This is a genomic window from Pseudonocardia sp. ICBG1142 (assembly GCF_020496255.1).
Classification (GTDB): Bacteria; Actinomycetota; Actinomycetes; order Mycobacteriales; family Pseudonocardiaceae; genus Pseudonocardia.
This window is the reverse complement of record NZ_JAHLJC010000011.1, coordinates 56,649-113,568: the sequence shown is the minus strand read 5'-3', so window position 1 is coordinate 113,568 and position 56,920 is coordinate 56,649. Positions and strand designations below refer to the sequence as shown.

The window sequence follows — 56,920 nt, the reverse complement described above, 5'->3', positions numbered from 1 at the left end:
CAGCACCCGATACGGCACCCGCACCGCCCGATCCAGATCGGCCCCCGCCCGACCACCGACCTGCCGAGCCACCACCTGACCAGCGGTGACCGTCTCGACCGCAGCCAGCATGTCCCCCACCGCATGCACGACCCCATCACCACCACGACCAGCACCCTCAGGAACAACGACGACGGGAACCCCACCGTCCCCAGACACCGCCTCCCTCAGCGCTGCGCTCGCCTGGCCCATCGCCGACACCGCGCTCTCCACCGCCGCCGCCCGCTCCACACGCGAGGCCCGCGACCGATACGCCGCACACCCGGCCGACTCCACCGACACGACCAGCTCCGCTGACGCCCACCGCGCCCGCAGGTTCGGCAACGACAGATCCGCCGCCAACCGCCGCCCGGAGAACCACACCGACTCCCCCACCCCGTTCACATCATGCGGAACCGCGACCGCATACCCCACCATGCCGCTCGCCCGATCCCCGCCACCGCGTAACGAGGCCGCACCATCACCCCCGATCCGCCAACACCGACACGAACGCCTCCGCGTCCCGCGCCTGCACTGCTGCGGCCCGCACCTGCCGCCGCAACCACTCCCGCGACGTCTCCTCCGCGCCACGCCGCAGCGCCTTCTCCTGCTCGGCCTGCGACGGCCCGGTCACCGAAACTGCGATCCGCCCCCGCCGTGGGCGTCAACCCCAGTTTCTGCTCCCACGCCTGACACGTCTCCGCGCACGCCGCTTGTCAAACGACGGCGACACCCGCCGCCCCGACACCTGCCCCACCAACACCGCCGCCACATGCACATGATCATCAGCGTGGCGGATCGCGACCACCGACACCCATCCAGATCACCACGCCGGGCGATCCCGTCCGATCCATCAAATCCTCAACCACCTGCGACCACTGCTCATCACTGAGCACCGGATCCTCCGGCGCACACCGCAACGAGCAATGCCACACCGGGCCCTGCTTCGGACGCCTCTCCCCCTTCGCCGGCGGCGTCAACGACACCCCCGCCGCCATCGCAGGATCACTCAACTCCGCCACCAACCCCGCAACATCGAACGACCCATCCGCACTCAGCGGCGGCTGATGCACCTCCGCACAGCCGTCCCACGCCGCGACCACCCGCTGCCCCACATGCTCATTCGCCCGCCCCGGGCCCATCAAGTAGCGGACGAGCCCGGACGGGCGCCACCCCCGACTGATCTTCGCGATCACCCCACACCCCCGCACCCATCCGAACCCGGCGCCCCCGCCGCCCACCGGGCTCGGGAACGCGCCCGCGACCGCACCACCGCGCGCTCCGCCCCCACCTGCTCATCCACCACCGCGACCGTCGCATCGATCCGCTCCACCGCCCTGCTGACAAGGTCCAGCACCCGCCCCGCCGACGCCTCCACCACCCCACCGGTGTTCGCGACCCGAGCGACGTCGTTGAGGTTCCCCCCGACATTGCGCAACACCCGACGGTCCTCCATCAACTCCGCCCGCAAACCCCATCAACCCCTGCATCCGCGCACCCGACACCCCCGCCGAACGCACCGACACACCCGACCCGACCGCGTCATCACCGGCCGCGTCATCACCGGCCGCAGCCACCTCCGCCGACCGCACCGCCACCACCCCCAACCACGCCCCCACAGCCATCCCCGACCGCACCGCCGCCGCCTCCACCACAACCCGCTCCGCCGTCGACAACCACACCAACACCCCATGCGGACGACCACCCACCGCCCGACCACGACGCGACCCGCCATCCGCCACGACCCCCCACCCACTCACACCCAACACAACTGCTCGACCCGGACTCCGGGGCGAGCATCTCACAACCGACGACCCACCAAGTGTTTTCTTAAAGAAAACACTTGGTGGGTCGTCGGTTGTGAGATGCTCGCCCCGGAGTCCGGGTCGAGCAGTTGTGTTGGGTGTGAGTGGGTGGGGGGTCGTGGGCGGATGGCGGGGTCGCGTCGTGGTCGGGCGGTGGGTGGTCGTCCGCATGGGGTGTTGGTGTGGTTGTCGACGGCGGAGCGGGTTGTGGTGGAGGCGGCGGCGGTGCGGTCGGGGATGGCTGTGGGGGCGTGGTTGGGGGTGGTGGCGGTGCGGTCGGCGGAGGTGGCTGCGGCCGGTGATGACGCGGCCGGTGATGACGCGGTCGGGTCGGGTGTGTCGGTGCGTTCGGCGGGGGTGTCGGGTGCGCGGATGCAGGGGTTGATGGGGTTGCGGGCGGAGTTGATGGAGGACCGTCGGGTGTTGCGCAATGTCGGGGGGAACCTCAACGACGTCGCTCGGGTCGCGAACACCGGTGGGGTGGTGGAGGCGTCGGCGGGGCGGGTGCTGGACCTTGTCAGCAGGGCGGTGGAGCGGATCGATGCGACGGTCGCGGTGGTGGATGAGCAGGTGGGGGCGGAGCGCGCGGTGGTGCGGTCGCGGGCGCGTTCCCGAGCCCGGTGGGCGGCGGGGGCGCCGGGTTCGGATGGGTGCGGGGGTGTGGGGTGATCGCGAAGATCAGTCGGGGGTGGCGCCCGTCCGGGCTCGTCCGCTACTTGATGGGCCCGGGGCGGGCGAATGAGCATGTGGGGCAGCGGGTGGTCGCGGCGTGGGACGGCTGTGCGGAGGTGCATCAGCCGCCGCTGAGTGCGGATGGGTCGTTCGATGTTGCGGGGTTGGTGGCGGAGTTGAGTGATCCTGCGATGGCGGCGGGGGTGTCGTTGACGCCGCCGGCGAAGGGGGAGAGGCGTCCGAAGCAGGGCCCGGTGTGGCATTGCTCGTTGCGGTGTGCGCCGGAGGATCCGGTGCTCAGTGATGAGCAGTGGTCGCAGGTGGTTGAGGATTTGATGGATCGGACGGGGATCGCCCGGCGTGGTGATCTGGATGGGTGTCGGTGGGTCGCGATCCGCCACGCTGATGATCATGTGCATGTGGCGGCGGTGTTGGTGGGGCAGGTGTCGGGGCGGCGGGTGTCGCCGTCGTTTGACAAGCGGCGTGCGCGGGAGACGTGTCAGGCGTGGGAGCAGAAACTGGGGTTGACGCCCACGGCGGGGGCGGATCGCAGTTCGGTGACCGGGCCGTCGCAGGCCGAGCAGGAGAAGGCGCTGCGGCGTGGCGCGGAGGAGACGTCGCGGGAGTGGTTGCGGCGGCAGGTGCGGGCCGCAGCAGTGCAGGCGCGGGACGCGGAGGCGTTCGTGTCGGTGTTGGCGGATCGGGGGGTGATGGTGCGGCCTCGTTACGCGGTGGCGGGGGATCGGGCGAGCGGCATGGTGGGGTATGCGGTCGCGGTTCCGCATGATGTGAACGGGGTGGGGGAGTCGGTGTGGTTCTCCGGGCGGCGGTTGGCGGCGGATCTGTCGTTGCCGAACCTGCGGGCGCGGTGGGCGTCAGCGGAGCTGGTCGTGTCGGTGGAGTCGGCCGGGGTGCGGCGGTATCGGTCGCGGGCCTCGCGTGTGGAGCGGGCGGCGGCGGTGGAGAGCGCGGTGTCGGCGATGGGCCAGGCGAGCGCAGCGCTGAGGGAGGCGGTGTCTGGGGACGGTGGGGTTCCCGTCGTCGTTGTTCCTGAGGGTGCTGGTCGTGGTGGTGATGGGGTCGTGCATGCGGTGGGGGACATGCTGGCTGCGGTCGAGACGGTCACCGCTGGTCAGGTGGTGGCTCGGCAGGTCGGTGGTCGGGCGGGGGCCGATCTGGATCGGGCGGTGCGGGTGCCGTATCGGGTGCTGCCGGGGCGGTGGTCGCCGGCGGCGGAGGCGCTGCGGTCGGCGGCGTGGCGGTTGGCCGCTGCGGGCCCGTTGGGGCGTGATGGGGAGGAGGACGCGGCCCGGTTGATCGCTGCGGTGGCGGCGGTGGTCGCGGAGGTGGTGGCGTTGCGGGAGGCGCAGCAGCGTCCGGCGCAGGCCGCGGCGGCGCGGCGGAGCTACGCGGCGTTGACCGCTGTCCCGGCTGCTGGCGGGGTTGTGTCGCCGCCGGTGGGGGCGTTGCGGGGGGCCCGGTCCCCGGCGCCGGTGCAGGATCAGGATCGTCACGATTCGCCCCGCCCGGTGCCGTCGGTGCTGGCGCGGCGGTCCCCGGCCCGCGGGCACCGTCCGAGTCCGGGCCGGGGCCCCGGACTCGGACGGTAGCGCCGCTGGTGCGGTTGTGCCGTTGGCCTGCGGGTTTACGGTTCGAGGCGGGCGTCGTGGATGAGGTCGGTGGCGTAGTCCTCCCGTCGGATGCGCTGGTCTTGATAGAGCAGGGCGGTGGCGCCGATGCCGTAGCTGCAGCTGATCGCGAACACCGCGGCCAGGACAGCACCGACGCCGAGGATCGCGATCCAGAGTGGTCCGGCGAATCCGATCGCGATGGCGGCGGCGAGGGCGGGCAGGGTGATCAGGGTGGCCACGATCAGGAGGATCACGCTGATCGCGACCAGGACGGCGAAGCAGCGCCACCAGGATCGGTGGACCAGGTCGAGGGAACGGCGCAGCGCGGCCCCGGCGGTGAGTCCTTCGACGATCACGGCGGCGGGGGCGAAGGCGAGCAGGACCGAGACGTAGATCAGTAGCAGGACTGCGGCCACGGTCAGGATGCTGGCGAGGACGCCGATGGTGTCCGAGGCCTCGGCGGGGGTGTCGGGGGTGTTCCAGAACGGGGCTGCGGCGGCGGTCTGGATCGCGGTCGGGATGAGGCCGATCAGGGTGAGGACTGCCCACACTCCGTAGAGGGACCGCAGGTGAGGGCGTGTTGCCGCCCAGGCCTGCGACAGCGATACCCGACTGTGTCCGAGGACGGCGGGGCGCAGGGTGGACAGCACCATGGCGGCTGCGGGTGGGGCCAGGATGAAGTAGAGCGCGAGCAGCACGAGGCTGAACAGCAGGTCCTGCGGTGAGGATGCTGCTGCGGCGGCCTGCGCGGCGGCTTCTGCCGCGGCCGGGTCCGTCGCCTGCGCGGCTGCGGCGGCGGCGTTGTCGATGGCGGTGGCCGGGTCGAACAGCCACCACCAGGTCAGCCCGCCGCCGCCGATCAGGACCAGTGCTGCGAGCAGTGTCGGGGCCAGCACCGCTGCGGGGTTCGCCCGGACGAACCGGGCTGCGACACCGGCGATCTGATACCACCGCAACGCCTGCAACGCCATGATCCCCGGCCGCGGCCCCGGCCCGCTGGGTCCTGCCGGAACGTCTTCTTTCATGTTTCCCTCTTTGTTTCGATGAGAAGTGAAATGGGTTGTGCTTTCGCTGACCGGTGGAACTCGAGGGTCCTGCGATGGTGACGTGGGGTCTTTTTCCTTGCGGTGGAGTGTGAAGTTGAACCACAGGGTGACTGCGCCTTGCAGGATGAGACTCGCGAAGAAAATCAAGTCCGCCCACGGCTCATCCGGGAAAATACGTGCGGACAGATACATCGCCACGCCGCACCCGCACACAATAATAAAAGCAGCAAGGAAGGACGGTTTCTTGGCGGGTTCAGCAGGCATGGTTCCCGGCTCGATCGGGAAGTGCCCCGACTCTGGGGAGGGGTAGGGTTACTGGAAGCATCCGCTCACCACGGCATTGAGTGAGAAGAATTCGAGGAGTATGCCCTGGGCGACGCCGCCGCCGTTCTGGACGATAGCGGCCTGCGCGGCAGCGGCTGCCGCGCCGACGGACTCTCCCCGCGCTCGCGCCGCCTTGAAAGCGTCGATGCCCAGTTGGGCGACCTTCTTGACACCTCCGGCGGCTTTGATCGCGCTCTTCAGCTTGAGGATCTTCGCCGGGGCGAAGCCGTTGGAGATGATCGCGATGGCGATCGCCGAGCTGCACGCCCAGACATTTGCTCGATCGGGCGGGGAGAGATGATTCCTCTTCCACTGATCCCATGCGGCATCACTGACAAGCACGGACTCGGGGATGGACTCAATGAACCGCAGCCCCTCTTCAAGATTCTTACTGTCCTGCCCGGCGAAAGTTTCCTGGACGTGCCGTTCCGCTGGTCGCGGCGTGTGGGAAGGTGCTGCGGCGGCGAATCCGGTGGTCATGCTCATCGGGATCGCCGCTGCCAGGATCACAGTGATGGTGCGTTGTGCGTACGTCGTCGTGCTCACGCTGCGTAGTACAGCACGATGCGAATCGTCCGATCAAGATCAGATGCGTATCGCACATGCGTGGCTACGAAGCGTGCAATTTCGGGCAAGTATCGCCCGAAATTTCATGTATGCGCGTTTCCGCCTGCTTAGAGGCTTATTCAGGGCCCGTGAAATAACGATCTAGCCCGGCGTGTCGGGTTGGGCGACAGCCCGTCCATCGCGAAGATTAATTTGCCGAATCAATCCAAGATGAACGGGTTGTCGCAGTATGTACTATGCCACTGGCTTTCGGCGTGATGAGATTCAGGATCTTGCCGCTCTGGTGCATGAGCAGGATCAGCGGAACGCGACTGGCCTGCGACGGCCTTGGCCGCCGATTCTGGGATTGTTCTGGTCGGTGGTGATCACGTTGGCGTATCTGCGCGGGAATCGTGTGCAGTGGGAGTTGGCGGAAACCTATGGGGTGTCGCAGTCGACGGTTAGTCGAGCGATCGCGGGGGTGACACCGTTGCTGGCGCAGGCGCTGCGGAGTGTCGTTCCGACGGCGGAGGAGGCTTCGTGCCGATCGGCAGTACATCGAGGCTTATTCAGGCCCCGTGAAATAACGATCTAGCCCGGCGTGTCGGGTTGGGCGACAGCCCGTCCATCGCGAATATTGGTTTGCCGAATCAATCCGAGATGAACGGGCTGCCGCAGTATGTACTATACCACTGGTTTCCGGCGTGATGAAATTCAGGATCTTGTCGCTATAGTGTATGAGCAGGATCAGCGGGACGCGACGGAGGCACGTTTGTCTTGGCCGCCGGTTCTGGGGTTGTTCTGGTCGGTGGTGATCACGTTGGCGTATCTGCGCGGGAATCGTGTGCAGTGGGAGTTGGCGGAAACCTATGGGGTGTCGCAGTCGACGGTTAGTCGAGCGATCACGGGGGTGACACCGTTGCTGGCACAGGCGCTGCGGAGTGTCGTTCCGACGGCAGAGGAGCTTCGTGCCGATCGGCAGTACATCATCGATGGAACCTTGCTGCCCTGCTGGTCATGGGCCGCGGTGCCGGGTCTGTGGTCGGGCAATCATCGCACCACCGGCGTCGTCGTCCAGGTCGCAGCCACCCTGGAAGGGCAGCTGTCGTGGATCTCCGACCCGACCCCAGGCTCCCGACACGACCTATATTGCCTCGACCAATCCGGCGCCCTCGACCACCTCGCCACATACCCCCCGATCGGCGATAAAGGATACATCGGGCGCGGCATGCTCACCCCGTTCAAAAAACCACCCGGCCGGGAACTTCTCGACTGGCAAAAAACATTCAACAAGAGCCTCAACCACACACGCGCCACCATCGAACGAGTCATCGCCCATATCAAGTCGTGGAAAGTTCTCCACACAGACTACCGCCGACCCTACGCCACATTTAAAACGACGATCTCGGCAGTCATCGGACTCATCTTCTACGCACTTACCTGACGGAGCCTGAATGAGCCTCGTGGCACCACAGGGACACCGCGAACAGGCTCACCATCAACGGGATCGCGACGATGATCCCGACGATCGTGAAGACCAGCAGCCAGCCGATGAGGAAAAATATCCAGATCAGCAGGTTGAAGTTGAACGCCGCCGCGGACGCCCTCCGCACAAACGGGTCGTCCTTTTTGACCAGCCAGATCAGCAACGGACCCAACAAGCTCAGCGACCCGGCGCTGACCAGCGTAGCGAACGGCGCCGAGAGATGAGCGATGATCGCCACGGTGCGACTGTCCTCAGACACGCCGTCCGACACATCATTCATTTCTCCAGCCCTCCTCGTTCATCTTCGTTGTCATCCCGGCGGGCCCACGAAACAGCGGACGTGAGATCAAGGATGTCCAGCAGCAGCCGAGCATCGGCTGCATCCTGAGCGAGCGAGGCGACCACCCGCGCCGCGCGCACGGCAGTAACCGGATTATGATCCGCACTACTCCCGGACCAACCATTCGAATACATGTAACTCGGATCGCTCCCGCCCGCCATCGAAACCACCTATAGTCATTCCTACTGGGCCAGCAACACCATCCCGAAAGTATTCCTCAGAATAATCCAGATCTAGCCGCACCGGAGCTCGATGCAGAGTTCAGCGACTTACGCGACTTAGATGACTTACGGCGGCGACGCACAATACCTCGCGCGGCAAGAATTTTCTTCGTTGAAATCCATCGACCCGACTGGTCATTATATGGCTTCGCTGAATCTGGAAGCTCCCGAGTCAACACCCGCTCCGCCCACCCCACATACGCCACCGGATCCACCTGTCGCAACGACGCCGCCGCCTCCGCTAGACCCACCCGCAGGCGCCCTGCCGCAATCACCGTCAAATCAGCCAACAAATCCCGGCCACCACCATCCCCGACAACCCCGAGACCGCTGTGAACGCCGACCGCATCGACAGAGCGGCCAGCGCTGCCGCCCGACGTCAACTCAGGAGCCGACATCACCTCAGGAACAGCAGCGGGTGCAGCAGCGGCGGGGATCGCGGGGGCCGTCGGAACCGACGCTTCGACCCGGCCGGCGTCGATGAAGGGCCGTAACACGTCCAGGAGTCGTTCGTACTCGGAGGCTTATTCAGGCCCCGTGAAATAACGATCTAGCCCGGCGTGTCGGGTTGGGCGACAGCCCGTCCATCGCGAATATTGGTTTGCCGAATCAATCCGAGATGAACGGGCTGCCGCAGTATGTACTATACCACTGGTTTCCGGCGTGATGAAATTCAGGATCTTGTCGCTATAGTGAGGCTTATTCAGGCTCCGTCAGGTAAGTGTGTAGAAGATGAGTCCGGTGACTGCCGAGATTGTCGTTTTAAATGTGGCGTAGGGCCGCCGGTAGTCTGCGTGGAGAACTTTCCACGTTTTGATATGGGCGATGACTCGTTCGATGGTGGCGCGTGTGTGGTTGAGGCTCTTGTTGAATGTTTTTTGCCAGTCGAGAAGTTCCCGGCCGGGTGGTTTTTTGAACGGGGTGAGCATGCCGCGCCCGATGTATCCTTTATCGCCGATCGGGGGGTATGTGGCGAGGTGGTCGAGGGCGCCGGATTGGTCGAGGCAATATAGGTCGTGTCGGGAGCCTGGGGTCGGGTCGGAGATCCACGACAGCTGCCCTTCCAGGGTGGCTGCGACCTGGACGACGACGCCGGTGGTGCGATGCTTGCCCGACCACAGACCCGGCACCGCGGCCCATGACCAGCAGGGCAGCAAGGTTCCATCGATGATGTACTGCCGATCGGCACGAAGCTCCTCTGCCGTCGGAACGACACTCCGCAGCGCCTGTGCCAGCAACGGTGTCACCCCCGTGATCGCTCGACTAACCGTCGACTGCGACACCCCATAGGTTTCCGCCAACTCCCACTGCACACGATTCCCGCGCAGATACGCCAACGTGATCACCACCGACCAGAACAACCCCAGAACCGGCGGCCAAGACAAACGTGCCTCCGTCGCGTCCCGCTGATCCTGCTCATACACTATAGCGACAAGATCCTGAATTTCATCACGCCGGAAACCAGTGGTATAGTACATACTGCGGCAGCCCGTTCATCTCGGATTGATTCGGCAAACCAATATTCGCGATGGACGGGCTGTCGCCCAACCCGACACGCCGGGCTAGATCGTTATTTCACGGGGCCTGAATAAGCCTCAGTGTTCTAGTACGAAGTTCAATGCCTTTAAAAAAGCAAGGTCAAGGTCAAAGTCAACAGACTGTGGGGGAGGTGGTGGTTGGGTTGGGTTGGGTGTATCTGCTCGTAGGTGGGTTGTTCGCCTCGCTGACGCCTCGGTGGTGTGCGATGTTGTTGGTGGAATATTTTGGATGGGTAGCAGGAAAGGGTGGTTGTGGTGTTGGGTGAAGTCGGTGAGCGGGTGCGTGCGCGGCGTCGGGATGCGGGTTCGGTGGTGTTGACGGCGCGGGATACGGGTTTGTTGGAGATTGCTGCGCATCAGTATGGGTTGCCTCTGGATTTGTTGTCGAGTGTGTTGGGGGTGTCGGCGCAGGCGGCGCATGCGGTGGTGGGTCGTTGGAAGCGTGCGGGGTGGGTGTGTACGGGGAAGGTGGATGCGGGGGCGATGTGGGTGTGGCCGTCGCGGACGTTGGTGCGGGAGTTGTTGGGGTGGGATGTGCCGGGGTGGCGGCCGCGGCAGACGGTGTCGGGGCATGTTCGTGCGGTGGCGGCGGTGCGGTTTCATCGGGTGGGTTTGGATGTGGGGCGTTGGGTGTCGGAGCGGACGTTGCAGCATTTAACGGGGTGGCGTCCGCGTGGTGTGCCGGTGCCGCATATGCCGGATGGGGTTGAGGTTTTCCCGGATGGGCGGCGTGCTTTGGTGGAGGTGGAGTTGTCGCGGAAGACGCGGTCGCGTTATTTGGAGTCGCCGCCGAAGAATGGGGAGGCGGATATGGTGGCGGGTTTGTTGTCGGCGGTGGTGGACCGTGCTCGGGAGTTGGAGTGTGTCGGTGTGATGTATTGGTGTGCGCCGAATGTGTTGGGGCAGGTTCAGGATGTTGCGGGGGAGTTTGTGGAGCGGGACCGGGCGCGGCGGGCGCGGGCTCGGAACCCGGAGGCGTTGGCGCCGCAGCTGAAGTGGGCGATCCGGGACATCACCGAGGTTCCGTGTTGGGAGCCGGGGCCGCGGCGGTCGGCGCGGTGAGGACGATGAGGCCGGTGGGCGTGGGCGTGAACGCGGTGTTGGTCGTCTGCCGTCAGGATTTCGATCTGCCCGGGAAGGACCTTCCCGGGGCGGCGGAGGTCCTGGGTGAGCACTTCACGGGGCTGTTGTGGCGCGGTGTGTTGTCCCGCGCGGTCGCCGCGGTCATCCTGAACCCGGCTCGTCACGGACACGACCGTGACCTGCTCAGCGTGGAGATCGACGTCGTCGCCCGGAACCACGTCGCCGGGCTCGCGACCGCGCTCAACACCATCCGCGACGGTTTCCGGCTGCTCCCGATCGCGCTACCCGACCGGTTCACCACCGCCGAGATCGAACACCTCGCCAGCAGGATCGTCGGCGCCGACGGTCTCCAGACCAGTACCCGCAAGATCGACTAACGCGGCATGAATCGGACTATCCTGGACCTGGACCTGTGGGGGCGCGCTGGTGGCGAAGAATTTTCATTGCGTGATGCAACTTCTTGAGGTGTCGCCGCAGGTCGGGACAGCGATCGCGGCGCCGTTACGGACCGCGATGCGCCGCCAGCAGGGCGAGCACGGCGGGAAGCTGGTCGGGACGAAAGCCGACCTCGTCCCCGGTCTCGGTGTCGGCCTGGCGACGATCGTGATCGCCCGGTCCCCGCAGACCGCGATCGGGTTCGCCGCCCGGATCGCGAAGACCGCGTTCGTCCGGCTCGCCGCCGACCCGACGGTCTGCTACGACCTGGACATGAGCATCGCCCAGGTTGAGAACCTCTATGCCGCCACCGCGGCCCCGGCGTGGCTGGCCCCGGGGGGAGTTCCTCGGCTGGCAGGCTTGTAACGACCAGACCTGCCCCGACCGCGAACAGACCGGATGAACCAGCAGCGTCTACCAGGCCAGGTACGTCAGATCGGCGCCGGTTTCGGGCGGCCCACGACCGTCCGGCTCAGCATCCCCGCCGACCTTCATCAAGCGTTCGCGGCGTGGCGGTCGCAGACCGCGCTCGACCTCGGCCTCGGCGTGGACAGGTAGCGCCGGGCTGGGAGCGGATCACGACCGGCGCCGGGCGCGCGCTTCCGGTGCGCGGAGTGCTCTCGGTGCCGGTCATCGAGGCGAAGCTGCGGTGTGCCCTCCCTCGAAGCGGCCCCAGTGTCGAACGGTGCCCAGAACCCGCCAAGGGCGCCGCGAGCGGCGTCGCTACGCGATCGGCTACGCCGCCCCTTGACTGAACCTGAGCACCGCTCGGGCGGCCTTGTATCGAGGAAGAGCAGCCGTCGAGACGGGCGTGGTGTCGGTCCGTCGTCGGGCATCCGGTGACCTCGTCGGACACACACGACGACCGGTTGAGGCTATCGTCGCTGGTGGCGGGCGCCGGAGTTCCTGTTTCGCGGTCGGAGCAAAGCGCGGTCTGGACGGCGCCCGCCCCACAGTCAGGGACCGCTTACCGGCGAGCGGGATTCAGCGCGGTCGGCGGCCAGGTAGACATGGTGGGCAGCCGCTACCGCGCCCAGCAACGCGACCATCGCGGCCACGACCGGCGCGGCGACCAGGGCGACACCAGCGGTGAGGACACCGACGGCAGCGAGCAGCCCGAAAGCCCGTAGGAACAGAAGCCCACCGATGGCCGGCGCCGACGCGCGCGGCCCCGCCGGCCCCGCCGGTGTCGTCGTGTGTGGAGTTGCTCGCGGTGGCGCTGGTGGTGTGGTGAGTAGTTCGTAGGCGCTGGTCAGGGCGATGAACCGTTCCGGGTCGCCGCCCCGGTCTGGGTGGTGATGGCGGGCGGCGGCCCGCCACGCGGTCCGCAGCAGCTCAGGTGAGGCGCCGGCGGGGACACCGAGCAGCGCCGCGGCGGCGGCCCGCGCCTGTTCAGGATGGACACTCGGGCTCGGGCTCATCGTGGGTCCTCGTTGCTGGTGTCGTGTGTCCAGTCGTCGCCGGTCCAGTCCGGCGCCTGGCCATCTCCGCCGCCGGTGGCCCGGGCGCCGTTACCGGTCGTGGTGCCGGGTCGGCGGAGCTGAACCGTCCTGGGTGGTGGAGAGGCTCCTGATCTAGCAAGGAGACTGGAGCTGTGGGAGCACCTCGGAAGTTCGATGAGGAGACCCGTGCCCGCGCGGTCCGCCTCTACCTTGACCGTCTGTGTGATCACGGCGAGTCGAAGCTGGCCGCGCGCCGGCACGTCGGTGAGCTGTTGGATGTGAACCCGGCGACGATCCGCAATTGGGTCGAGGCCGAAGAGCGCGATTCCGGTTCCGGGGTTGGCTCGGCGGCGGGTGGCGATGACGCAGCGGCCGAGTTGCGACGGCTTCGTGCAGAAAATGCCGAGCTGCGGCGGGCGAATGAGATTCTGAAGACTGCTTCGGCGTTTTTCGCGCGGGCGGAGCTGGGCCGTCGACTCAGGGAGGCTTATTCAGGCCCCGTGAAATAACGATCTAGCCCGGCGTGTCGGGTTGGGCGACAGCCCGTCCATCGCGAATATTGGTTTGCCGAATCAATCCGAGATGAACGGGCTGCCGCAGTATGTACTATACCACTGGTTTCCGGCGTGATGAAATTCAGGATCTTGTCGCTATAGTGTATGAGCAGGATCAGCGGGACGCGACGGAGGCACGTTTGTCTTGGCCGCCGGTTCTGGGGTTGTTCTGGTCGGTGGTGATCACGTTGGCGTATCTGCGCGGGAATCGTGTGCAGTGGGAGTTGGCGGAAACCTATGGGGTGTCGCAGTCGACGGTTAGTCGAGCGATCACGGGGGTGACACCGTTGCTGGCACAGGCGCTGCGGAGTGTCGTTCCGACGGCAGAGGAGCTTCGTGCCGATCGGCAGTACATCATCGATGGAACCTTGCTGCCCTGCTGGTCATGGGCCGCGGTGCCGGGTCTGTGGTCGGGCAAGCATCGCACCACCGGCGTCGTCGTCCAGGTCGCAGCCACCCTGGAAGGGCAGCTGTCGTGGATCTCCGACCCGACCCCAGGCTCCCGACACGACCTATATTGCCTCGACCAATCCGGCGCCCTCGACCACCTCGCCACATACCCCCCGATCGGCGATAAAGGATACATCGGGCGCGGCATGCTCACCCCGTTCAAAAAACCACCCGGCCGGGAACTTCTCGACTGGCAAAAAACATTCAACAAGAGCCTCAACCACACACGCGCCACCATCGAACGAGTCATCGCCCATATCAAAACGTGGAAAGTTCTCCACACAGACTACCGGCGGCCCTACGCCACATTTAAAACGACAATCTCGGCAGTCATCGGACTCATCTTCTACACACTTACCTGACGGAGCCTGAATAAGCCTCAGGTAAGACTTCTGTTCGTTCACGAACATCGAAGCCGTTTCGGGGTCGAGCCGATCTGTGCCGTGTTGTCCGAACACGGTGTGCAGGTCGCCCCGCAGACGTATTATCGCTGGCGGTCCCGGCCGGTGACCGATCGCCAGTTGGATGAGGCGTATCTGGTGAATCGGATTGTGGATATCTATCGGAAGAACAGGTGTGTGTACGGGGCGCGGAAGATGTGGCGTGCGGCGCGGCGGGAAGGGCTGCGGGTCGGGCGGGACCAGATGGGCCGATTGATGCGTGTCGCCGGGATCCAGGGCGTGCGCCGCGGGGTCCACCACACGACCACGACGACCCGTGATCAGCGCGCAGCCCGCCATCCTGACCTGGTCAGGCGGGCGTGGGCGGCGCCGACTCGACCGGATGCGCTGTGGGTCGCGGATTTCACGTATGTGTGGACCGCCTCTGGGTTCTGCTACGTGTCGTTCGTGACCGACGTCTACTCCCGCAGAATCCTCGGATGGAAGGCGTCGATGAGCAAGACCACCGATCTCGTCTCCGGGGCCCTGGCGCAGGCGTTGTCCACTCGCCAACGGGCGATCAGCGAGTTCACCTCCGAGGGTCTTATTCATCATTCGGATGCCGGGTCTCAATATACGTCTCTGGCGTTCACCGAGCAACTCGCCGAGGCTGGTATCGTCGGCTCGATCGGCACCGTCGGTGACGCGCTGGACAACGCGCTGATGGAGTCCACGATCGGCCTGTACAAGTCAGAGCTCATCGTTCCGTATGCTCATTCTCGGAACTGGAGCGGTCTTCGTGAGGTGGAGCGAGAGACCGCGGAGTGGGTTCACTGGTACAACAGTGTGAGGCTCCACTCCTCCATTGACTATATGTCGCCGATCGAACGAGAAATGGTGTACGCTACATCCATCGCCCAACAGGGTGCGGTGGCCTGAACCTCAGCCTCTCGCAGACCCAGGACGGTTCAGAGCCGCCGGTTGATCGCGGCGGCCTGGCCTGCGGTGAGCCGCCGCCGGGACAGCGCGGGCCCGTTGGTGGGCGCGGTGCGCCGGGGCGAGCCGGCGATCGCGGGCGAGGCGGTGAGTGGGGCGACGACGCCGTAGATGACCTGGTCGGGTGTGGCGTAGGCGAGGTGGTGGCGGGGGAGTTGTCGGAGCCGGTTCGGGTCGAGTAGGTAGGTGTGCTGGCGGCGCACGGTGCCGACACCGGTCATACGGCCACCGTCGAGTTGGTAGCCGACTTCGTCGACCAGCCTGGTCCCGAACCGCTCGGCCAACGCTTCGGCGTTGCTGGTGCGGCCGAGTAGGGCGCCGCCGCCCATCGCGCCCAGCAGCCGCCGTCGTTGGTCTTCGGTGTCGGCGAGGCCTTCATAGGATTGGGCGGAGACGATGACCGAGCCGCCCAGGGAGCGGAGGCGTTCGACGAGGTTGATGACATCGCCGGCGGTGTCACCGGAGACCGCGGAGAACTCGTCGATGACGAACAGCACCTGACGGCGTTGCCCGTCGTGGGCGACACCGAGTTCGTAGGTCAGAAGTTCGATGAGGACGGCGGTCTTGGTGGCGGCGACGACCTGGTCGGTGGCGCCGGGGACGGAGACGTAGAGGGCGTCGAAGTCCGACAAGGGCTGCCCGGCGTCGAAGTCGCCGCCGATGCTGCGGAACAAATCGGCGAACAGCAACAGGTCGGTGTCGAGCGATGAGGCGCCCGCTCCGCCGCCGGTGGTCTTGGTCAGGGCGGCGATGGCGCGTTCCTCGACCGGATGTCCCGCCCACGCCGCCGTGAGCCAGGCCGGGTCGAGCCGTTGCAGGAACTCCGCCGAGGATGCGGGTGGTTTCTCGGTGGGTGTGTCGATGATCAGGTGGAGCAGGCCGCGTTGCAGGACGTCGTAGAAGCGGTGATCGGTTTTCGCGAGTTTGTGTAGGGCGGCGCGGAGCTGGGTGGCGGGCATGCGCCACATGTTCAGCCGGGTCTCGAACGGGAACACCCCGATCCGGTCCGGGTGCAGGCCGAGGTCTTCCATCGCGTCGGCCCATTCGTGGGCGTCGGTGTCGGCGTCGGGGCCGCCTTTCGCCGCGAGGAAGATCACCAACGGCCGTGATCCCGCAGCGCCGTGCTGTTGCTGGTTGTAGGCGGTCCAGGTGATCTCGGCCCAGCTGGCTGAGCAGCGCACCAGCATCGTGGTCTTCCCGGCGCCGGTCTCGGCCAGGCAGACGGTGTGGAGGGCGATCGCGGGCATCGGGACCTGTAGCCACGGTGCGGCGCGCCGGCGCAGAGTGTCGGTGAGTAGGTCCGGTTGGGCGCGGACGGTGTCATAACGTGGGCCGAGGATGACCGAGGGTGTGCCGGTGCGGTCGGTGTGGGCCAGCGGGATGCGCTCGCGGCGGGCGCGGCGGGCCGCCGCACCGGCGCGGATGTGTAGCTGGCGGCGGACGTGGCGTTCGCCGGCGGCCTGGGCGACACCGGACCGCATCCGCTTGGTGTAGAGGTGCCACCACACCCACGCCGCCGCCGCCACCAGAGGGGCGGTCGCCGCGGCGGAGTCGATCCCAGCGGGCAGGTAGTGCCCGTCCCATGCCTGACGCACCGCCGAGGCCGTCAGCTCCACGCCCCACCAGGGCAGCCTGCCGACGATCGGCCCGGCCAGCAGCGCAGCGGCCACGATGACCAGGGCGAGGTTGCGCAGCCGGTGCGGTTCCCAGCCGCGGGCCCACGCCCACAACACCAGCACATGCCCGACCACGGTCGCGGGCACCACGACCGCCGCGACCGCCACGAACACCTGCCCGACCGTCACCGAACCGAACAACGGGATATCCGGAAGGTCCGGGGCCCGCGCCGCGAGCACCTTCGCGAGGTCACTCATCGCTACTCGTCGTTCGGGTGCGCTTGAGTTCGGTGAATTCCGGGTGCGCGATCAGCGTCGCGACGGCGTCGAAGATCGCCGCGCCACGTGCAGTGTCGGGGACGGTGGTGAGGACCGGTCCGAAAATCCCTGTCCCGTTGATCCGCACGATCGGAGTGCCGACGTCCTCACCGACACCGTCCAGGGCAGCGTGGTGGCTGGCGGTCACCGCCTCGTCCCAGAGCGGGTCGTCCGCGGCGCCGTACAGGCCCATGAGGTCGAGTGCGGCGAGTGTGTCGCGTAGGACCGTGTCACGGGGGCGTTGTCGCAGATCGTGATAACGACGGCCGAACTCGTCGAGATAGCGGTGAAGATACTCGGAGGCTTATTCAGGCCCCGTGAAATAACGATCTAGCCCGGCGTGTCGGGTTGGGCGACAGCCCGTCCATCGCGAATATTGGTTTGCCGAATCAATCCGAGATGAACGGGTTGTCGCAGTATGTACTATGCCACTGGTTTCCGGCGTGATGAGATTCAGGATCTTGTCGCTATAGTGTATGAGCAGGATCAGCGGGACGCGACGGAGGCGCGTTTGTCTTGGCCGCCGGTTCTGGGGTTGTTCTGGTCGGTGGTGATCACGTTGGCGTATCTGCGCGGGAATCGTGTGCAGTGGGAGTTGGCGGAAACCTATGGGGTGTCGCAGTCGACGGTTAGTCGAGCGATCGCGGGGGTGACACCGTTGCTGGCACAGGCGCTGCGGAGTGTCGTTCCGACGGCGGAGGAGCTTCGTGCCGATCGGCAGTACATCATCGATGGAACCTTGCTGCCCTGCTGGTCATGGGCCGCGGTGCCGGGTCTGTGGTCGGGCAAGCATCGCACCACCGGCGTCGTCGTCCAGGTCGCAGCCACCCTGGAAGGGCAGCTGTCGTGGATCTCCGACCCGACCCCAGGCTCCCGACACGACCTATATTGCCTCGACCAATCCGGCGCCCTCGACCACCTCGCCACATACCCCCCGATCGGCGATAAAGGATACATCGGGCGCGGCATGCTCACCCCGTTCAAAAAACCACCCGGCCGGGAACTTCTCGACTGGCAAAAAACATTCAACAAGAGCCTCAACCGCACACGCGCCACCATCGAACGAGTCATCGCCCATATCAAAACGTGGAAAGTTCTCCACACAGACTACCGGCGGCCCTACGCCACATTTAAAACGACAATCTCGGCAGTCATCGGACTCATCTTCTACACACTTACCTGACGGAGCCTGAATAAGCCTCGTGATATCGATATCTTTGAGGACCAGTCGATCCGTGTAAGAGAACGTAACTCTTGACATCTGCAAGACATTCCCGCTGGAGGATGCGCTCTCACCCGTGGGTCGCTCTCCTACGACTTGTAGCGCTGTCGCGATATCCGCTGGTTCCACCGGCAGATCGAGGAGCTCGTGTACGCGATTCAGAGAGGCCTGGGCTGTTTTAAGCATCGCGGCGCCCTCGAACATATTTGATAGCGGCACTACTAGATACATTGCGAACAGAAGGAGCGCGACAAGGTCACCGAGAGCGAGCTGATTCGTGGCCACACGGACGCCACCAGCTAGCAAAACCACAAGAAAAGAACCACTGGCTGCGAGCTGCACGGCGGGCGTCGCCGCCGCCGCTAACCGTGCTGACCGGATTGCTGCCGTATGTGAGCGGACCGCAGCGGTTACCAGTCGCCTGGCTTCAGCGTCCTCAGCACAACTGACGCGAATTGTGCGTAGAGCAGACAGTGCGCGCTCTAGATCGGCGCTCAGGATCCCGACATTGCCTTGGACCTGCTCGGCGGAGTCACGTATGCGTCCCAGGACAATGCTGACCCCTGCAGCGGCAATGCTAAAGATCAGCATGACGATTACGAATACGATCCAATCGATCCACAGCATGAGCATTGCGGCAGTAATTGCGGTGCATAGCGCCACAGCGACTTCGGCGAATCCGCGGCTGACTACATCGCGCAGCATCCCTGCATCAATACCAACTCGGGATACAAGATCGCCGGTTCTCTGTTTGTCTAATTCGCTGATTCGAAGTCGCATGAGGTGGCGAACTAAGCGGTCTCGGGTGTGGAGCACCACGCCTTCGCCGGTCCGTTGCAGAATGTACCTACCGGCGGTATCGACGACGGTCTGTGCCGCGAAGATAGCGACCAGGGTCCAAACAATCTGCGTGATTGGCTTAGCTGCGCCGACCGCCTCGATGGCCCTTCCTGCGAGTATAGGCTGAACTAGGCCGAGTAGTGAACCGAGTAGCATCAGCAGGGTGGAAGTGAGTACTGCTCTTCGGTGCTGTAGCACCAGGTGAAAAAGTTTGTTCATTCCAACCAGTTTAAAAGGTTCCGGCGGAGCACCTTCGAGCCTCACGCGACTGTTGGTGTTGGTCGTCTGTCGTCAGGATTTCGATCTGCCGGGGAAGGACTTGCCCGGGGCACCCAACGGCGCACCGATTCCACCGAGATGTCGAAATCCGCGGCGACCTCGGCATGGGTCAGATCCAGACGACGCGCGACCCGCACGACATCACTTTTGAACTCGGGTGGGTACTTCCTCGGCACAGCGACATCCTCTCAGCGGGACCCACGCCCCGCAGACAGAGTGTCAAACAACCCGACAGCAAACCCAGGGACCTTAAAATCCGGCATATGAATGAAGTCCAGTTACCACCAGATTGATAAAGAATAGGTTGAATACAGTAACTGCGAAGCCGGCAATATTAATGAATGCCGCACGTGATGGCCCCCACCCCGCAGAGACGCGCGCATGAAGGTAAGCAGCATATAAGACCCATGCAACAAAAGCCACAGTCTCTTTTGGGTCCCACCCCCAGTATCTACCCCATGCGGCTTCAGCCCAGATAGCCCCGAGGATCAGCCCCACCGTATATATCGGGAAAGCCGCGATTGTCGCTCGATACGAGATTCTATCCAGCATGGATTCATCAGGAAGGAGACCAGCTAGTCGCTGCGGCCGCCCGCCCCGGCGGATCAAGTAGAGGCAGCTCGTCACGCCAGGTATTAGAAATAACCCGGAGGCGAGAACTGCCGTACTTACGTGAAATGCAATCCAGTAAGATTTTAGAGAGGGCGTCACGGGACCAATGGGAAGGTACAGCAGTGTGCCACCGAGGAACATGAGGGTCAGGACGATAGGGATGATGAATACGCCGCCTATCCGAACCCGCGACCTGCGATAGCTCACAGTAAGCCATGCGATGATGGATACTAGGCAGATAGCGGATATGTATTCGTGCATGTTAGCCATTGGCCAACGGTGGGCTGCAACTCCTCGCGACAGGATCGAAGCAAGGTGAGAAGCTGCTCCGAGCACTAGGAGGTACAAAGACACCAATCCGAGCCGGCGACCTGCGTATGCCTCCCCCGCTAGGAGGCCACCATCCCCCCTGACCTCTCCCTCGCGTTCTTTGCTGCCGAGCGCTGTATTCGCTTTTGCCTGGCTGCCGCGAACGGTATACTCTGCAATAGAAACGAGTAGACTTAAAGCGTAGATGAACATAGTCGATGCGTAAAGTAAGTCGCTGTAGGCTGCTAGCTGTAGCTCGAAAGACATCTTGACTCCTTGGTTGACCCTCGTTCTCGGGGTGGCCTGGTGGCAGATAGAGGACGCGCGGGGGCGCTCCCCGAGCGTTCGTGGAACTGATATCACCTATGTAGATTATCGATGGTTCAGTAGCCGCCCGGGATTTTGGTTATTTCCCCCTCACGCATGGAGAAAGTCTGATCAGCAATCGCTCGTGGCGCTGGGCGGTGAGTGACGATCACGAGCGTGCAACTTGTCGAGAGTGTCCTCAGTGAGCTCAGCAGTTGAGCTTCAGTATGTGGATCAAGTTGTGAAGTCGGTTCGTCTAAGAGCAGTAACTTCGGGCGCGCAACTAGTGATCGTGCGATGGATATGCGTTGCCGCTCCCCGCCAGAAAAGTTTTCACCTGATTCGTCGACACTAGTCTCTAGCCCGTTGGGAAGATTGCGAACCAGGGGCTCGAGCCCAACAGAAGATACGGCGCCCCATAGTTCTAGATCTGATACAGATGGATTCGCGTAGGCCAGATTATCGCGAAGGCTCCCCTGCATGAGAGGCGCATTCTGCTCTACCAGGCCTATGATCCCTCTATAATCCTGTAAAGGAATTTCAGACACGTCAACGCCATTTATATATATTGTCTCAGAATTCGGTTCGTAGAATTGGCAAATAAGATTAAGAAGCGTGGATTTACCGGCGCCGGTGGGGCCTTCGAGTACGGCGATGGAGCCGGCAGGAACTGACATGGAGATATTCTGGAGCAGAGGTGTACTGTTGTAGCTGAATGATAATCCGTTGATTTCTAGAGCAGCGGGTCCTGGTTGGTGTAGGCAGCATCTGAGGTCTCTGTAGCTGCTCTGCGACCGTTCTTCTTCTGTCTCAATAACACGAATGGATTGGATTCGGTCCATTGCGGCGAGGCTCCTTTGAACCAGCGCAACAGCGCGGAGCGTCGACACCGTAGGCATAATTAGGTAGACAAGGGCTACAAGAAATGCCACTAGCTGGCCAGTGGTAAGTAGGTTCAATTCGACGCGTACTGCCCCTAGCAGAAGGATTGCCACCAATGCACCATGACCGGCCAGTTCCATGATTGCCGATATAGGAGCCTCGATTCGCGCCGCGCGCTTACCATAGATGTATGTCGCCTCGATCCGACCCGCGAGCCGCCGTTCCTCACGAATGGTTGCTCCGGATAGGCGTATGGTTCTCGGGTTAGTGACGACTCTGTCGAGAGCAGTAGAGTACGCAGCAGTAGCTGCTTGTGATTTCTGGGTCTCTTTTCGGATGCGAGGCAGGAACGTGCAGACAAGAGCCGTAGAGACCGCAATAATAAGTAGTGCAACGAGATATAATACTGCATCGGTGATTATAAGTAATACGGAAGCTCCAACAACTGTGAGAACTCCTACAGCGATATCCAAAAAGCCACAAGTGGCCATATCTCGAATGGCTGCTGTATCCGATATTCCGCGGGCTAAGATATCTCCTCTCCGAAACCGTTGAAGCTCCAAAATGCGACCAGTTAAAATACTGGGGAGTAGACTTAAGCGGACGTCGGCAATCAGACGTTCTCCGGTGACCTGAAGAACAATTGCGCCGAAAGCAGATAAGGCTGCCTGGCCAACGAAGAGGACCGCTAGCGCGAGCATGAGGGGCGACGCGAGAGCATTTAAGTCCACGATTTCCATCAATAAAACAGGCTGGCTGAGGCGTAAAGCAGTTGCGGAAAGCAACAGTCCTAGGCTGGCCGCAATAGCCTTCTTGCGTCGCCGCAGCAGTTGCGTGAGTTCAGATCTGGAATGTGACTTGGGTGGGCGAGCCATCTGCGTTAGTCTCCTGGACGGCACCTCATAAAACCATGACATTCCACGTTACCATGATCGGGCCGTTAAGTTACCGTCAGCAACGCAGCGTAGAATCCTGATGCGAAGTTTTCCTCGACGGGGATCCCCTCTGCTTCGACCCAAGCGTGGGCAAGAAATGGCTCGAGTCGTGCACCGACTACCCAGGTTGGCCATGATCCTTTCGCCCGACACACAAGTACAGTCGCTAGTGATCGTGGTAGGCAACCTTCTCCGGCGCAGTAGATGCTGTTGGAGATGACGCTTGCTCGGGCGGCGGCTGCTTCCGGGTAGGACGCTGGTCGTGCCCCTTTCCGCATCAGATGCAAGAATCGAGCGATATACTCAGGCTTGAGTCGACTTAGTAAATAAGCCATAGCAATACACATGCGAGCCAGAAGGCTGACATGAACTGGAAATTTCTGGCCACTACTTGGAATTGCTTGATTGGTCCTCATGGTGATTTGGTGAAACCATTTTCACTTAGGGTTGAGCGGAGCCTCTTTACGTCTAATTCGATAGCTTCTATCGGAGCCTCAAAGAGCTCGGAAGTCGACGTCGCTATCGCAAAGTCGTCTAGCTGCGCGGTTAAACCATTTAGCATGTATGTCGCAGTCTCATTGAGTGCCCAGTATTCTCCGTTGCGTTTATCGAGCAATACGGCCCCTCCATCTGTGGAGTTAATTGTGATGTGCTCAGCAAGCTGAAATGAGGCGGGCGCGGGAGTCATTAGGAGGCAGTCTCCTTTTCTGTCGAGAGGAAGCCGAGGCCAGCTAAGCCGGGTTGGGGAGGGCGTCCTAGGGTAGCCTAGCGTAGCCTAGGACACTAGCGAACGAGCTCATGCGCTATCGGTTCAGAATGTGCTCGTTCTAGGAGGGCACGGTTGACTCCAGGGCCCCGGCAAAGTCGTCACGTGATCTTGTAGGTGATCAGCGGGCGGTGAGGGTCGCGGGCGTGGTGGCGTAGCGCTGCGGCGATGTTGGTGACACCGGCCAGGCGTAGCGCGGTGATCGCGAGGTTCCGCAACGCCGACATGACCTGCGGGGCGTGACCGCTGCGGGCGGTAGCGCGGTCTTCGTCGAAGCAGACATCACGGACCCAGTGCAGGCGATTCTCGATCGACCAGTGCCCACGGATCCACCGCGCGAGCAGACCCAGGGTCGGCATCGGTGCCGGTCAGACTGGTGATCGCGTAGACGGTCTCGGTCTTCCACCTCCCGCCGGGACGTAGGGGACGGCGGCGACGGACCAGCTTGATCGCCTGGGATGCGTGCGGGAAGAACTCTGCGCCCAGGTCGGGGCACAGGGCCCCGGCAAAGTCGTGATGGGTGGGGGCTGAGCTGCGGTGACGTGCGGGGTGGGTGCGGACACAGGCTTGGCGTGATCATGAGGGTGTCGAATCCTTGCTCACGTCAGGAAGCCTGTGTCCGCAGTGTCAGTGTCTCCGATCGTTGCTGCTCTGGAAGGCCTGGAGGTTGATCCTGACGCGGGGAGAGCCGCGCCGGTCGACGAGGCGGCGGTGGTGTCGCTGGTGGAGGCTCTGTCGCAGGTCCCGGACCCGCGGAAACCGCGTGGTGTCGGCCATGGGGTCCTCGTAGTGTCGCTGCTGGGGGCGTGCGCGGTGCTGACCGGAGCCCGGTCGTTCACCGCGATCGCCGAGTACGTCCACGACACCGGCAGCACCGTGCTGGACGTGCTCGGGGTGGGCGCTGCCGCGCCGCACGAGTCGACCATCCGTCGGGTCCTGCAGCGGGTTGACGCCTCGGCGCTGGAAGCGGCGTTGCGGTCCTGGGCGTTGGCCCAGCTCAGCGCCCAGCCGGTCCCGGAGGGCACACCCCGGCGGGAACAGCGCCGCGTGCTGGCCTTGGACGGCAAGACCCTGCGTGGCACCCACGTCCGTGCCGCCGATGGCAGCGTCTGGCTTCCGCATCTGGTGTCGGTGCTCGACCAGGCCAGTGGTGCCGTGCTCGGCCAGGTTCAGGTCGCAGAGAAGGGCAGCGAGATCACCGCGTTCACCGCGCTGCTCGACCCCCTCGACCTCGACGATGTACTGGTCACCGCGGACGCTCTGCACACCCAGCGAGCCCACGCCGACTACCTACACCGCCGCGGCGGGCACTACCTGATGACGATCAAAGCGAACCAGCCCACGCTGCTGGCACGGGTACGGGCGCTGCCCTGGACCCAGATCGGCGTCGCTGATCGTCAACGCGGACGCGGACACGGCCGCGTCGAGACCCGCACGATCAGCATGGTCAGCCTGCCCCCCTGCCCCGACCCAGGGCCCCGGCAAAGTCGTGATAGACGGTGGGAACCGTCCCCCGCGGCCTTCTGATTGCCGCACTGCACCTGTCTGTGACCAGCTATAGCGCCGCGCGGCGCCGCAACGGTGCCGCGTGTCACGGCCCACCACAAGATCATCTAGCGACTTTGCCGGGGCCCTGGGGTCACCCGTGGGCCCGGGTCACCCGCGGCCGGACTGGCGATGGCGTTCAAACTCATCGAGGCCGCCCAGAACCGATGGCGCGCCGTGAACGGACCGCACCTGGTCGCCCTCGTCCGAGCCGGAGCCCGATTCGACGCCGGCCGCCTCGTCGAACGACCCGACGCCCACACCCACACCGAAGCCGCCTAAAAGATCTTCATCCACAGGTCTTGACGATTGCTCCATCGTCAGACAGCGTGTCGCTATCTTACTGTGCATCAAGTCGTAAGGTAAGATGAAACTTCCGTGTTGGCTCTAACGGTGCTCGAAGGGAAGATGGATGATCAGAAAGAAGTCTGTCTATAGGCAGCCGAACCTCACGAAGATGGGGCGCTTTAGTGTGTTGACGCGTGCCAATCTTCCAGGATGGGGATGGGACTGGTACGCGACTCGCAACCCGTGAGGCAGACATTCCTCGTTTTCCAGACGTAGGGGAGGGCTGGTTCGTGATCTTGCCAGATTGCGAATCAGCCCGTCCTACTTATGAAGTAGTATGCAGTCAGGCTACTCACACCGAGAGACATGCTTCAGGGCGCCCCTTTGTAGTCGGGTCATGGACTGAACTGTGGTCGAGTCACGCTAGGGACGGCGAGATTTTAGTTACACTCGGCGCGAAATTTAGTCGACTCGCCATCAAGAGTAGCAGGCTGAGCTTCAGCGCCGCAGCTGACTGGCTAGAGATGCAGCTAGGTTCTGATGATTTCTTCACCATAAGATCAGAAGGTCGATCGGTTTGCGCCCGTGGGACAGTGGCAGGGCTTCGGCGCTTGTTTTGGGCGCGAAGCGATGAGGGAATAGATGTATTGTCCAACAGGGCTGACGTCCTCGCCTTCATCACGAAGAGTCGAATTAGCACTAACTCTCTTATATGGAACACTTTAATCCCAGCAGCTCCGCATCCGTTTGAACAATCAACAATTTTCGAAGACGTACAGGCGATTCCAGCCGGGCACTATGCCCTTCTGTCTAAGCAAGGAGAAATACGCAGCAGCTCGTTCTGGACGATGCCCTCCGGAACAGCGCAGCTTGAGCGCACTGCGTTGGAACTCCGATTGGCTCTTGAACGATCTATTGAGTGTCGGCTTACCGATGGAGTGGTCGGTGCAGATTTATCGGGTGGCATGGACTCGACACCATTAGCGATGCTCGCCGCCGAGAAGTGCAGCAGAAAGATAACACTTTTTACGACGCGCAGCCATAGCCCAGGTGACGATGATATGTACTGGGCGCTTCGGACATTGGAGGCGCTTGAAGTCCGCAAGCTGGAGATTGCAGGCCATCTTGTACCTGAGCTATCTGACGTGCCCCTGCCATTCTCTGGGATCGGAGATACCAGATGTGATCTAGACACTCCATTCGTGGGGGTCATAAATAGAGGAAAGATCGAGCGTGCAGCTGAGCTGTTGTATCAAAATGGAGTAACGGAACACGTGACAGGAAACGGTGGAGATGAAGTTCTAGCTCCACCTCCTAACTATATTTTTGCACCGTTTACTACGGGGCCGCGAGTGCAGATGTCTCATATTAGGGCTGCCATTGCTCAACGCAGAACAAACTGGCGGCTCGCATTGAAGTGCTTAACTTCCAACGAGGCATACAGCAGCTGGCTAGAGAAAGCACTCTCTGGGGTCACAACCGGTCGAATCGTCCAGGGGCCTCACTATCTCGAGAGGTGGGGCACAGGGCACCTGTCGGCCCCTCAATGGCTATCGAAAGATTCTAAGGAGCGACTGCGGCAGGAGATAGAGGGTGTAGTCGCGACTGTGCATCCGCTAGACACGACCCCGTACCGGCATTCTTATATTGACGCTATTCAGCGTTCGGCTTGCGCCACTAGAAGCTTGCGTCAGATATACGCAGCACACGGCGTGCATATAAGGGCCCCGCTCCTTGAGCGACGAGTCATTGAGGCTTGCGCGAAGACTATCCCTGAAGAAAGCGGCAACCCATGGAAGTACAAGCCACTCATGGTAGCGGCAAGTAGACCGTGGGTTCCGAGCGAGATATTGTCACGAGTAACAAAGTCTGATCTTTCACCTACAGTTTATGCTGGACTTCGCCAAAACTGTAGGCAAATTGATGCCCTCATGAGTAGAGGCCGCCTCGAAGACTGTGGAATTATTGATAGTGCAGCGCTGAGCATGTCCATGTTCGGCGAGAGCGCACCGCCGCCACCGATAGCGATAGCGCGAACACTCGCGATCGAAAAGATCATGCGGGACCTCGGGCATTGAGCCTTTCCCAACCTGTTTGTGCTGGTCAGGGGTGTGAGGTGCGTGGCTTGTCGTGAGATGGGTGGGGCTCCTGGTAGACGGATAGCTGTCGCGCCACCGCCTACCGAGGAGCCCCTCGTGTTGTCCTACCCATCCGGGATGTCGATGTCCACTCGCACGGTTCGTGTCCTGGCCGGGCTGCTGCGCGGACATCGTCGCCGGATCGGGACCCGGTGGCGGCTCCTGACCCCGGCCCGCCAAGCCCTGCTCGTGCTCGCGCACCTACGTAAGGGCGAGACCTACACCGACCTGGCCAGCGGATTCAGAGTCGGGAAGTCCACGGTGTCCCGGTATGTCGCCGAGGCGATCGGGCTGCTCGCTGCGCTCGCGCCGACCCTGGAGCAGGCCATCACGGTCGCGGCCGGGAAGGCGTTCGTGATCCTGGACGGGACGCTGCTGCGTATCGACCGGGTCGGCATGGGCTCGGGCTATGACCGGGCGTTCTATAGCGGGAAGCACAAGTGTCACGGGCTGAATGTGCAGGTCATCGCCGACCCCGCGGGTCGGCTGGTGTGGATCTCCCCGCCGCTACCGGGGGCACGGCACGACATGGGCGCTGCCCGGATCCACGGGATCATCGACGCGGTCAACACCACCGGGGTGCGGGCGGTCGCTGACACCGCCTACCAGGGCGGCGGTCCCGCGATCACCGTCCCGCACCGACGCCGCCGCCGCGATCTCGACACCGGCCGGTACCGGCCCCTGTCAGCGAATCAGAAGGCCGTCAACGCCGCTCACGCCCGACGGCGGGCACCGGGTGAGCGGGTCAACGCCGAGCTGAAGAACTGGAAGATCCTCCGCAAGATCCGCTCCAGCCCCTCCCAGGCTGCTCAGCTCGTCGCAGCGATCCAGACCCTCATGATCACCACCGCCTGACCAGCACAAACAGGTTGGGAAAGGCTCATTAGCGAGTGAGGAGCTGGCCCGAATCGAAGCTGCTGCAGTAACGTAGAACTTTTGGGCGAGTATAAGGAGGCTTATTCAGGGCCCGTGAAATAACGATCTAGCCCGGCGTGTCGGATTGGGCAACAGCCCGCCCATCGCGAAGATTGGTTTATCGAATGTGTCTGCGTCTAGCGCTGTCTAGCGCGTGCGTCGACGGCTCGCCTTGATCTTCAGTGAGCCTTTCCCAACCTGTTTTCCCTGGTCGGACCTGAGTTGCACAGGTTTAGTGCCCCGGCGCGGTGATGGTGGGGAGCCGGTCGAGAATGGCACGCGCGCCACTGGTGATCTGCGGGGCAGCAGTGATCGGGAGGCTTATTCAGGCCCCGTGAAATAACGATCTAGCCCGGCGTGTCGGGTTGGGCGACAGCCCGTCCATCGCGAATATTGGTTTGCCGAATCAATCCGAGATGAACGGGCTGCCGCAGTATGTACTATACCACTGGTTTCCGGCGTGATGAAATTCAGGATCTTGTCGCTATAGTGTATGAGCAGGATCAGCGGGACGCGACGGAGGCACGTTTGTCTTGGCCGCCGGTTCTGGGGTTGTTCTGGTCGGTGGTGATCACGTTGGCGTATCTGCGCGGGAATCGTGTGCAGTGGGAGTTGGCGGAAACCTATGGGGTGTCGCAGTCGACGGTTAGTCGAGCGATCACGGGGGTGACACCGTTGCTGGCACAGGCGCTGCGGAGTGTCGTTCCGACGGCAGAGGAGCTTCGTGCCGATCGGCAGTACATCATCGATGGAACCTTGCTGCCCTGCTGGTCATGGGCCGCGGTGCCGGGTCTGTGGTCGGGCAAGCATCGCACCACCGGCGTCGTCGTCCAGGTCGCAGCCACCCTGGAAGGGCAGCTGTCGTGGATCTCCGACCCGACCCCAGGCTCCCGACACGACCTATATTGCCTCGACCGATCCGGCGCCCTCGACCACCTCGCCACATACCCCCCGATCGGCGATAAAGGATACATCGGGCGCGGCATGCTCACCCCGTTCAAAAAACCACCCGGCCGGGAACTTCTCGACTGGCAAAAAACATTCAACAAGAGCCTCAACCACACATGCGCCACCATCGAACGAGTCATCGCCCATATCAAAACGTGGAAAGTTCTCCACGCAGACTACCGGCGGCCCTACGCCACATTTAAAACGACAATCTCGGCAGTCGTCGGACTCATCTTCTACACACTTACCTGACGGAGCCTGAATAAGCCTCACTGTGTCACCCTCTGCTGTATTGATACTTGCCGCCAAGGATAGTGCACGCTCTACGGGAGACGTGTCTTCCCCCGGATCATCGATACTGTGGGCCAGCGTGGTGGTGATGGCCCGGGCGGTGGCGCTTCCCGGGTGGTAGGCGAGGTAGGTGGCCAGGACCCGCAAGGCGGTCAGCGCCTCGTTCTCTCGCTCGATCCACTCGCTGCGGCGGGCGTCGCGTGCGTTGCGGAATGCTGATTGCAGCTGACGGGACAGGGCGGTTCCTGCCACGATGACGGGGTCTGGCATTACGGTCCTCTCGCACAGCACCGGAAAACGGACCCAGTGTGCGGCAGGGGACCGACAATTCTTCCGTCCCACTAAGCCAGGCGCGGCAGACACACCGGCAAGAACGCGTTGCCGACCCCGGCACCAGCGGCACGCCCCTCGAGAATCGGACCGAGGTCGATTCAGAGGAGCCGTTCAGCTGTCGGTGGAGGCCGGCCGGGACCGGGGTGGCTGACGGAGGCTTATTCAGGCTCCGTCAGGTAAGTGTGTAGAAGATGAGTCCGATGACTGCCGAGATTGTCGTTTTAAATGTGGCGTAGGGCCGCCGGTAGTCTGTGTGGAGAACTTTCCACGTTTTGATATGGGCGATGACTCGTTCGATGGTGGCGCGTGTGTGGTTGAGGCTCTTGTTGAATGTTTTTTGCCAGTCGAGAAGTTCCCGGCCGGGTGGTTTTTTGAACGGGGTGAGCATGCCGCGCCCGATGTATCCTTTATCGCCGATCGGGGGGTATGTGGCGAGGTGGTCGAGGGCGCCGGATTGGTCGAGGCAATATAGGTCGTGTCGGGAGCCTGGGGTCGGGTCGGAGATCCACGACAGCTGCCCTTCCAGGGTGGCTGCGACCTGGACGACGACGCCGGTGGTGCGATGCTTGCCCGACCACAGACCCGGCACCGCGGCCCATGACCAGCAGGGCAGCAAGGTTCCATCGATGATGTACTGCCGATCGGCACGAAGCTCCTCTGCCGTCGGAACGACACTCCGCAGCGCCTGTGCCAGCAACGGTGTCACCCCCGTGATCGCTCGACTAACCGTCGACTGCGACACCCCATAGGTTTCCGCCAACTCCCACTGCACACGATTCCCGCGCAGATACGCCAACGTGATCACCACCGACCAGAACAACCCCAGAACCGGCGGCCAAGACAAACGTGCCTCCGTCGCGTCCCGCTGATCCTGCTCATACACTATAGCGACAAGATCCTGAATTTCATCACGCCGGAAACCAGTGGTATAGTACATACTGCGGCAGCCCGTTCATCTCGGATTGATTCGGCAAACCAATATTCGCGATGGACGGGCTGTCGCCCAACCCGACACGCCGGGCTAGATCGTTATTTCACGGGGCCTGAATAAGCCTCACGGAGTGGCCTGATGAGGTGGGCGAGCATGGTGTGTAGGGCGGAGCTGTCACCGGCCAGCGAGAGCGCGGAGGCTCGGTTGTTCTCGGCCGGGTCCATCGCGGTCCAGCGCAGTTCGTAGCCCGCGTCGTGGGCGAGCTGGGTCAGGAACGCGCGCTGGGTGCGCCCGTTGCCCTCCCGGAACGGGTGCAGGGCGTTGATGTCGCCCAGCAGCTCGGCCATGCCGGTGACGAAGCCGTCGAGGTCACACCCGCGCAGCACCTGCTGGGTGTGCAGGCGGGAGAAGATGTCGTCGGCGAAGGTCTCGAGGTGCTGGGGCAGGCAGAACAGCTGTCCCTTGCCGATGGACACGGTGCGCAGCTGCCCGGCCCAGTCGTAGAGGTCGCTGAAGACGTGGTGGTGGAAGTCCTGCAGGTGGTCCAGGTCGTAGCGCCCGGGCAGCGGCGCCTGGCGCAGCTCGATCAGGCGCAGGGCGGTGAGCTCGGCCTCGGCCTGGGCGAGCTCGGCCGGGTCGGTGATCCCCAGCCGGTTCCGCAGGACGCCGGTGTCGAGGTCGAGGTAGGGGTCCGGGCCGGTCAACGGCGGTAACGGGCCAGGACACGCTCACGAGCGTCGTCGGTGCTCAGCGAACCCGCAGCGACACCGTCGAGCAACGCCAGGCCCTGCGCGCTGGGCTCGAGACCCTCCGCACGCACCGATGCCAGCGCCTCCTCGACATCCGCGCGTCGCTGCGCCGCTCTGATGAGCTGCTCGTAGCGGGCCACTGACATCACCACCGCCTCGGGCTTGCGATGAGCACCGACGAAGACGGGCTCTGCATCCGGGTCCTGCACCCGCTTCAGCGTCGCCGCCAGCGCCGTACGAAACTCGCGGAACGACAACACCTCAGGCACCCACACACCTCAAAGGGTACCCGAACGCGTACACATTCGAGTACGCCACGGCTCACCCGTTGAGCGCGACTCCGAAAGCGGGCAAGGTCCCCGGCACCAATCTGGACCTGCCACCCGAGCACAGAACGCCGGGGAGGGGACACATGTCGGATACTGGATCCTGGATCCCCGAGGACAGCATGAGCTCTGGAGACCGGTTCGACAGCGCACTCCGTCAGCTGCATTCCCTACGGTGCGCACCAACGCCCACCCCTGACCGACCGGGCGGACCCGACGGGCCGGCCACCGGAGGGCCACTCTCCGAGGCCTCCGCCGGGTTGTTCACGCTGCTCACGCAACTCGCTGCGATCACCGCTGAACTCGGAAACAGCGACGAAGCCGCTGCCGACCCGACCGCACGGCGGCTGCCGGCGGACATCAGCGATGGTCTCGACCACGCCCAGCACGCTGCGATGGCCCTCCTCGTCTCGTACCGCACCGAGGACGGCACCGCATGGACAGACCCCGGCCGAACAGACGCTGTCGCCAGTGCGGACCACAGTCTCTGGTGGTGGGAATGTGGAAGAACAGTACCGATCCCCGCGGGTTGCCCTGGTCGCGTTCCCGTCCCGGCGGCCTGTGGTTGTTTCTGCTGTTCAGGGCGGTGAGGCGGCATGAACGCGCTGCTTCGTCATGTCGTGGCGGCGGTCCGGGATCGTGCCGTCGAGATCGCCGTCGTCACCGCTCTGGGAGCCGCGGCGGTGTGGCTGACCTGGTGGTTCACCGCGCCGCTCGGCTTCGCCGTCGGCTGGTGGGCAGCCGCTGAGCTGCGCCTCCGGCGCTCTCGCCGGACCGCCCCGGCCTCGACCCTGGCCGAGCTGCCTGCCGCAGGTACCTGCTCAGAGGCCACTGAGTCGCCTTCTGAGCCGGTTTCGGCTGGTCAGCAGGTCGAGGGGAGGGCGCGGGCATGACCACCACGTCTTCTTCCTCGACCTCGTGGACCGCGAACCGGGCAGCAGAGCGCCGGGAGACCCGTGCGCTGGAAGCACGTCTGGCTCGCGAGGCCGCCGACGCTGCTGCGCAGCGGCGGATCGCCGAACAGAACGCCCGCCAAGACCGCGCCCGCACCGACCACGACGCCGCTGAGCAGCGACGAGCCGAGCGGGCAGCCGCACGCGCCGCAGCCCGCACCCGCCGAACACGATCACCCGGCCGAACCGGCAGCTGTCCCCGAAACGGGCGACGATGACGACTCTGCCTGGACCGCCACCGGGGCGGACCGGGGTCAAGGCCCCTGCGGCCGTGAGCTGCGGTCGACCATCCCGGCCGGCCCCTCGGCCCGGTAGCGGTCGGACCATTTCGACGCTGTCCGTGGCGAGACCATGAACATCTTCGCCGCGGCGGTGTGGGTCCAGCCGTGATCGACGACGAGTTGAGCGAGCCGCAGCCGGGCGCGCGGGGTCAGGGCGGCGTTAGCGTGGGACACGGAGGCCTCCGGTGGGTGAAGCGGTTCCTCGACAGCTCCACTTCACAACCGGAGGCCTTCGTCTGTCAGACAGACTCACCGATCCCGGGCGGTACAACCTCCCTGGACATCACAACTAGATGGTGAGCATGCGTGCAAGCACGCGGCGTACCTCCGCCAACTCATCTTCGGCCGGGGCGAGTTCAGGCGCGGGGCGGCGAAACCGCTGGGCAGCCACGGTACGGACTTGCTCGGTGATAGCCCAGCCATCACCGAGCCGCACGCGATGCAGCCACCCAGGCCGGGCGACGCTGGTCAACGGCAGCACGCTCACGAGCTGCCCGGCGGTCAACTCCAAGTGGAACGACGAGGACACCACGAGCGCGGGCCGATCCTTGCCCTGTTCGCGCCCCCGCACCGGGTCGAAGTCGACGAACCACACTGCGCCGGGCTGAATCGAGTCACGGCTCACCGCTGCGGCTGCCAACCGTCAATAACCGCCGCGTCGGCGGCGGCAAGCTCATCAGCCTCGGCCAAATAGTCGAGCCACTCCTGAGGGGCTCGCTCCCGGTCCCGTCGCACTGCTGCGACCACCGCGCGCTCCCAGTGTTCATCCAGCAACCGACGGATCACCTCATCGGCGCTGGCCCCGCCGAATTCGTCTCGCGCCACGCGCCGTACCCGTTCACGAGTCTCCTCACTTACTCGCAGCATGTCACCCAGTCTACCAGAACGTAAATAAGCACGTAAACGCGTTCGATTACCCTGAGTCCACGCCTGGGTCTACTTCGGCCCAAGCCTCAGCAGCGGAACATCCTCGACCTGACCACTCACCGGCGCCTCCTCGACCGACCTGTACCTGCCGCAGGTTCCGGACCCGACCCCTGCGCCGTTCTCCTTGCGCCGGCACTCCCGACTGGGCAACCTCAGGCCCGCCGCCTACGACCACGAGACGGTTGAAATCCCATGAGCCGGGCCTCCACCAGACCCAGGGCGAGTCAGGTGGGATCCAGGGCCCCGGCAAAGTCGCGATAGGCGGCGGTAGTCGCCCCACGCGGCCTTCTGATTGCCGCGCTGCACCTGCCCGGGACCAGCTATAGCGCCGAGCGGCGGCGCAGCTGCGCCGCTTGTCACGGCTCGCCACAAGATCATCTAACGACTTTGCCGGGGCCCTGGGGGATCAGGCCGAGTTCGCCGTGTAGTCGGCGGTGGTTGTACCAGTCGATGTATTCCGCGACGGCCAGTTCCAGATCGTTGATCCCTTGCCAGGCCCGAGTTGCACAGGTTTAGTACCCCGGGGCGTTGATGGCGGGTAGCCGGTTGAGGATGGCGCGGGCCTGGTCGGTGATCTGCGGCGCTGCAGTGATCGGGTGACCGCCGACGTCGACGCGGGGTCGCCGTAGTATCCGGGAAATTTCGGGCGGATATGGCTGGGTAGGCTTCTGACCAGGGGATCTTTGGGGTTCTGGTGGGAGGTTGCCGGTGGTCGCTCCGGTGTTCACGGACGAGGAGCTGGAGGGGCTGCGGCGGTTCCCGGAGATCGGCCGTGAGGACTTGTTCCGGTTCTTCACCTTGGCCCCGGCGGACGTCGCGTTCGTCGGCCCCGGCCGGGGCCGGGGGCCGGCGGACCGGCTCGGCCTGGCGGTCGCCGCCTGACCGCCCAGGCGTTGACGCGCCGCGAGCCGGAACGCCGGTACCCGATCTTGCTGACGCTGCTGGCCCAGTCGGCGACCGAGGTGCTCGACGAGGTCGTGGCGCTGTTCGACCAGGCGATCTCGGCTCGGGAGAGCAAGGCCGTGCACAAGATGCGGGACTACCTGGCCGAACGCGCCAAGTCCGGGGAGAACCGCCAGGAGCTGCTGGACGCGATCCTGGCCATCGTCGCCGACCCCGCCGTGCCGGACGAAGACGTCGGCGGCCTGATCCGCGGCGAGCGGATCGGCTGGGACCGGCTCCGATCCGCGCAGTCGACTGCGTTGCCGCCGCTGCCGCGCGATCACGGGCACCTGGCCGCCTTGGACGGCTCGTACGGGTACCTGCGGCAGTTCACCCCGCAGGTGCTCGACGCCGTGCGGTTCGCCGGCGGCACCGCCGCGGCCGAGCTGCTGGAAGCGGTGGCGATCCTGCGGGAGCTGAACGCCACCGGCGCCCGCAAGGTCCCCGACGACGCGCCGACCGGGTTCGTCCCGGCCCGCTGGCACGGCTACCTGGACACCGCCGCGGCGAACGGCAGCGCGACGGCGTATCGGCACTACTGGGAGCTGTGCGTGCTGCTGGCGCTGCGGGATGGGTTGCGCACCGGGGACGTGTTCGTGCCGGGCAGCCGCCGCTACTCCGACCCGGCCGCCTACCTGCTCACCGAGGCCAAGTGGGCGGATCAGCGGGCGGAGTTCTGTCGTCTGGTCGGTAAACCTGCCGACGCTGCCCAGGAATTGGCCGATGCCGAGGGCGAGTTGCACGCCGCGCTAGGCGAGCTGGAAACGACGCTCGGACAGGGCGACGGCCCGGTCCGCCTGGACGTCGACGGCGATTTGGTGATCTCCCCGCTGACCGCGGAAGACGTGCCGAGCGAGGCGATGGCGTTGAAGGCGGAGCTGACCGAGATGCTGCCGTTCGCGCCGATCGTGTCGCTGCTGATCGAGATGGACAAGCGCACCGGGTTCCTGGGCTGCTTCACCCACGCCGGCGGCAAGCAGGCCCGAACCCCGGAGCTGAAGCGGAACTTGATCGCGGTGCTGCTCGCGCAGTCGACGAACCTCGGGCTGACGCGGATGGCGGACGCGTGCGGGATCTCCTACGACATCCTGGCCTGGACCGCCGAGTGGTACGTGCGGGAGGAGACGCTGCGGGCGGCGAACCTGGCGCTGATCGGCTACTACCAGCGGCTGCCGCTGACCCCGGTCTTCGGTACCGGCACTCTGTCCTCTTCGGATGACCAGCGGTTCCCGACACGTGGAAAGTCCGTGACGGCAAGGGCAGTGAGCCGCTACTTCGCGCATGAGGGGCTCTCGACGTACACACACGTGACCGACCAGCACACCACCTACGGCACGAAAATCATCGTCGCGACGAAACGTGAGGCCCACTACGTCCTCGACGAAATCCTCGGCAACGCCACCGACATCCCGATCACCGAGCACGCGACCGACACTCACGGCGTCACGCTGGTTAACTTCGGGCTCTTCGACCTGCTCGGGCTCCAGCTCTCACCGCGCATCCGGGACCTGGGCAAGATCACTCTCTACCGGCCCGGACCGAAATCGGCGGCCGAGACGGCGTTCCCGCTGACGGGGCCGCTACTGACCCGCAAGCTCAACACCGACCTGATCGCCGAGCACTGGGACGACCTGCTGCGCCTGGCCGGATCGCTGAAGTTCGGGCACGCCACCGCGTCACTGAGCCTTTCCCAACCTGTTTGCCCTGGTGGGAGGGCCCGAAGCCCGTAGCGATGGCCCCTGGCGCCGCCCCAGAAGGTCGCCGCCGCGGCACCCAGCAGCCGATCCCTCCCCAGGAGCAGGTCAACGCCGCACTGAAGTGCTGAACGGCACCCACACCAGCGGCGAAGACGGGTTCAACGCGATATCGCGCCCCAGCTCCTCCGCTCCGATCCCACCTGACCAGCACAAACAGGTTGGGAAAGGCTCACTGCTGGTCGGCAAACTCTCCGCGTCCGGGCGGCAGAACGCGCTCGCCGCGGCGCTCAAGGAATATGGCGCGTTGCGGCGCACGATCTACGCCGCCCGCTACCTCGCCGACCCCGCCTACCGGCGCAAGATCTCCCGGCAGCTCAACAAGGGCGAATCGCTGCACGCCCTCAAGCGGGACCTGTTCTACGCGCACGAGGGCATGGAGCCTTTCCCAACCTGTTTCCGCTGGTCAGGTGGGGTCGGAGCGGAGGAGCTGGGGCGCGATATCGCGTTGAACCCGTCTTCGCCGCTGGTGTGGGTGCCGTTCAGCACTTCAGTGCGGCGTTGACCTGCTCCTGGGGAGGGATCGGCTGCTGGGTGCCGCGGCGGCGACCTTCTGGGGCGGCGCCAGGGGCCATCGCTACGGGCTTCGGGTCCTCCGACCAGGGCAAACAGGTTGGGAAAGGCTCATGGTCCGCGCCCGGCACCTGGAGGGCCAGACCGAGCAGGCGTGGTGCCTCACGCTCGTGACCAACGCCGTAGTCACGTGGACGACCGAGTACTACGGCCTGGCCGTCGAGCAGATGCGCGCGGCCGGACGCCGGATCGACGACGAGGTCCTGGCCCACATCTCCCCGGCCCACTCGGAGAACATCAACTTCTTCGGCGCCATCGAGGTCGACATCGAAGGCGAGCTCGCCCAGCTCGGCCCCACCGGATACCGGCCACTACGAGTGCGCGACACCCTGTTCTGAACAGCTTTCCGTCCCTCTCGCCGCGACTCTGCGTCATCGAGCCGGCCTCACTCATCCGGCTGCTGCCACACCACCCCCGCCACACTGCGCTCACCGCGATCACCGCTGGTCAGACCCACTGTCGTTGTTCGTGAACACCACCCATGACCATCGCCATCGAACAAGTCGTGGTCGCTTCCACCGATGCGGCTGAGACACGCGATAATCTTGCGTTATCTGACCTATCCCGCGGACGCGGGCGCAGGTCCATGTCCAGGGAAGGGGCCCGGATGAGCGGGGAGAAGGCCGTCGACGCCCGCCCGGGCGGCGAACTGGGCCCTGTTGCGGGCGCCTCGACCGAGCCCGACCCCCGGCCCGACACTGAGCTCGATACCGCGGTGCTGCCCGGCGGGGTCGCGGCCGCCGCGGCCCGGGCGGCCTCCCTCGCGGCGCTGGCCGCCTGCGCCGACGCCCACGCGGTCGCCGCGCGGGCTCCGCGCACCCGGCTCGCCTACGCGGGGGACTGGGCGCACTTCGCCCGCTGGTGCGCCGCAGCGGGGCTGGAGTCCCTGCCGGCGGCGGTGGACACCGTGCGGCTCTACCTGGCCGACCTCGAGGCCACCCGCACCCCGGGCGGGGAGGCGGTGTTCTCCCCGGCCACGATGGGCCGGCGTCTGGCCGCGATCGCCGCTGTCCACCACGACGCCGGCCACCGGTCCCCGACCCGGGACCCGGCGGTCGGGGCGGTGCTGACCGGCATCAAGCGGGCCCGGGCCCACGCCACACATCAGATGCGCCCGCTCCTGCTGGAGGACCTGCGCACCGTGCTCGCGGACATGGAGTTCGGGACGTGGCCGGCCGGGTTGATCGGCGCCCGCGACGCCGCCGTGCTGCTGATCGGGTTCACCGGAGCGCTGCGCCGCAGCGAGCTCGCCGCCCTCACCGTCGCCGACGTGTCCTTCCACCCGGTCGACGGGCTGCACGTGCGCATCGCCCGGTCCAAGACCGACCAGACCGGGCGTGGCGCCACCGTTGTGCTGCCCTACGGCGCCCGGGCGGGTACCTGCCCGCCGTGCGCGGTGCTGCGCTGGATGGGGCTGCTCGCCGCCGCTCCGAACGGTCGCCCGGCCCTGATGCGCGACGTCCTGGCCACCCCATCCTGGCCCGACCTGGACCACCTGTTCGGCCACCCCGAACCCACCCCTGTCAGCGCTGACGGCGTCGGCGCCTGCTCACCGATCGAGACCGGCGCCGCGGAGCCTCCCAAACGGACAGCCCAGCCGTTCCGAGCTCCCGTGCCCGCGCTGGCCGGTCACACACCGCTGCTGCGGGCGATCCGTCGCGGCGGATCGCTCTCCGACACCCCGATGACCGGCGACGCCCTGCACGCCATGGCACGCCGACGCGCCGAGGCCGCGGGCCTGCCGGGACCGATGGGGTTCCACTCGCTGCGCGCCGGGTTCGTCACCACCGCACGACGCAACGGCGCCGACCACCGCTCCGTACGCCGTCAGACCCGCCACAGCAGCGACGCCATGATCGAGACCTACGACCGCGACCACGCCCCCCTCGTCGGCAACGCCGTGACCCGGCTGGGCTTGTGAACGATGACTCCGGCTCCTGAGGATGGCCTTCGATCAGTTACCGATCGCTCACTTCCGTCGAATCCACCCCCGTTGACCGCCGCAGAACCGCCCTGGGACGCCGCCGGGACCGGCTACCGCCGAGAGTGGGTGCTGTTCTGTGACTACGCCGCCGCGACCGGGCAACCGGCACTACCGACCACAGTGCCCACCCTGACCGGGTTCTTCACCGCACTACCCGCCCGCCCAGCCACCCAAGCACGGCGGGTCCGCGCGATCGCCGGCGCCCACCGCCGAAGCGGACACCTGCTCCCACGCCCAGAGACCGGACCCGCCGCGCCGCCGCTCTCGCAGCCGCGGCCGCGTCCGGCAACCGGTCGTACCGACAGCCCTGACCCAGGCCAGATGATCACCGCCTGCCCAACCCGGGGTTGGCCCCACGGGCTCCACGGCCGCCGCGACGCCTTCCTGGTCGTCGCCACCGTGGTCTTGAACCTGCCCCAGACACGCGTACGGGACCTCGTTCCCGCCGCAGTCACCGTCGACGTCGACCGGGTGCGGGTCGGTGAACAGCCCGTGCCCGCCGACGTCGACCCGCGTCGTTGCCCGACCTGCGCCGTCGTGCGCTGGCTGGACATCCTCGGCGCCCTCGACGGCCTGGGCCGCGGATCGACCCGCATGAACCTCACCAGCGCCCACGCCCCGACCGCCACCGACCCACACCGCCACGAGTGCCGGACCCCGCAACGGTGGCGCGCCGCCGCCACACTCCTGCCGGCCATCGACCGCTACGGCTGGCACACCGACTACCGCCCCATCACCACGCGCACCATCCGTACCCGACTCGCCCTGGCCACCACCCGCGCAACACAGCAGAACGAGCACGACACCCCGGCTCCCCGCCCGCCGGACGCGACCGCACCCACCTCGACTGCCGCGGCCCAAGAAGCCCCCAGCCTGGACGAGGTCCTCACCCTCCTCGACCGCATCGCCGACGACGCCGACGCACTCAACGACCAGATCATCACCCTGCTCAACAGAAACCCATGACCCTCCCGCAAACTCCAAGATCAGAAACCCACCCAGCCATATCCGCCCGAAATTTCCCGGATACTACGGCGACCCCAACAGGCGCGGGCGACGGTGCCGGGCGGGGCGGTGGTTCAGACACAGGAGCCGAGGCCGGCGCCGGGGCGGGGCCGGCCACCACGTCGGTGACCGCGCCCCCCGCCGCGCCGACCGCGTCCACAGCCTTGTGCCCCGCATCGGTCAGACCACCCAGGACACCCACCGCGCCCTCCCCCCACGGGCCCTCGACCGCGGGCTCCAGCTCCGCAGCCGACGCAGAGGCGAGCAAGACCGGCGTCACCGCGGTCCCACCGAGCATCGCCCCCGCCGCCAACACCGCGAACACCGACCGACGCGCCACCCCCGCTACCAGCGACGACGAGACCCAGGACGAAGGACTACTAATATATAACAAGTAGCTTACCTTTACCGAGCCGATCGGTGGGTATGTGGCGAGGCTGCCGAAGGCCCCGGATCGGTCGAGAGGGCTCGTCGACTCGACGACGTTCGTCAGGCGACTCCGAGTCCACCGAGGACCCGACGAACGCGCGCAGCTTCTGTATTCAGGAAGGCATGGAATTGTGCTGCAGATAGATGCGCGTCCTGCCAATTATTCTCGGCGAGGTGCTGCTTCCACTGCGGCGTGGCGACCAGGGATGCGATCACTCCCTCCAGGGCGGCGCGCTGGGTCAAAGACAGGCCAGGTGGGGCTATCAGGCCGCGCCAGTTGAACAGTTCGATATTAATCCCGAACTCATGCGTGGTAGGAATATCCAAGCCAGCTACTCGCTCATAGGCCGCGACTGCTAGTGCCCGGAATTCTCCCGTACTGCTTGCGCGGACACCTCCAGCGCTCGCTGTCCGCGACGGGTCCCGCGCCTGGCCCGTTCACCAGCGAGAAGCCGGGCCAGGTAGTCCACGGTCGAGGCCAGGGCGTGTTCCAGTTCGGTTGCGATCCGTTCCAGGGCGCGGGCGATCTCTTCGTCGCTGTGGTTAGAGGGGAGCGCAGTGGAAAGAGGTGTCGCCGGCGTGGTGATGGAAGTGGGCGACGACGTGTGCTGTACGGGTGCGGCGGCGAATCCGGTGGTCATGCTCATCGGGATCGCCGCGTCGAGGATGACGGTGATGGTGCGTTGTGCGTACGTCGTCGTGCTCACGCTCCGCAGTACAGCACGACACGAAACGTCCGATCAAGATCAGATGCGTATCGCACATGCACGCTCACGAAGCGTGCGCCAGGATCACCTCGCGGGGGTTAGGGAAGCCGAGAGCCCTGTACCCCGGCGCCCGTTTGGCCAACGACGAGGCGAGCACGGCGGTCTGCTCGTCGTGGTAGTCGTGCACCTCGGCCGTCGTCTTGCCGGGGTGCGGCCTGAGCACACGGCCTACGAACTGCACGAGGCGGCCCTTGAAGGCGATCGGCGCCGCGAGAAAGAGGGCGTCAAGGGCGGGGCAGTCGAAGCCCTCCCCCACGTAGGGCCCGGTCGCCACGACGAGCAGCGGCGCCGGCCCCGGTTCAAGACGGGCCAGAGCAGCCTTGCGTTCCCGGGCGCCCATTCCGCCACGCAGGACCACCGGATCTTGGCCCTCCTCTCGCAGGCGCGCCGCCAGGGTCTCGACGTGGCTCTTCCACTGCGTCAGGACGAGGCAGTTCCTCCCGCGGCCCAACGCCTCGAGAACGTCACCGACGACCTGAACCGTGCGTGTCTCGTTGGCGGCGAGGTCTCGGTAGATCGCCGCCATCCCGCCCGGCTTCGACGGATCTGCGTCACCGAGGTACTCGTAGGAAGTCGGATGCACAGCCAGCTGACGCTCAGGGGCTTCGGCGGCCCCCAGCGTGCCCGCCGGCGGAGGTGTCACCGTGTGCCGGATCGGGCCGAGCTGGTGGTGGATGAGCTCATCGAGGCCGTCACGCCGGTACGGGGTCGCGGTCAAGCCGACCCATCGCTTCACCCGGATCTGCCGGACTGCATTCTCGAATGCGGCAGCGGGTAGGTGATGACACTCGTCCACGAGGACGAGCCCATATCCCGAGGTCAGCTCCGCGACGTCCTGACGGCGGGCCAGCGTCTGCAGAGTGACGACATCGACGACGCCCCGCAGCGAGGACCGTCCGGCGCCCAGCTGGCCCGCCCGAACACCCAAGAGTTCCCTGATGCGGCTCCGCCACTGATCCGCCAACGCCTTGCGATCCACCAGGATCAGCGTGGCTACACCGTGCTCCGCGATCAGCGCGCATCCCATGACGGTCTTCCCCGCACCCGGCTCTGCGACGAGCACACCGAGGTCGTGAGCAGCGAGGTCGGAGACGGCGGCAGCCTGGTCCTCGCGTAGCGTCGCCGCGAGCTCGAAACCATGGCTGTCGCCGTCAGAGCGCTCGTCGGCGATCTCGACGCGGCTCCCAGCCTCCTCCAGCACCGAGATGACCCGCTCACCGAGACCGCGGGGCAGGACGAGCCGGCCGTCCATGGTCTCGTCGTAGCTCAACAGGAACCGGGGCACGTTCCACGTCGACAGCCGTCGCCGCTGCCGCTCACCGAACAACGGGTTGTTCATCGACGCCGCGTGTTTGAGCGTCCCCAGTGCTGCCGGAGTCAGCTCCGACACGGCTACCTCGCAACCGGCCCGCAGTCGTAGCCCGACTACAGCCGCTGATCTCGGTCTTGTCCGCGTCGACATGGCGGGGGCCAAGCTCTCGACTGCTCCACCGACCTTCACCGCCCCGACCCGCCCGGCGAGGCGGGTGACCTCAGCGGAGGACAGTCGATGCATTCCGGACAGGTACGCCCACTGATCCTCGTGCGGTTCGAGAGTGCCCAGGTCGAGAAACACCGTCGCGCCATCCTTGCGAGCCTGGCCGTGAAGCGGAGCGGCGATCAGGTTCCCGATGCCACCAGAGGACGGCAGGACGTCCTGGGAGGGAAACAGACGGTCGTAGCTGCGCAGATCGATCCGTCCACGGACAGCGATCGCCTCCCGGAGCAGCCCCATGCCCAGAGCTCGGGCCGACGCGGCAGGAACCGTGCCGGAGAAGAAGATCCACACATGCGCACCGATCCCGGACCGGGACACCTCCAGAGCCGCAGGCACACCGGCCGCCCTGGCTGCCTTGAGATACGCCAACGCGTCGAGCATCGCCGCGGGACCGTCGAAGTCCGCCGCAAGCCATCGACAGGTGTCTCCCGGCATCAACGGGTACAGCCCGATGTGGTCGCGACCCGACAGGTGTGCTGCGACCACGTCGTCGCCAAGACGCAGGCGCGGACGGTTCGCGCCTTTTCGCCACCCGCCAGCGACCGCCGGAACCCAGCCCGACTTCCCTGACCTCGCGTTCTCCCAGCGAATCGCATAGACGTCGTCGCGTGCCGCGAACATCGCCCTGAAGAAAGCCACCTTCTGTTGCGGTGTCGACGCCGCCGTCACCATGCCGGGGTGCTCCAGGAACAACCCCGCCTGGGACGGAACCGGGGGGCGGGCCTGCTCTGCCGTCAGTCCCAGCAGCCGCAGCAGTCGACCGTTCTCCGCCTGCAGCCGAGCGAGCTCACGCTCGAGATCCCCGGTCGCCACGGACCTCACGATGCCACAGCTGCACGGAAACCGGCGGTCAGCGGGAACGGGCCACGAGCCCTGCTCGGTCGATCCGCTCGACGAAACGCGACTTGCGCTGATGGCGAGCACGCAGCTCAGCGAGCCGTTCATCGAACCCGCTCGCCTGGTCGGCCCGGTCGGCGACGACCCACAGGTCTTCGAGTAGCGCGACAGCGGCGGCGTACTCGGCCGGCTTCCCGGTAGTGACCATTGCCTCGACCCGGTCCCAGCCACCCTGCACGTCCGCGGACAGCGCCGTGAGGCGTCGTTCCCGCGCCGCCGCGTGCTCGCGTTCCCGCGCCGCTTCTGCCTCCGCGCGCACGATCTCGGCATGCCGATGCTTCTTCTGTCGGACCAGGTGAGCGGCATCCAGTAGCTCGGCTACCGTCCGAGGTAGGCCCTCTTCGCCGACCGCTGGATCCGAGACATTCACCTGCCGACGAAGCTCCGCCTGGGCGACGAGGCTCTCGCCACGCGCGACCAAGACGAGCAAACGGTCCTTCTCGTTGTCCAGAAGCCGCGCCACCCGGGAAGCCAGCTGCTTCGTCGTCAGTCGCGCACCCGCCAACGGCGGGCTCACCTGTGCCGCGACCGTGAGCAGGTCCGGGTCCAGACGCAGGAAGTCAGCGAGCACTCGCTGCGAGGCCGTCAACTCCGACAAGCCCGGAGGCACCACCGGCTCTTGGGTCTCCTCATTGTCCGACTCGAACGCGCATTCGTCGCGGTCCCAGCTTCCCTGCGCCGCCAGCCAGCCCAGATACAGCGGACGCAGGTCTCCGGCCGCCAGCTCGGCTCGCAGTCCGACGAGTCCTGCCAACGTGTACAGATCGTCCGGGCCGAAGAACTCGGCGTTCTCGTCGTCACTGTGTAAGCTCAGGATCAGATGCTCGGCGGTTTCCCAGACGGACACCAGCGAATCGACCAGATGCGACTGGACCACCTCGATGTCGAGCACCCCGAGGGGCAGGCGCAGCATCAGCGTCCGGCTGCCCCAGTTGGCGAAGTACAGATGGGCGTCGTAGTAGCGCTCCATCAACCGAAGCGGATCACCGCGGAAGTCACCCCAATGATACTCGTTAGTGAAACTCGTCGCGCTGATCTGCGCCCGCGACGACATCGCACGCACAGATGCCTGCGCCCGATCGTCGAGCGGCCGGTCCACCGCGAGAAACTCGTAATACTGGTACTCGCTCACACCAGGCCACCGGCCGCCCACTGCCGATAGACGTGGATCCAGTCCCCGCCCACCGGTGGCGACGGCAAGGGCAGCTCACGAAAGTCGATGGACTGCGGCTCCCCGCCCCGTCGAGGGACCGCCACCAGTCCGCCATTCGAGGGTAGGGCGGCCTCGACCACAGTCACATCGACGCCCAATACCATCGTCGAGAACGGGAGGTCGACGTGCTCCTCCAGGGCGTGAAACCCACTAAGCGGCTCCTCGACATCTCTGTAGCCCACTCAGCCGAGCCTACGCTTTCGTGCAACCTGCGGACACCTCCAGCACCCGCCGCCCACGACGGGCCCGTTCACCAGTAAGGAGACGAGCTAGGAAGCCCACGGTCGAGGCCGCGCCGTGCGGCATGTGATCAGCGAGGGCCCACCCGGCGAGTTTGCGGGAGCAGCAGTCGATCACCGTGGCCAGATACAGGTTCGTCCCGCCTGCGAGGGGCAGGTAGGTGATGTCACCGACGTAGACCTGGTTCGGTGCTGGGGCGGTGAAATCCCGCCTGAGCAGGTCGGGCACCGTCTGCCGGGACTGCTCGACGATCGTGGTGTGCACCCGGCGCCGGCTGCGGTAGCCGGCGACCCCGGCCGCACGCATCACCCGCGCGACGCGTTTGTGGTTGACCCTGTCCCCGGCTGCGGCGCCGTCGTTGAGCTCGGTCGTGGCCCGCGGTACACCGATGGTGTTGTCGCCGTCATAGATCGTCTGGATCCGCGCCACCAACACCGCATCACGGACGGCCCGACGCGCCCGGGCCGGAGCGGCCGCCAACCAGGCGTAGAACGACGACCTCGAGACGTGCACGAGCTCGCACAACCGCTTCACCTCGAAGGTGTGCCGGTGGTCAGCGACGAACTGGAAGCGGGTCACCAGCGCGTCTCCCCCGCGAAATACTTGGCCGCCCGCTGCAAGATCTCCCGCTCGGCGGTCAGCTTCTTCTCGCTGATCTCGAGTTCACGGACCCGGGCCTCGAGACAGGGCCCCGGCAAAGTCGCTAGATGATCTTGTAGGTGGTCAGTGGTCGATGGGGGTCGCGGGCGTGGTGGCGGAGTGCTGCGGCGATGTTGCTGACGCCGTGCAGGCGTAGCGCGGTGATCGCGAGGTTCCGCAACGCCGACATGACCTGCGGGGCGTGACCGGTGTGGGCGGTGGCGCGGTCTTCGTCGAAGCAGACATCACGGACCCAGTGCAGGCGATTCTCGATCGACCAGTGCCCACGGATCCAGCGGGCGAGCAGTCCTGGATCGGCGTCGGTGCTGGTCAGGCTGGTGATCGCGTAGGCGGTCTCGGTTCTCCACTTCCCGCCAGGCCGCAGTGGGCGACGCCGGCGCACCAGCTTGATCGCCTGGGATGCGTGGGGGAAGAACTCTGCGCCCAGGTCGGGACAGGGGTGCAGGCTGACCACGCTGATCGTGCGGGTCTCGACGCGGCCGTGCCCACGCCCGCGTTGACGATCAGCGACGCCGATCTGGGTCCAGGGCAGCGCCCGTACCCGTGCCAGCAGCGTGGGCTGGTTCGCTTTGATCGTCATCAGGTAGTGCCCGCCGCGGCGGTGTAGGTAGTCGGCGTGGGCTCGCTGGGTGTGCAGAGCGTCCGCGGTGACCAGTACATCGTCGAGGTCGAGGGGGTCGAGCAGCGCGGTGAACGCGGTGATCTCGCTGCCCTTCTCTGCGACCTGAACCTGGCCGAGCACGCCACCGCTGGTCTGGTCGAGCACCGACACCAGATGCGGGAGCCAGACCCTGCCGTCGGCGGCACGGACGCGGGCGCCGCGCAGGGTCTTGCCGTCCAAGGCCAGCACGCGACGCTGTTCTCGCCGGGGTGTGCCCTCCGCCGCCGGCTGGGCGCTGAGCTGGGGCAACACCCAGGACTGCAACGCCGCCTCCAGCGCCGAGGCGTCGACCCGTTGCAGGACCCGGCGGATGGTCGACTCGTGCGGAGCGACCGCGCCCACCCCGAGCACGTCCAGCACGGCGCGGCCGACGTCATGGGCGTACTCGGCGATCGCGGTGAACGACCGGGCCCCCGCCAACACCGCGCACGCCCCCAGTAGCAACACCGCGAGGACACCGTGGCGGACACCGCGTGGTTTCCGCGGGTCCGGCACTCGCGACAGGGCCTCCACCAGCGACAACCCCGCCGCCTCACCGACCGGCGCGGCTCTCCCCGCGTCAGGACCGACCTCCAGGCCTTCCAGAGCAGCAACGATCGGAGACACTGACACTGCGGACACAGGCTTCCTGACGTGAGCAAGGATTCGACACCCTCATGATCACGCCAAGCCTGTGTCCGCACCCACCCCCACCCCCCACATCACCGCAGCTCAGGACCCACCCATCACGACTTTGCCGGGGCCCTGGGCCTCGAGACGGGCGATCTTCTGCCTCGGTGGTTCCTCCCCACCCAGGCCCGACCCCGGCGTGGTACGCGTGATCTGCACCGGGCTGGGGCAGCTACTGCCATCAGCTGCGGTCTTGTTCCCCGTGCCGTGGATCGTGAGCCAGTCCCGCAACGTGCCCCGCGCGATGCCCAGGTCGTCGGCGATACCACGAGGCTTATTCAGGCCCCGTGAAATAACGATCTAGCCCGGCGTGTCGGGTTGGGCGACAGCCCGTCCATCGCGAAGATTGGTTTGCCGAATCAATCCGAGATGAACGGGCTGCCGCAGTATGTACTATACCACTGGTTTCCGGCGTGATGAAATTCAGGATCTTGTCGCTATAGTGTATGAGCAGGATCAGCGGGACGCGACGGAGGCACGTTTGTCTTGGCCGCCGGTTCTGGGGTTGTTCTGGTCGGTGGTGATCACGTTGGCGTATCTGCGCGGGAATCGTGTGCAGTGGGAGTTGGCGGAAACCTATGGGGTGTCGCAGTCGACGGTTAGTCGAGCGATCACGGGGGTGACACCGTTGCTGGCACAGGCGCTGCGGAGTGTCGTTCCGACGGCAGAGGAGCTTCGTGCCGATCGGCAGTACATCATCGATGGAACCTTGCTGCCCTGCTGGTCATGGGCCGCGGTGCCGGGTCTGTGGTCGGGCAAGCATCGCACCACCGGCGTCGTCGTCCAGGTCGCAGCCACCCTGGAAGGGCAGCTGTCGTGGATCTCCGACCCGACCCCAGGCTCCCGACACGACCTATATTGCCTCGACCAATCCGGCGCCCTCGACCACCTCGCCACATACCCCCCGATCGGCGATAAAGGATACATCGGGCGCGGCATGCTCACCCCGTTCAAAAAACCACCCGGCCGGGAACTTCTCGACTGGCAAAAAACATTCAACAAGAGCCTCAACCACACACGCGCCGCCATCGAACGAGTCATCGCCCATATCAAAACGTGGAAAGTTCTCCACACAGACTACCGGCGGCCCTACGCCACATTTAAAACGACAATCTCGGCAGTCATCGGACTCATCTTCTACACACTTACCTGACGGAGCCTGAATAAGCCTCCACGGACGGTGGCACCCGGGGTGGACTCATACAGATCAACAGCCTGCCGACGGAACTCGTCGGTGAAACTCTTCCTGGCCATGATCGCTGGATCATCTCGCTTCCCCAGCAGTGAGCCTTTCCCACCCAACCTGTTTGTGCTGGTCAGGCAGCTGTGCTCATGAGTGAGGTGTTCTCAGTAGGGCTGTCGGCGCTGGTCAGGGATGTGGTGTAGCGGCAGGCCTGTGGGGTGGGTGCAGGGCCTCGGTAGGGAAGATCGGTCCGTTCGAAGATCGCCACTTCCGTACCGAGGTCCTGCGTGTCTGATCTTGTCACTTACACCGGTGTGCTCCCTGTCGCGGCCTCGACCGTGGACTACCTGGCCCGGCTTCTCGCTGGTGAACGGGCCAGGCGCGGGACCCGTCGCGGACAGCGAGCGCTGGAGGTGTCCGCGCAAGCAGTAGTGGTGCTGCGCTGGTTCCTCGACGCCACCCGCGTCACCCGGTTGGCTCGCGACAGCGGGATCAGCCGCGCGACCGCCTACCGGTACCTGCATGAGGGCATCGACGTCCTCACCGCGGCCGCGCCCGGCCTGCACGGCGCTCTGCTGGTCGCCCGCGCGGCCGGGTACTCCCGGGTGCATCTGGACGGCTCCCTGATCACCACGATCCGCAGCAGAGCACTCGGTCCCACCCCGGGAGTGGACCTGTGGTGGTCGGGTAAACACCGCTGTCACGGTGGGAACATCCAGGTCATCACCGCCCCCGACGGGTGGCCGCTGTGGAGCTCACCGGTCCGCCCAGGTCGGGAACACGACCTGACCTGCGCTCGTGCCCATCCCGGACTCCTCGACGGACTCGCCGAGTTCATCGATGACGACCACGCCGTGCTCGCTGACCTGGGCTATGAAGGCGAGTCCGACCGACTCACCGTCCCGATCAAGACCCGATCCGGGGCCGGGCTCTGCCCGGACCAGCGCACGGTCAATGTGCTGCACTCCGCGACCCGAGCGATCGCTGAACGAGGAAACGCCCTGCTCAAGAACACCTTCCGAGCGTTGAGACACCTCAGCCTCTGCCCACAACGGATCGGCGCGATCACCGCAGCAGCGCTGGTCCTACTCCACACCGAGCACAACCGAACAACATGATCAACAAGCTAGTGAGAACACCTCACTGGGCATCGGTCAGGACAGCGGTGCGTGGCACCGATCAAGCATCGCGCACCCCGGTCCGCCTATTTGAGAGACACGCCCTAGAGCCGAAGATCCGAGCGGTGCTCGACCGGCTTCACGTCAGGCATGGCACCGACGCCTGCGCGTCCCATGCCGGGGCAGCACGCGCCACCGCCGCGGCCGTCTCGGCCACGGGGCCACCCGACACCGGAGCGTTACTTAGAGTTGTGAGCGCCCCCCGCCTGAGGTCCTTGACCTCAGGCAGACTCACCCGATTGCTCCATATCTATCTCGGGCAGGTAGACTTCGGTAGTGATCAGCCTCGCCGAGATGGGTGAAAAAACTGGCCGGAGCTGTCCTTCGATCTGTGCGGGAATGTGTGCGTAGATGTCTTCTCGGTCTACTTCGGACGTGTGGGGAACACCCCTGACGCGGCGTCGCCTGGGGGGAGGGGTCGGGCTCGGGATTGCTGCGGCCGTCGGCGCGGGACTCGGGGCGCGGCCGCTGATGGAGCTGGCTGATGGCCGGATGCGGGATCTGCGATTACTTGTCCCCAACTCGCCGGGCAGCGGCTATGATATGACGGCTCATGTCGTAGGCGAGGTGCTCGATGCTGCTAGACTGACTCGTGGTGTCGAGATCTTCAACATCGTCGGCGAGGCCGGTGTGACGGGTCTTCATCACCTCATCACCGAGGCCGGTAACGATCGCCTGTTGGCGAGTATGGGACTCGGACTCCTCGGCGGGGTGATCGCCAACCAAGCTGATTCGTTGCTGGGTGAGACTGCTTCGATCGCCCGGCTTGTGAGCGAGCCCGAGGCCATTCTCGTACCTGCGAACTCTGTATATCGCGATCTTGGGGATCTGGTCAGAGACTGGAAAGCCCACCCCTCCACGGTTCTCGTGGGTGGCGGTTCAGCGCCGGGGGGCCCTGATCATTTGGCGCCGATGCTGATTGCCGAGTACGTCGGACTGATTCCGAAGTCGGTCAACTACATCGCTCACGACGGTCGGGGGCGCTTAATGGGGTCGCTACTCAACAACAAAGTCACGTTCGCCGTCGCTGGTGTCGGTGAGTTCGCCCACCAGCTCCGAACGGGAGAATTCCGGGCACTAGCAGTCGCGGCCTATGAGCGAGTAGCTGGCTTGGATATTCCTACCACGCATGAGTTCGGGATTAATATCGAACTGTTCAACTGGCGCGGCCTGATAGCCCCACCTGGCCTGTCTTTGACCCAGCGCGCCGCCCTGGAGGGAGTGATCGCATCCCTGGTCGCCACGCCGCAGTGGAAGCAGCACCTCGCCGAGAATAATTGGCAGGACGCGCATCTATCTGCAGCACAATTCCATGCCTTCCTGAATACAGAAGCTGCGCGCGTTCGTCGGGTCCTCGGTGGACTCGGAGTCGCCTGACGGACGCTGTCGAGTCGGCGAGCCCCCTCGACCGATCCGGGGCCTTCGGTAGCTTTGCCGCACGCTGAGGTGTTCTCACTAGCTTGTTGATCATGTTGTTCGGTTGTGCTCGGTGTGGAGCAGGACCAACGCTGCTGCGGTGATCGCGCCGATCCGTTGTGGGCAGAGGCTGAGGTGTCTCAACGCTCGGAAGGTGTTCTCGAGCAGGGCGTTTCCTCGTTCAGCGATCGCTCGGGTCGCGGAGTGCAACACGTTGACCGTGCGCTGGTCCGGGGAGAGCCCGGCCGTTACTGATTTTGTTGGACAGTGTCCGCTCCTCGTCGTTGACGTGGAGATGCCGGGGTAACGGTTGCCCGGCTGACGGATCGCCGTTCCCTGCCCGTGGGCCTGCGGTCATCGTGTGACCGGGCCGGTCGGGGGGTGCGTCCGCCGCCACGATCGGGGTGGTGCACGGCCTGGGTGGTGGTTCTCCGCTGAGCGATCCTCTGGTCGCTCGCGGGCTTCCCTACCCGTCGCCGTGCGCGGTAACCCTGACCGCGGCGCCCGATCACGACGGCCGCGGCCTCGTGTCGGGTGGCCTCGTGTTGAGGGGTGGACAGCGGCTTTCGCCAGTGTTGTGCGCCCCAGATGGAGGTGTAAGCAGGGTCGACACCCAAGAGCGTCAACCCTGCGGAGGGGACCATCGCAGCGAGTCGGTCCCGCAGTCGAGCAGTAGGTATCCCTGCAACGGTCCGCCGGAATGTTCTGCCCTTCTTCCCTCGGCCCATAGTCTCGCGACCGGTGCTGCGGGCGTCGTCGAAGCCGAGATTTTCGATCACGATCCCGAGGCAGTGGTACCGGAGCGCGATCCGGATGAGACGGCTCAGGACGTGTCGGAGCTGCGCGTCGCGGCGCGATGCCGGGCCGGCGAGGTCAAGATCCAGCCGGATCGGGGGACCGTCAGGATTACCGTGCTGGTCAAGCACTCGACAGGCGAGGTGGTCAGCGTTGGTATCGACTCCGATCACGCGGGCGGGAAAATCGAGTGCTGGGGTCCGAGCCGGGACGAAGTCCGCAGCAGGCGTCGGATTCCAGGATGCCGTCAGGTACCAGCCGGCGCGGTCAGCACAACGGTACATCCGATATGACACTGATCCAGCACGGCCGTTGACGTCGCGAGTGATGTGCGCTGCCCAAGCATCACCGCGGTGGGCGAACCTTGCCTTGCCAGCCAGGACAAATCTACCCCTCGGGCTGTTCGCGAGGTGCTCAAGACGACGGGGTAGACGGATTGAGAGCGTCCCGTCGGGAGTGACGGTGATAGTCAAATTCCCGTGCGGCTCATCTGGGGCACCATTGGCGTGGAACCACGCCCGCTCGGCCTGCCATTGATTCCGCCATTCGGTCTCGGTGATGGCGGCGGCGGCGAGGTTTCCCCGGTTCCGAGCCAAACGTTTGCCGCCTTCAACAATAGCCACCCGGCCAGTGGCGATATCCCGGCTCGTCTGGGCGAGCTCAGCGCGTAGATGCTGCAATCGGCGTTGCTTCGTGGCCCGTTCCCGCTGGTCGGCGTAGCCAGTAACAGTCTTACGTCGCCCAGGCACAGACATCCGGACCGCGATTTTATTCTTGGTCCGAGGATCGACATGCGGGACGGGAACGGCCAAGCGAGTCTCGATCACCGCGATCGCCTGCTGTAGCGACTCACGCCGGGCAAGCTGGTTACGACGCTCCAGTCGATACCCGGCATCATTGTGCCGCACAATTGAACCAGCCCACCGCGACGATGACTGACTGGTGATATCTCGTTTACGCCGGGCGAGGACACTTTTCTCCGGCGACACCCCCGCCGCCGACCGCGCGGCCAAGTCTCGACGCCTCAGGGACCCGATCAAACACGCGACCTGATCAAGCACCTCGTGCTCGGCAGAGGAGACCCGGATGCGGGTGGTCGTCGCCATCCCGGTCGGCGCGGCGACCATGACCGGTGGTTCCAGCGGCCGCAGACCTGGCCCCGAGCCCCGAGAACTCACAGGCCGTCCCGCCCCACGCCGGTCTCGGCCGTGACTACCGCAGCCAGACGACGGGCCTTGGCTGACCGCTGCCCGTACAGACGCCCAGCGAACGACGCGACGATCGCGATCATGTCTCGTACTAACTCCGCCTCCGCGGAGCCGCCGCTAACCTCGTCCTCGCCGATATAGACCACACGAGTTCCCTGACCCGCCAACACGTGCTCGAACAATCCGGTACCAAATCGGGACAACCGGTCCGGATGTGTCACCAGCAACGTGCCGACCCTCGTTCCCCGACACGCAGTCAAGGCACGCTTAAGTCCCGGCCGTCGGTCAGACAACCCCGACGCGACATCAGTGAAGACCTCTACCAGATCACCATGCTCAGACGCCGCAGCTCGGAGTCGAACAGCCTGCCGATCCAGATCTCCCTCAGCCTGTTGACGCCGCGACGACACCCGAGCATAAGCCACAACACCACTGACAGCCGCGCGACGATTCCGATCAACGGCAAGTGTTTCGACGTGCTGGCGCAGAAACACCCGACGACCACCCGGAGACCGATTATCCGGAAGCGTCCCCCGCTCGGTGTAGCGCCGCAGAGTACGAGTCGACACGCCCAAATACCGGGCCGTCGTCCCCGCACTCCACCAGTCCTCACTCACAAGCAACAGCCTAGCAAGGAATGACCAACAGCGGCCAACAAAACATGGAGCAGTCCTGAACCCCGGATCGGGTCTTGATCGGGACGGTGAGTCGGTCGGACTCGCCTTCATAGCCCAGGTCAGCGAGCACGGCGTGGTCGTCATCGATGAACTCGGCGAGTCCGTCGAGGAGTCCGGGATGGGCACGAGCGCAGGTCAGGTCGTGTTCCCGACCTGGGCGGACCGGTGAGCTCCACAGCGGCCACCCGTCGGGGGCGGTGATGACCTGGATGTTCCCACCGTGACAGCGGTGTTTACCCGACCACCACAGGTCCACTCCCGGGGTGGGACCGAGCGCTCTGCTGCGGGTCGTGGTGATCAGGGAGCCTTTTTCATCGTGATTCTGCTGGTCGGCGGCGGGTTTCGATCCGGTTGAGGACGGTGATCGCGGCGATGACGGTGCTCGCGTAGCGGGGGCAGCAGCGGAGCCGGTCGAGCACGTGCCAGCCTTTGAGCTCGGCGACGGCTTGCTCGACCCGGCACCGGATCCGGGCGTGAGCGTGGTTCACCGCTTTCTGTCCGGTCGACAGGTGTGGGCGGGTCCGGTGGCGTTTGTAGGGTGTCATGGACATAGCGCCAGGCGGTGCTGGTAGCGACCCCGAACCCGGCCGCGAGCCGCGCGTAGGTGTCACCGTTACGGAGATAGGCAAGGACGAGTAACGCCTGCTGACCGGCGGTGATCCGCCACCAACGCCCCCCGCTGGCACACCGCTGCCCAGCGATCATGGAGCGCAGCTGAGCAAGAGTGTGAGTCGACAACGCGATCGCAGCAGGGTAGGACAACACACCGAGCCTCCTGGTGAGACAGCCGATCTTGGACGACTGCTGTCCTACCGGGAGGCTCACCTAGCTCCACCACCACCCACACCAAGCCCCTGACCAGCAGAATCACGATGAAAAAGGCTCCAGGTCGTCAGCGCCTACTTCCGCGAACAAGGCTTCAAAATCGACAAGTTCAGCTACCGCTGGTAGATCTCCCACACACGCCGGTGGGGCGGCCCCCGAGGAGTCGGGGCCGCCCCACCGGGGGAGGCAACAGCAGCGCCATTCAGCGGCGCCATTCAGTCGCGCTGGTCAGCCGAGGGGGATGACTCCCAGCGCGATCGCCGTTGCCATCATCACCAGCGAGCACACGGCGGCCCGCCAGATGACCTTCTTGTGATGATCAGCGAGGTCGACCTTGGCCAGCGACACCAGCAGCAGCATCGCCGGGACCAGGGGGCTGGTCATGTGCACCGGCTGCCCGATGATCGAGGCGCGTGCCATCTCCACCGGCGAGATGCCGTAATGCCCGGCCGCCTCGGACAAGATCGGCAGGATCCCGAAGTAGAACGCGTCGTTGGTGAGGAAGAACGTCAACGGCATACTCAGCATGCTGACAATCACCGCGAACCAGCTGCCCACCTCCGCCGGGACCGCCGTGACGATCCCGTTCGCCATCGCCGCGACCATCCCGGTACCCGACAGCACCCCGACCAACACCGACGCGGCGAACACCATCGCGACCACCGCCACGATCGAGCTGGCATGCGCGGTCACGGCGGTGACCTGATCGGCCGGGCGAGGGAAGTTCACGACCAACGCGATCGCTGACGCGGCGACGAACACCAGCGACAACGGCAACACATCCAGCCCCAACACCACCAGCAGTGCCACGGTCAACACCAGATTGAACCAGATCAACTTCGGGCGCAGCGTCGGCCTGTTCGGATCCAACACCCCACCCGCGTCGATGAACCCGTCCCCCGGACCTGCCGCATCCCCGCCAGCACCAGCTGTGACAGCCGCGGCAGGCGCGGACTGTCCCGCAGGACCAGCACCGCCAGCACCAGCACCGCCCGGGTCAGGCGCGGCACCGACGGGCTCGAGGACACCCTCGAGTTCATCGGCGACGATCGGCAACGGCCGCCCGGCCCTGGCAAGCCGACGACGTTCCGAACGGCCGAGGAACCAGGCCAGGATCAGCACCGTGACCATCCCCAGCACCATGCTCGGGATCATCGGGTTGAACAGCTCCGAGGGAGACACCTTCAGCGCCGTCGCCGCCCGCGCGGTCGGTCCACCCCACGGCAGGATGTTGAGCACCCCGTTGGCCAGATTCGCCACCACAGTCAACACCACCGGACTCAGCCCGAGGCGCAGATAGATCGGCAGCAACGCCGAGACCGTGATGATGAACGTGGTCGACCCATCCCCATCCAACGACACCGCCCCCGCCAGGACCGCAGTCAGCACCACCAGACGGACCGGGTCGTTGTTCACCGCGCGCAGCACGAACCGGATCAACGGATCGAACAACCCGACATCGATCATCGTCCCGAAGAAGATGATCGCGAAGAACAACAACACCGCAGTCGGAGCGAAATCCTTCATCGCCGACGTGATCGACTTGACGACCCCGTCCTCACCCGACTCCGCGACCCCCGTACCAACCGCGACCAGAGCGAAGGTCAACGGCACCAACACCAGCGCCAACGTCGGAGCGAGCCGCTTCGACAAGATCAAGTACATGAAGACCGCGATCATCGCGGACCCCAGAGCGATAAGCATGCAGGTCCTCGCATCATTGCCGGGGCCACGCCCCGTCGACCGACTTGCAGACAGTAGTCACCCTCAGGCTCCCCGCCGCAAGATTTGACCATGAAGAAACTAGAGATCACGATGCGTGACGAAAATTCCGGGGCCGCCGGTCTGCCTCACCCGGACACCGAACGCGCTCAGACCCCACCCATACCGCGCCGCCCGACGCGGTCGAGGCAGCCCAGCACCGGCCGGGGGTTTGCTCTGGCGTCCTGCGGAAAAGCCTGCACGGCGTGTACCCGGTATACGCCCTTCCGCCTGCGGCGAGCCTTCCGCAGCTAGTGGTACCGATGCCGGTACCGTACTACGGTCAGCATCTTCTGGCTTGTCTCAGGACTTATATGCGTGAGAATTCGATGGTCGCCCGGCGCAACGAGCAAGGTCACGAAGTGCTTGTCGCGTACCGGCCTGTGCAGTTCAACCTCGACCAGACCGCACGGGCGATGCATGCTGTGCTCGATCCACATCTGCGGAAGCTCAACAGCCGTTCCCGAGTCGGCCGCAGCCGCGTTCGTGACGTGCTCCGCCAGATCGTCACCGATGGATGGCCGCCCGAGTTCGATGCCGACCCCGAGCGGGTCGCCTACTGGCGGACTTGGCTCCTCCGCAACAGCATCTTCACCGACGACTCCCAGTGAGGTCGATTCTGTCGTGACACCTACGTCTGCTCCGGCTCACGCCGCGGTGGCTCTCCCCCGCGTCACCGCCATCCTCAATCAGAAGGGTGGGGTCGGGAAAACCGGGCTCACCGCTGGAACCGGTGGGGCGCTGTCTGAACGTGGCCGGCGGACGCTGCTGGTCGACCTGGATCCCCAGGGGCACCTCACCACGGAGGCGCTCGGGCTCGCAGAGGTCGACCCCTCGGAACCGAACTTCGCGGCTGCTCTGACCGGGGA

Annotated in this window: 56 protein-coding genes and 9 pseudogenes (2 of these 65 only partly in view); 28 read left to right on the top strand and 37 right to left on the bottom strand. The window is 65.1% G+C overall.

What is annotated here, in order from left to right:
- The 3 genes from KPL59_RS12070 to KPL59_RS12060 all read right to left on the bottom strand — a co-directional run.
- Positions 1–111: the start of a hypothetical protein gene (locus KPL59_RS12070; protein WP_226360845.1), read on the bottom strand. The gene continues 399 nt to the left of window position 1, outside the view; only the first 111 of its 510 coding nucleotides appear in the window; its start codon is at positions 109–111; the stop codon falls past the left edge of the window.
- A 388-nt stretch (positions 112–499) separates the two neighbouring features.
- Positions 500–652: a hypothetical protein gene (locus KPL59_RS12065; RefSeq protein ID WP_226360844.1), complete on the bottom strand. Its 153-nt coding sequence runs from the start codon at positions 650–652 to the stop codon at positions 500–502.
- 151 nt (positions 653–803) lie between these two features.
- A complete protein-coding gene (locus KPL59_RS12060; protein WP_226360843.1) occupies positions 804–1,214 on the bottom strand; it encodes a hypothetical protein in 411 nt (136 codons plus the stop codon).
- Positions 1,215–2,009: 795 nt separating this feature from the next.
- Here KPL59_RS12060 and KPL59_RS12055 point away from each other — a divergent pair.
- Both KPL59_RS12055 and KPL59_RS12050 read left to right on the top strand, forming a co-directional pair.
- Complete coding sequence (locus tag KPL59_RS12055; protein WP_226360793.1) at positions 2,010–2,492, top strand: MobC family plasmid mobilization relaxosome protein; 483 nt, start codon at positions 2,010–2,012, stop codon at positions 2,490–2,492.
- Positions 2,489–4,105, top strand: a complete 1,617-nt coding sequence (locus KPL59_RS12050) for a relaxase/mobilization nuclease domain-containing protein (protein ID WP_226360792.1) — start codon at positions 2,489–2,491, stop codon at positions 4,103–4,105. Before KPL59_RS12055 ends, KPL59_RS12050 begins: the two co-directional genes overlap by 4 nt.
- Positions 4,106–4,140: 35 nt before the next feature.
- Here KPL59_RS12050 and KPL59_RS12045 read toward each other — a convergent pair whose 3' ends face one another.
- Complete coding sequence (locus tag KPL59_RS12045) at positions 4,141–5,082, bottom strand: hypothetical protein (RefSeq protein WP_226360791.1); 942 nt, start codon at positions 5,080–5,082, stop codon at positions 4,141–4,143.
- Positions 5,083–5,484: 402 nt separating this feature from the next.
- Positions 5,485–6,042, bottom strand: coding sequence for a hypothetical protein (locus tag KPL59_RS12040; protein ID WP_226360790.1), 558 nt, complete (start codon positions 6,040–6,042; stop codon positions 5,485–5,487).
- 250 nt (positions 6,043–6,292) lie between these two features.
- Here KPL59_RS12040 and KPL59_RS12035 point away from each other — a divergent pair, with 250 nt between their 5' ends.
- Both KPL59_RS12035 and KPL59_RS12030 read left to right on the top strand, forming a co-directional pair.
- Positions 6,293–6,637 (top strand): transposase family protein, encoded by a 345-nt coding sequence (locus KPL59_RS12035; RefSeq protein ID WP_226360789.1) that lies wholly within the window; start codon positions 6,293–6,295, stop codon positions 6,635–6,637.
- An 84-nt stretch (positions 6,638–6,721) separates the two neighbouring features.
- Positions 6,722–7,486 carry a transposase gene (locus tag KPL59_RS12030; RefSeq protein ID WP_226360788.1) on the top strand — a complete coding sequence of 255 codons (765 nt, stop codon included), beginning with the start codon at positions 6,722–6,724 and terminating at the stop codon, positions 7,484–7,486.
- Here KPL59_RS12030 and KPL59_RS12025 read toward each other — a convergent pair.
- The 3 genes from KPL59_RS12025 to KPL59_RS12015 all read right to left on the bottom strand — a co-directional run bounded on the left by KPL59_RS12025 (position 7,479) and on the right by KPL59_RS12015 (position 9,567).
- Positions 7,479–7,787 (bottom strand): DUF4870 domain-containing protein, encoded by a 309-nt coding sequence (locus KPL59_RS12025; RefSeq protein ID WP_226360787.1) that lies wholly within the window; start codon positions 7,785–7,787, stop codon positions 7,479–7,481. The genes KPL59_RS12030 and KPL59_RS12025 overlap by 8 nt on opposite strands.
- Positions 7,788–7,804: 17 nt before the next feature.
- Positions 7,805–8,029, bottom strand: a complete 225-nt coding sequence (locus tag KPL59_RS12020) for a hypothetical protein (RefSeq protein ID WP_226360786.1) — start codon at positions 8,027–8,029, stop codon at positions 7,805–7,807.
- 773 nt (positions 8,030–8,802) lie between these two features.
- Positions 8,803–9,567, bottom strand: a complete 765-nt coding sequence (locus KPL59_RS12015) for a transposase (RefSeq protein WP_226360785.1) — start codon at positions 9,565–9,567, stop codon at positions 8,803–8,805.
- 1,136 nt (positions 9,568–10,703) lie between these two features.
- Here KPL59_RS12015 and KPL59_RS12010 point away from each other — a divergent pair.
- The 3 genes from KPL59_RS12010 to KPL59_RS12000 all read left to right on the top strand — a co-directional run bounded on the left by KPL59_RS12010 (position 10,704) and on the right by KPL59_RS12000 (position 11,703).
- Entirely contained in the window at positions 10,704–11,087 is a 384-nt protein-coding gene (locus KPL59_RS12010) for a hypothetical protein (protein WP_226360784.1), read from the top strand.
- Between the two features lie 73 nt (positions 11,088–11,160).
- Positions 11,161–11,511 (top strand): hypothetical protein, encoded by a 351-nt coding sequence (locus KPL59_RS12005; protein WP_226360783.1) that lies wholly within the window; start codon positions 11,161–11,163, stop codon positions 11,509–11,511.
- Positions 11,512–11,544: 33 nt separating this feature from the next.
- Complete coding sequence (locus KPL59_RS12000) at positions 11,545–11,703, top strand: hypothetical protein (RefSeq protein ID WP_226360782.1); 159 nt, start codon at positions 11,545–11,547, stop codon at positions 11,701–11,703.
- A 398-nt stretch (positions 11,704–12,101) separates the two neighbouring features.
- Here KPL59_RS12000 and KPL59_RS11995 read toward each other — a convergent pair whose 3' ends face one another.
- A complete protein-coding gene (locus KPL59_RS11995) occupies positions 12,102–12,566 on the bottom strand; it encodes a J domain-containing protein (RefSeq protein ID WP_226360781.1) in 465 nt (154 codons plus the stop codon).
- 173 nt (positions 12,567–12,739) lie between these two features.
- Here KPL59_RS11995 and KPL59_RS11990 point away from each other — a divergent pair.
- The 3 genes and pseudogenes from KPL59_RS11990 to KPL59_RS11980 all read left to right on the top strand — a co-directional run.
- A pseudogene (locus KPL59_RS11990) lies at positions 12,740–13,039 on the top strand (transposase); the annotation flags it as partial.
- Positions 13,040–13,188: 149 nt separating this feature from the next.
- Positions 13,189–13,953 carry a transposase gene (locus KPL59_RS11985; RefSeq protein WP_226359944.1) on the top strand — a complete coding sequence of 255 codons (765 nt, stop codon included), beginning with the start codon at positions 13,189–13,191 and terminating at the stop codon, positions 13,951–13,953.
- A gap of 6 nt (positions 13,954–13,959) precedes the next feature.
- Complete coding sequence (locus tag KPL59_RS11980; protein WP_255676979.1) at positions 13,960–14,910, top strand: IS3 family transposase; 951 nt, start codon at positions 13,960–13,962, stop codon at positions 14,908–14,910.
- 29 nt (positions 14,911–14,939) lie between these two features.
- On the opposite strand, the gene KPL59_RS11975 is transcribed toward KPL59_RS11980, so the two are convergent.
- Together KPL59_RS11975 and KPL59_RS11970 are read right to left on the bottom strand one after the other, a co-directional pair.
- Positions 14,940–16,841 carry a TraM recognition domain-containing protein gene (locus KPL59_RS11975; protein ID WP_226360780.1) on the bottom strand — a complete coding sequence of 634 codons (1,902 nt, stop codon included), beginning with the start codon at positions 16,839–16,841 and terminating at the stop codon, positions 14,940–14,942.
- Positions 16,834–17,187 (bottom strand): annotated as a pseudogene (locus KPL59_RS11970) (disulfide bond formation protein DsbA); the annotation flags it as partial. The pseudogene KPL59_RS11970 and the gene KPL59_RS11975, both read right to left, overlap by 8 nt.
- A 132-nt stretch (positions 17,188–17,319) precedes the next feature.
- Between KPL59_RS11970 and KPL59_RS11965 the strand changes: the two are divergent.
- Positions 17,320–18,084, top strand: coding sequence for a transposase (locus tag KPL59_RS11965; RefSeq protein WP_226360842.1), 765 nt, complete (start codon positions 17,320–17,322; stop codon positions 18,082–18,084).
- Positions 18,085–18,345: 261 nt separating this feature from the next.
- On the opposite strand, the pseudogene KPL59_RS37590 reads toward KPL59_RS11965, so the two are convergent.
- From KPL59_RS37590 to KPL59_RS11930, 7 genes and pseudogenes are all read right to left on the bottom strand, one after another.
- A pseudogene (locus KPL59_RS37590) lies at positions 18,346–19,182 on the bottom strand (ABC transporter ATP-binding protein); the annotation flags it as partial.
- A 41-nt stretch (positions 19,183–19,223) separates the two neighbouring features.
- The gene (locus tag KPL59_RS11955; RefSeq protein ID WP_226360841.1) at positions 19,224–19,418 is read right to left on the bottom strand and encodes a transposase; all 195 of its coding nucleotides are present in this window, start codon (positions 19,416–19,418) and stop codon (positions 19,224–19,226) included.
- Between the two features lie 73 nt (positions 19,419–19,491).
- On the bottom strand, positions 19,492–20,430 hold the full coding sequence (gene ccsB / locus KPL59_RS11950; protein ID WP_226360840.1) for a c-type cytochrome biogenesis protein CcsB: 939 nt from the start codon (positions 20,428–20,430) through the stop codon (positions 19,492–19,494).
- 116 nt (positions 20,431–20,546) lie between these two features.
- Positions 20,547–22,226, bottom strand: a complete 1,680-nt coding sequence (locus KPL59_RS11945; protein ID WP_226360839.1) for an ABC transporter ATP-binding protein — start codon at positions 22,224–22,226, stop codon at positions 20,547–20,549.
- A 65-nt stretch (positions 22,227–22,291) separates the two neighbouring features.
- A complete protein-coding gene (locus KPL59_RS37585) occupies positions 22,292–22,702 on the bottom strand; it encodes a lasso peptide biosynthesis B2 protein (RefSeq protein WP_226360838.1) in 411 nt (136 codons plus the stop codon).
- On the bottom strand, positions 22,699–22,974 hold the full coding sequence (locus tag KPL59_RS37580) for a PqqD family peptide modification chaperone (protein WP_226360837.1): 276 nt from the start codon (positions 22,972–22,974) through the stop codon (positions 22,699–22,701). The genes KPL59_RS37585 and KPL59_RS37580 overlap by 4 nt, the downstream gene beginning before the upstream one ends.
- 179 nt (positions 22,975–23,153) lie before the next feature.
- Positions 23,154–23,411, bottom strand: a complete 258-nt coding sequence (locus KPL59_RS11930; protein ID WP_226360836.1) for a hypothetical protein — start codon at positions 23,409–23,411, stop codon at positions 23,154–23,156.
- A 271-nt stretch (positions 23,412–23,682) separates the two neighbouring features.
- Between KPL59_RS11930 and KPL59_RS11925 the strand changes: the two genes are divergently transcribed.
- The 5 genes and pseudogenes from KPL59_RS11925 to KPL59_RS11905 all read left to right on the top strand — a co-directional run bounded on the left by KPL59_RS11925 (position 23,683) and on the right by KPL59_RS11905 (position 29,138).
- Complete coding sequence (locus tag KPL59_RS11925; RefSeq protein ID WP_226360835.1) at positions 23,683–24,579, top strand: ISAs1 family transposase; 897 nt, start codon at positions 23,683–23,685, stop codon at positions 24,577–24,579.
- Positions 24,580–24,690: 111 nt separating this feature from the next.
- Positions 24,691–24,879, top strand: a pseudogene (locus tag KPL59_RS11920) (IS256 family transposase); the annotation flags it as partial.
- Between the two features lie 530 nt (positions 24,880–25,409).
- A complete protein-coding gene (locus tag KPL59_RS37575; RefSeq protein WP_374111620.1) occupies positions 25,410–26,963 on the top strand; it encodes an asparagine synthase-related protein in 1,554 nt (517 codons plus the stop codon).
- A 117-nt stretch (positions 26,964–27,080) separates the two neighbouring features.
- Positions 27,081–27,878, top strand: coding sequence for a transposase family protein (locus KPL59_RS11910; protein ID WP_226351139.1), 798 nt, complete (start codon positions 27,081–27,083; stop codon positions 27,876–27,878).
- Between the two features lie 495 nt (positions 27,879–28,373).
- Complete coding sequence (locus KPL59_RS11905; protein ID WP_226360834.1) at positions 28,374–29,138, top strand: transposase; 765 nt, start codon at positions 28,374–28,376, stop codon at positions 29,136–29,138.
- 544 nt (positions 29,139–29,682) lie between these two features.
- Here KPL59_RS11905 and KPL59_RS11900 read toward each other — a convergent pair.
- The 3 genes from KPL59_RS11900 to KPL59_RS11890 form a co-directional block, all read right to left on the bottom strand.
- Positions 29,683–30,447: a transposase gene (locus KPL59_RS11900; RefSeq protein WP_226359944.1), complete on the bottom strand. Its 765-nt coding sequence runs from the start codon at positions 30,445–30,447 to the stop codon at positions 29,683–29,685.
- 92 nt (positions 30,448–30,539) lie between these two features.
- Complete coding sequence (locus KPL59_RS11895) at positions 30,540–31,145, bottom strand: Fic family protein (protein ID WP_226360833.1); 606 nt, start codon at positions 31,143–31,145, stop codon at positions 30,540–30,542.
- Positions 31,142–31,459: a type II toxin-antitoxin system Phd/YefM family antitoxin gene (locus KPL59_RS11890; protein WP_226360832.1), complete on the bottom strand. Its 318-nt coding sequence runs from the start codon at positions 31,457–31,459 to the stop codon at positions 31,142–31,144. Before KPL59_RS11890 ends, KPL59_RS11895 begins: the two co-directional genes overlap by 4 nt.
- 653 nt (positions 31,460–32,112) lie before the next feature.
- Here KPL59_RS11890 and KPL59_RS11885 point away from each other — a divergent pair.
- Positions 32,113–32,409: a hypothetical protein gene (locus KPL59_RS11885; RefSeq protein ID WP_226360831.1), complete on the top strand. Its 297-nt coding sequence runs from the start codon at positions 32,113–32,115 to the stop codon at positions 32,407–32,409.
- 326 nt (positions 32,410–32,735) lie between these two features.
- Here the strand turns inward: KPL59_RS11885 and KPL59_RS11880 are convergent.
- The 4 genes and pseudogenes from KPL59_RS11880 to KPL59_RS37570 all read right to left on the bottom strand — a co-directional run.
- Positions 32,736–32,924: pseudogene (locus KPL59_RS11880) on the bottom strand (helix-turn-helix domain-containing protein); the annotation flags it as partial.
- 115 nt (positions 32,925–33,039) lie between these two features.
- Positions 33,040–33,375, bottom strand: a complete 336-nt coding sequence (locus KPL59_RS11875) for a type II toxin-antitoxin system PemK/MazF family toxin (protein WP_226358313.1) — start codon at positions 33,373–33,375, stop codon at positions 33,040–33,042.
- The gene (locus tag KPL59_RS11870; protein WP_226358314.1) at positions 33,372–33,617 is read right to left on the bottom strand and encodes a hypothetical protein; all 246 of its coding nucleotides are present in this window, start codon (positions 33,615–33,617) and stop codon (positions 33,372–33,374) included. Before KPL59_RS11870 ends, KPL59_RS11875 begins: the two co-directional genes overlap by 4 nt.
- Positions 33,618–34,051: 434 nt before the next feature.
- Entirely contained in the window at positions 34,052–34,162 is a 111-nt protein-coding gene (locus KPL59_RS37570) for an IS3 family transposase (protein WP_226358321.1), read from the bottom strand.
- 223 nt (positions 34,163–34,385) lie between these two features.
- Here KPL59_RS37570 and KPL59_RS36850 point away from each other — a divergent pair, with 223 nt between their 5' ends.
- From KPL59_RS36850 to KPL59_RS11835, 6 genes and pseudogenes are all read left to right on the top strand, one after another.
- The gene (locus KPL59_RS36850; protein WP_226360830.1) at positions 34,386–34,559 is read left to right on the top strand and encodes a DUF4158 domain-containing protein; all 174 of its coding nucleotides are present in this window, start codon (positions 34,386–34,388) and stop codon (positions 34,557–34,559) included.
- A gap of 47 nt (positions 34,560–34,606) precedes the next feature.
- A complete protein-coding gene (locus tag KPL59_RS11855) occupies positions 34,607–36,349 on the top strand; it encodes a Tn3 family transposase (RefSeq protein WP_226360829.1) in 1,743 nt (580 codons plus the stop codon).
- A 202-nt stretch (positions 36,350–36,551) separates the two neighbouring features.
- Positions 36,552–36,749: pseudogene (locus KPL59_RS37565) on the top strand (Tn3 family transposase); the annotation flags it as partial.
- A gap of 253 nt (positions 36,750–37,002) precedes the next feature.
- Positions 37,003–37,284 (top strand): annotated as a pseudogene (locus tag KPL59_RS11845) (Tn3 family transposase); the annotation flags it as partial.
- A gap of 269 nt (positions 37,285–37,553) precedes the next feature.
- Positions 37,554–38,867, top strand: coding sequence for a hypothetical protein (locus KPL59_RS11840; RefSeq protein WP_226360826.1), 1,314 nt, complete (start codon positions 37,554–37,556; stop codon positions 38,865–38,867).
- 384 nt (positions 38,868–39,251) lie between these two features.
- On the top strand, positions 39,252–39,896 hold the full coding sequence (locus tag KPL59_RS11835) for a hypothetical protein (protein WP_226360825.1): 645 nt from the start codon (positions 39,252–39,254) through the stop codon (positions 39,894–39,896).
- Between the two features lie 528 nt (positions 39,897–40,424).
- Here KPL59_RS11835 and KPL59_RS11830 read toward each other — a convergent pair.
- The 7 genes and pseudogenes from KPL59_RS11830 to KPL59_RS11805 all read right to left on the bottom strand — a co-directional run bounded on the left by KPL59_RS11830 (position 40,425) and on the right by KPL59_RS11805 (position 46,945).
- The gene (locus tag KPL59_RS11830) at positions 40,425–40,691 is read right to left on the bottom strand and encodes a tripartite tricarboxylate transporter substrate-binding protein (RefSeq protein WP_255676976.1); all 267 of its coding nucleotides are present in this window, start codon (positions 40,689–40,691) and stop codon (positions 40,425–40,427) included.
- A gap of 29 nt (positions 40,692–40,720) precedes the next feature.
- The gene (locus tag KPL59_RS11825; RefSeq protein ID WP_226360824.1) at positions 40,721–41,071 is read right to left on the bottom strand and encodes a hypothetical protein; all 351 of its coding nucleotides are present in this window, start codon (positions 41,069–41,071) and stop codon (positions 40,721–40,723) included.
- A gap of 64 nt (positions 41,072–41,135) precedes the next feature.
- On the bottom strand, positions 41,136–43,481 hold the full coding sequence (locus KPL59_RS36845; protein WP_226358319.1) for a DEAD/DEAH box helicase: 2,346 nt from the start codon (positions 43,479–43,481) through the stop codon (positions 41,136–41,138).
- A 37-nt stretch (positions 43,482–43,518) separates the two neighbouring features.
- Complete coding sequence (locus KPL59_RS11815) at positions 43,519–44,697, bottom strand: hypothetical protein (protein ID WP_226358320.1); 1,179 nt, start codon at positions 44,695–44,697, stop codon at positions 43,519–43,521.
- Positions 44,694–44,822 (bottom strand): hypothetical protein, encoded by a 129-nt coding sequence (locus tag KPL59_RS35620; RefSeq protein ID WP_255676975.1) that lies wholly within the window; start codon positions 44,820–44,822, stop codon positions 44,694–44,696. Before KPL59_RS35620 ends, KPL59_RS11815 begins: the two co-directional genes overlap by 4 nt.
- A 259-nt stretch (positions 44,823–45,081) precedes the next feature.
- Positions 45,082–45,701: pseudogene (locus tag KPL59_RS11810) on the bottom strand (IS3 family transposase); the annotation flags it as partial.
- A gap of 20 nt (positions 45,702–45,721) precedes the next feature.
- Positions 45,722–46,945: an ISAs1 family transposase gene (locus tag KPL59_RS11805; protein ID WP_226351754.1), complete on the bottom strand. Its 1,224-nt coding sequence runs from the start codon at positions 46,943–46,945 to the stop codon at positions 45,722–45,724.
- A 451-nt stretch (positions 46,946–47,396) separates the two neighbouring features.
- Between KPL59_RS11805 and KPL59_RS11800 the strand changes: the two genes are divergently transcribed.
- The 3 genes from KPL59_RS11800 (at position 47,397) to KPL59_RS11790 (ending at position 50,746) form a co-directional block, all read left to right on the top strand.
- Positions 47,397–48,161 (top strand): transposase, encoded by a 765-nt coding sequence (locus KPL59_RS11800; protein WP_226360315.1) that lies wholly within the window; start codon positions 47,397–47,399, stop codon positions 48,159–48,161.
- Positions 48,162–48,505: 344 nt separating this feature from the next.
- Complete coding sequence (locus tag KPL59_RS11795) at positions 48,506–49,309, top strand: transposase family protein (protein WP_226360854.1); 804 nt, start codon at positions 48,506–48,508, stop codon at positions 49,307–49,309.
- A gap of 531 nt (positions 49,310–49,840) precedes the next feature.
- Entirely contained in the window at positions 49,841–50,746 is a 906-nt protein-coding gene (locus tag KPL59_RS11790; protein ID WP_226360823.1) for a tripartite tricarboxylate transporter substrate binding protein, read from the top strand.
- A gap of 90 nt (positions 50,747–50,836) precedes the next feature.
- On the opposite strand, the gene KPL59_RS11785 is transcribed toward KPL59_RS11790, so the two are convergent.
- The 5 genes and pseudogenes from KPL59_RS11785 to KPL59_RS11765 all read right to left on the bottom strand — a co-directional run bounded on the left by KPL59_RS11785 (position 50,837) and on the right by KPL59_RS11765 (position 55,970).
- The gene (locus KPL59_RS11785; RefSeq protein ID WP_308187871.1) at positions 50,837–51,112 is read right to left on the bottom strand and encodes a transposase family protein; all 276 of its coding nucleotides are present in this window, start codon (positions 51,110–51,112) and stop codon (positions 50,837–50,839) included.
- Between the two features lie 1,642 nt (positions 51,113–52,754).
- A complete protein-coding gene (locus KPL59_RS11780; protein WP_226360853.1) occupies positions 52,755–53,516 on the bottom strand; it encodes an IS607 family transposase in 762 nt (253 codons plus the stop codon).
- Positions 53,416–53,721 carry a transposase family protein gene (locus tag KPL59_RS11775; RefSeq protein ID WP_374111619.1) on the bottom strand — a complete coding sequence of 102 codons (306 nt, stop codon included), beginning with the start codon at positions 53,719–53,721 and terminating at the stop codon, positions 53,416–53,418. The genes KPL59_RS11780 and KPL59_RS11775 overlap by 101 nt, the downstream gene beginning before the upstream one ends.
- Positions 53,722–53,776: 55 nt before the next feature.
- Positions 53,777–54,230: pseudogene (locus KPL59_RS11770) on the bottom strand (transposase family protein).
- Between the two features lie 288 nt (positions 54,231–54,518).
- Positions 54,519–55,970 carry a CitMHS family transporter gene (locus KPL59_RS11765; RefSeq protein ID WP_226360822.1) on the bottom strand — a complete coding sequence of 484 codons (1,452 nt, stop codon included), beginning with the start codon at positions 55,968–55,970 and terminating at the stop codon, positions 54,519–54,521.
- Positions 55,971–56,365: 395 nt separating this feature from the next.
- Between KPL59_RS11765 and KPL59_RS11760 the strand changes: the two genes are divergently transcribed.
- Entirely contained in the window at positions 56,366–56,662 is a 297-nt protein-coding gene (locus KPL59_RS11760) for a hypothetical protein (protein WP_226360821.1), read from the top strand.
- Positions 56,663–56,708: 46 nt separating this feature from the next.
- A protein-coding gene (locus tag KPL59_RS11755; RefSeq protein ID WP_226360820.1) for a ParA family protein crosses the window boundary here: on the top strand, positions 56,709–56,920 show its 5' end (the start). The gene runs 688 nt beyond the window's last position; 212 of the gene's 900 nt are visible here — the first part of the coding sequence; it begins with the start codon at positions 56,709–56,711; its stop codon lies beyond the right edge, outside the window.

Bases quoted from the DNA above. Each gene is read 5' to 3' on its own strand.
- KPL59_RS11760 (WP_226360821.1), top strand. From the start codon at position 56,366: ATGCGTGAGAATTCGATGGTCGCCCGGCGCAACGAGCAAGGTCACGAA.
- KPL59_RS11765 (WP_226360822.1), bottom strand. From the start codon at position 55,970: ATGATCGCGGTCTTCATGTACTTGATCTTGTCGAAGCGGCTCGCTCCG.
- KPL59_RS37585 (WP_226360838.1), bottom strand. From the start codon at position 22,702: ATGAGGACCAATCAAGCAATTCCAAGTAGTGGCCAGAAATTTCCAGTT.
- KPL59_RS37580 (WP_226360837.1), bottom strand. From the start codon at position 22,974: ATGACTCCCGCGCCCGCCTCATTTCAGCTTGCTGAGCACATCACAATT.
- KPL59_RS11790 (WP_226360823.1), top strand. From the start codon at position 49,841: ATGGAGCTGGCTGATGGCCGGATGCGGGATCTGCGATTACTTGTCCCC.
- KPL59_RS11995 (WP_226360781.1), bottom strand. From the start codon at position 12,566: ATGAGCCCGAGCCCGAGTGTCCATCCTGAACAGGCGCGGGCCGCCGCC.
- KPL59_RS11930 (WP_226360836.1), bottom strand. From the start codon at position 23,411: ATGCCGACCCTGGGTCTGCTCGCGCGGTGGATCCGTGGGCACTGGTCG.
- KPL59_RS11900 (WP_226359944.1), bottom strand. From the start codon at position 30,447: ATGTACTATACCACTGGTTTCCGGCGTGATGAAATTCAGGATCTTGTC.
- KPL59_RS11870 (WP_226358314.1), bottom strand. From the start codon at position 33,617: ATGCTGCGAGTAAGTGAGGAGACTCGTGAACGGGTACGGCGCGTGGCG.
- ccsB (WP_226360840.1), bottom strand. From the start codon at position 20,430: ATGTCTTTCGAGCTACAGCTAGCAGCCTACAGCGACTTACTTTACGCA.
- KPL59_RS11840 (WP_226360826.1), top strand. From the start codon at position 37,554: ATGAGCGGGGAGAAGGCCGTCGACGCCCGCCCGGGCGGCGAACTGGGC.
- KPL59_RS11965 (WP_226360842.1), top strand. From the start codon at position 17,320: ATGTACTATGCCACTGGTTTCCGGCGTGATGAGATTCAGGATCTTGTC.
- KPL59_RS12035 (WP_226360789.1), top strand. From the start codon at position 6,293: ATGTACTATGCCACTGGCTTTCGGCGTGATGAGATTCAGGATCTTGCC.
- KPL59_RS11945 (WP_226360839.1), bottom strand. From the start codon at position 22,226: ATGGCTCGCCCACCCAAGTCACATTCCAGATCTGAACTCACGCAACTG.
- KPL59_RS11985 (WP_226359944.1), top strand. From the start codon at position 13,189: ATGTACTATACCACTGGTTTCCGGCGTGATGAAATTCAGGATCTTGTC.
- KPL59_RS12005 (WP_226360783.1), top strand. From the start codon at position 11,161: ATGCAACTTCTTGAGGTGTCGCCGCAGGTCGGGACAGCGATCGCGGCG.
- KPL59_RS12015 (WP_226360785.1), bottom strand. From the start codon at position 9,567: ATGTACTATACCACTGGTTTCCGGCGTGATGAAATTCAGGATCTTGTC.
- KPL59_RS11835 (WP_226360825.1), top strand. From the start codon at position 39,252: ATGATCACCGCCTGCCCAACCCGGGGTTGGCCCCACGGGCTCCACGGC.
- KPL59_RS12030 (WP_226360788.1), top strand. From the start codon at position 6,722: ATGTACTATACCACTGGTTTCCGGCGTGATGAAATTCAGGATCTTGTC.
- KPL59_RS11975 (WP_226360780.1), bottom strand. From the start codon at position 16,841: ATGAGTGACCTCGCGAAGGTGCTCGCGGCGCGGGCCCCGGACCTTCCG.
- KPL59_RS12000 (WP_226360782.1), top strand. From the start codon at position 11,545: ATGAACCAGCAGCGTCTACCAGGCCAGGTACGTCAGATCGGCGCCGGT.
- KPL59_RS11905 (WP_226360834.1), top strand. From the start codon at position 28,374: ATGTACTATACCACTGGTTTCCGGCGTGATGAAATTCAGGATCTTGTC.
- KPL59_RS12020 (WP_226360786.1), bottom strand. From the start codon at position 8,029: ATGGCGGGCGGGAGCGATCCGAGTTACATGTATTCGAATGGTTGGTCC.
- KPL59_RS11780 (WP_226360853.1), bottom strand. From the start codon at position 53,516: ATGAAGGCGAGTCCGACCGACTCACCGTCCCGATCAAGACCCGATCCG.
- KPL59_RS11800 (WP_226360315.1), top strand. From the start codon at position 47,397: ATGTACTATACCACTGGTTTCCGGCGTGATGAAATTCAGGATCTTGTC.
- KPL59_RS37575 (WP_374111620.1), top strand. From the start codon at position 25,410: ATGCAGCTAGGTTCTGATGATTTCTTCACCATAAGATCAGAAGGTCGA.
- KPL59_RS11885 (WP_226360831.1), top strand. From the start codon at position 32,113: ATGAACGCGCTGCTTCGTCATGTCGTGGCGGCGGTCCGGGATCGTGCC.